This is a genomic window from Salarchaeum sp. III (genome assembly GCF_036418315.1).
Lineage (GTDB): Archaea > Halobacteriota > Halobacteria > Halobacteriales > Halobacteriaceae > Salarchaeum.
This window is the reverse complement of the sequence record NZ_JAZHPG010000027.1, coordinates 110,496-164,265: the sequence shown is the minus strand read 5'-3', so window position 1 is coordinate 164,265 and position 53,770 is coordinate 110,496. Positions and strand designations below refer to the sequence as shown.

Below are 53,770 nucleotides of genomic sequence, written 5' to 3'. Positions count from 1 at the left end.
GCAGAACGCGCACGTCATCGTCACCGAAATCGACCCGCGGCGGGCGCTCGAAGCCCACATGGAGGGCTACGAGGTCACGAGCATGGACGACGCCGCCGAACGCGGCGACGTGTTCGTCACCACCACCGGGAACCGCGATGTCATCACCGCGGACCACTTCGAGGACATGCAGGACGGCGTCGTCCTGGCGAACGCCGGGCACTTCGACGTGGAAATCAACCTCGAAGACCTCCGGAACCTCTCCGTGAACGAGCGCGAAGTCCGCGAGGGCGTGCAGGAGTACGAACTCGCCGACGGCTCACGCGTGAACGTGCTCGCCGAGGGCCGACTCGTGAACCTCGCGAGCCCCGTCAGCCTCGGGCATCCCGTCGAAGTGATGGACCAGTCGTTCGGCGTGCAGGCGGTCTGCGTCCGCGAACTCGCGACGCACGGTGACGGCTACGACGACGGCCTGCACGACGTGCCGGACGCGCTCGACCGCGAAGTCGCCGAACTCAAACTCGACGCCGAGGGCATCGAACTCGACGACCTCACGGACGTCCAGCGTGAGTACATGGACTCCTGGCAGCACGGCACGTAAGCGCCGCTACTCGTCCGACTCCGTTCTTTTGAGCGCGGCGATCGTTCCACCGACGAGCGCCGCGAGTCCCGTCCCGACACCGAACCCGGGCGTACTCCCCGACGTGGAGTCCGGCCCAGTTGTGGGTTCGGTCGCTGAGTCCGTCGTCGTGGCCTGCGTCGTCGGCGTCGCGGTGGTGGTCGAGACATCGAGCGTGTCGCGTGAGACGCCGGGGAGCACGTAGTACTCGGGGTCGGACGGGACGGACGGCAGGCCGTCCGAGTTGACGTATCGGTCGAGCCAGTCGTTCATCGACTCGCCGGCGTAGTGTGCGACCGCGTTCTCGAACCCCTGGTAGGACGCGAGGGGGAACGAGGTGTCAGTGAGCACGTCGATGAGCGCGCGGTTGCCTCCCGATCGTTCCTGAATCTCGGCGTCGAGCGCGGCGAGCACTTGCGAGCCCTTCCGGTAGTGGGCGCTGGTGCCGCTCCACGTGTACGGTTGGGCGAGGACGATGTTAGTGTATCCGGCGTCGTAGTTCTCGTTCGTGCTGTGCCGGGAGTGGAACTCGTTGAACGAGACGATACCGCGGTTGAACACCACGAGGTTACCGTAGTACTCGGCGCTCGCCTCGGTCAGCCACCGCATCCGACCGCCGCCGAACGTTCCGAACATGACGTGCGCGAACTCGTGGGGGAGCACGTCGGTGGGCGTCGTCGTCGGGACGGCCTTGGCCGACACGGCCATCGAAGTTCCGGACGCGAGCCCAGCGTTGGCGAACCGGCTGGACGGCAGGAGGAGCAGCGATGTCTCGCTGTACTGGCGGCGCTGGGAGAGATGCGTCTGTTGGAACGCCAGTTCCTCGAAGAGCACAGCAGGGTCGATGTCCCGGGTGAGCGTTTCGGGGGACACGATGGTCGCCCGTGCGTCACTCACGTACTGGCGGGAGACGGTATGCGGGCCGGCGTACGCGAACGACGGGACGACGATTCCCTCGCCGTCGAACGCGCGAGACCGGGACACGTCGTTCAGGTCACCCTCGACGGAACCGATGTCGAGGGATGGCGTCCACACGCAGGCCGCTCCGCCCCCGATGTATCCCCAGTTCTCCCGGCTGAGTTCGTCGCCGATGGCCGACGAGTCGGCCGAGAGCGAGACAGTCTGGCGCGGGGATTCGGTGCCGTCCCAGACGTACTCGCCGCCGTCAAGCTCGAACCCGTCAGACTCGACCGAGAACCCGGCCGGCATCGTGGAGAGGGAGAACGAGGACACCGAGTCCGGTACGTCGTACTCGAAGTCGAACCGAATTCGGGGGGCGGACCAGTCCGCGGAGACCGTCAGGGATTCGGAGAGCGTGCCCGCGGACTGTGACCCACGGACGGTTCCGACGGGGAGTGCCGTCAGCGCGGTGGCGGCCCCGGCGGACGCGAGAACGTCTCGACGAGTTTTCATACCGGCCCTATCAGATTAGATGATAAAAACTTTCTGCGGTTACTCCTCGCCCCGAACAACGTAGCCGTACTTGAGGAGCGCCACGAACAGCGTCCCACCGACGACGTTCCCGGCTGTCGCGAGCAACAGGAACCCGGCGTACGTGGAGACGCCGAACGCGGGCGACGAGAGGACGGCGGCGAGCACCTCGACGTTCCCCGCGATGGAGTGCGGGAGGTGAGCCAGCCCGATACCCATGGTGACGAGCCAGACGAACGCAATTCGGGAGAGCGTGGAGTCGGCGGCAGTGATGAGCCAGGAGAGTAAGCCCATCAGCCAGCCGGCGAACACGCCGCCCATGAGGAGGACGAGCGGCGGATGGTCGACAATCGGCCGCGCGAGGTGTGCGAACGCCGCGGGGTCGACGACGCCGTACGCGGGCGCGAGCACGACCATCGCCGTCGCGAACACCGCCCCCGCGAGAACGTTTCCGACGTAGACCAATCCCCAGAGACGAGCGAGTTTTCGAGCGGACGCGCGACCGTCGAGGACGGGGAGAACGGCGAGCGTCGTGTGTTCGGTGAACAACTCGGTGCGGCCGAGAATGACGAACACGAACCCGAACGTGTACGCGTTCGCGACGAGGAGCGTCGTCACGGGGTCGGGGAGCGCGCCGCCGACGAGCGTGAGCACGACGGCCATGAAGAACGGACCGAACCCGATGTCGAGGCCCGCGGATATCGCGGACAGGAAGAGCGCGCCTGCGGGACGTTCGAGTTCGTCCAACCCCTCCTCTATCTGCGCGGCGAGGATGTCCGTCTTCGACTTCTTATCGACAGGGGACGCGTCGCTGTCGCTCACTGTCCGCGGGTTCGAGCGGGTATCGCAAAAACCGCGTGGCCGCGGCGACACGTGTCGCTCTTTACGGCGGGCCCCCAACGGAGGGTATGGTCAAGAACCGGAAGGGCGACCGGCGGGAGCGCGAGCTCGTGAACCGCCTCGACGAGGCGGGGTTCGCGGTGATGCGTGCGCCGGCGTCCGGGAGCGCGACCCAGCGCGAACTCCCGGACGTGCTCGCGGGCGACGGCGAGAGTTTCTACGCCGTGGAGGCGAAGTCGTCGTCGGGCGACCCAATCTACCTCACGGGCGAGGAGATCGAGGCGCTCGTCTACTTCTCCCAGAACTTCGGCGCGCGCCCGAAGGTCGGCGCGCGCTTCGACCGCGAGGTGTGGTACTTCTTCCACCCGCACGACCTCCACCGGACGGACGGCGGGAACTACCGCGTGAAGAAGGAAACGGCGCTCGAATCGGGGGAAACCATCGCCGACCTGAAAGCCGCGAGCGACGACGATGGGGGCGCGCAGACCGTACGCGAGGTTCTGAACGCGTTCAAGCAGGGCGCTATCTCTATCGAGGACGCCGTGGAACTACTCGACTAGGGGTTCGAGGCGGCTCCTCGGGAACGCGTACCGCGTGAGGTCGCTCGGCGTGAGGTCGTCGGGCGCGAGGTCGCGACTGAGTGGATAGAGGACTTCGACGACCACGTCCGTCTCCGGGTACGCGCGGTTGGTCGGGTAGTCGGCGACGGTGGTGTCCCAGCCGGGAACCTCGACGGTGTTCGCGCGGTCCCGGGTGGTGCGAGCGACGACGAGGAGGTCACCGCGTTCGCGGTCGCGGACGAACCGGCCGGTAGTGAGCGTGCACGCGTCGCAGTAGACGGGCGTGGGTTCGTCCTCGTCGACGTACACCGGGCGCTCGCAGGCCGTGCAGGCGTCCTCGCGCTGGCCCGGCGCGGGGATGCGCCCGTCGGTCACGTCGATGGCGACCCGTCGGAGGTGCTTGCAGCGCGCTCGGCGGTGCTGGTAGTCCGGACACGTGCAGCGTCCCTCGCGGAGGTCGACGGTGTAGACGGTGTCGTACTCGGTGACGACATCGTAGCACCCGCCGCCGAGCGGGGTGACGGCCATGCGTTCGGTGCGCGCGCGGTCGGCCCGAGTGCTGGTGGGGCCGCCGGGCGAGAGCGCGGTCGGTTCGCTGGTCGTGGTGCTGGTGGGTTTCGATGGCACCATAGAAGAGAGTAGGCGCTCAGCGACCCTAAAGCGCTCAGTTCCGACGGATGTTTATGCGCTCGTTCTGGCGTCTGGGGCGTGCAGGCGGCCGGTATCGGGCGTCGAGCGGTGGCCGCACAACCGCGAGCGCTCGACGGCGAGCGTTACGTCACACCCCACAGATGGCCGCGGCATCCTATTTGAAGATGTGGCGGCCCGACGGAATTCTGAAAAACCGCGTTCGAAGCTCTTTTGATGCGTTCTCGGGAAGCGTTGGGTATGGCATTCGAGCGGGAGAAACTGGTGGAGGCCGGCTGGGCGACGCTCGGCGTGGCCGTGTTCATCGCGGCGCTGGTCGGAACGGCGGCGGTGAACGGGGAGTCGCTGGGCCGAGATGGCGCGCTCGCGACGGTCGGGACGCTCGTTCTCTTCCTCGTGGTAATGGGCGGAATCGGATTCTACCTGTCGACGCGCGACTAGGCGTCCGCGTCCTCGGTCTGTTCGCGCCAGTCGTCGAGTTCGTCCTCGTCGGCGTCGTCGAGTTTCGCCTCATAGTAGGAGAGCGGGTGGCTGATGTGGTCGCAGAGCGCGTCCGGGTTCACGCAGTCGCCGTACGACTTCATGGTGGCGCAGGCGGGCGCGGTGTACTCGGTGGGACTGCTCTCCCCCTGAATGTGGTCTGTCTGGTAGCGCGTCATCTCCTCGCCGAACCCGGGATTCACTTCGTATATCTGGACGATTTCGTCCGTGCTGAGGCCGATGTTCGCGAGGAACGCCGTGATGGCGAACCGGCTGTGGTGGGGGAGGTGGTCGCCGCGCTGCACGCGCTCGAGGAGGTTCGTCATGCACGGCGGGAAGAGTTCGGGGACGACGGTGTCAATATCCCGTGTGAGGTCGAGCTCGGAGAGCACGGTCTTCACCTCGGAGACCTCCGCGCCGAGTTCGCTTCCGATGGCGTCCGGCACCGAGAGCGGGAGGCCGTCCGCGACCCGGTCCTCGACGGCCTGCCGGAGGAGCTCGTCGAGTTCGAGGCCGGTGACGGGAACCAGGCCGTCGTCGAGGCGGCGGTTCACGAGCCGCCAGTCCTCCCCGCGGATGCTGGAGGAGAGCAGGAGGTAGGTGGCGACGCCCACGTCGAACCCGTCCTCGGTCGAGGTGACGTGCTCGCGGAGGTCGAACTCGGCGAGGAGGTCGCGGCGGTCGACGCGTTCGTCGCCGCCGACGCTGGCGAGTTCGTCGTCGCTCGCGAAGTCGTCACGGAAGCGCTCGTACGCGGTGTTCGCCTCGCCCTGCGCGTACCGCCGCACGAGGATGTTCTCGTCCACGAGCGAGACGATGACGCGCGCCACCGGATAGGAGAGGAGTTCGACGCGCGTGCTGTGCGCGGCCTCACCGATCTCGCGGTCGGTAACCGCCGTGGTGACGCGCTCCAGCGCGCGCTCCACGACCGCGTCGTCGTTCTGCACCACGTCCGCGAGGTCCACGCCGGCCTCCTGGACCGCCGTGCGGGCGCTCGCGAGGAACGGGTAGCGGGCGTGGCGCGCGTCCATCTGTTCGCGTTCTCGTGCCGGACCCGAATAAACGCCGCGGATAGGGACCGAACCACCCAAACACCCGGCGCGCGAACGCGGAGTGTGCAATTCGCCCCCGGCGCGCGACGGCTCGCGGCGTACGCGCTCGTCGCCGCACTCCCGTTCGCCTTCGTTCCGTTCGGCCTCGCAGTGGTCGTGCTCGCGCCCGCCGCCGTCCTCTGGTTCCACCGCGACCCCGACCGCGCCACGCCGGACTCGGGCGTCGTCGCGCCCGCCGACGGAACCGTTTCCGTGATTCGGGAGGAGGACGACTGGCTGCGCGTCGGTGTCTACATGAGCGCCGCCGACGTGCACGTCAACCGCGCGCCGAACGGCGGTTTTCTCGAACACGTCACGCACACGCCCGGCGCGCACAAGCCCGCGTTCTCGAAGGACTCCGACAGGAACGAGCGCGTCACCTTCCAGTTCGGCGACCACGAGGTCGTGCTCGTCGCGGGCGCGTTCGCCCGCCGCATCCACCCCCACCTCGAACCCGGACAGGTCGTAGCGCGCGGCGACCGCATCGGCCACATCAGCTTCGGCAGCCGCGCGGACGTGAAACTCCCCCCGACGTACGAGAAAGCGGACGTGCTCGTCTCGGAAGGCGACACCGTCCGCGCGGGCGAGACGGTGATAGTGGAAAAGAGCTAGGAGAGAGCGTTACGAGAGCGTCTGTGTCGCGTGCACCTCGTACGCACGCTTCTTCAACCGCTGATACTCCGCCTTCGAATCTAACTCCCACTTGTACTCGAACCCGGGTGGTGCCTCCCCCATCCACTCGATGAGCAGTTCAGTGTCGTCGCAGGAGAAACGGAGTTCGTGGCGTCTATATTTCGGCGAAATATCGAACGTGTCGAACAAAGATTCGAGAAATTCACCTCGTTCTTTCTCGTTTCGTGCTTTGATTCCGAGTCGTGGACGCCCCCACGATCCGAAGTCGAGATACCCATCACAGAGATACCAGAATTTCGCGACAGTCGGCGTTAATTCCAAACGGCCGGGAAACCGCTTCCCACCGTCCGGATACCACGTCTCACGCATCTCGTCGAAAATGGGATGGGTACGCGACCAAAGGGTGTACATATCGTGATAGTTCTCCTCCCTAGCAGTAGGGCTGAATCCGGTTTGTCGGTTGTTTGACGCGAGTTCGGACGCCGTTTTCTTGAGGGAAACACCCGTGGATAGAATACCTAGTCGGTCGTCCAGCCATTCCAAGAAGGTTCGATTCGTCATAGGCACGTGAATAAGGGAGGTATAACCGCTGCGCCGAACAGGTATTGATCCGTCGCCCATGAGAAGGCCGGTCAGTATTTCCTCGATTTCGGGTTCGATTTCTGGGTATGGACACGTTCCGTGCCACCAATGTAGACCGAGACGGTCGAAGTCTTCCCCGCAGGAGGGACAACGCATCTACGCCACCTCCTGACGGTGGTGGTGCGTAGCCGTGGACGTCTGCAGTCGCTGGACGATACTTGTTTGAGGGCGTGTGTCGTTGTTCGTCATGGGTTTGCTGACTTGCGAACCCAGGTCGCGTGTCACCAGCACGCGGCCGTTCTCGAAACGGCAAATCCTGGCCCGCAATCATTGTGACGCCGGGCCCCACGATAAACATTAGCTCCTAAGGTTTATATCCGATGGGTAAAGGGTGATGAGGTAGGAACTAAGGTCGGCGCGATGGAACACTAGACGATGCTTGATGAGGCCGATCTCGCTCCCGCCGACGAAGCCATTCTCGACCTCCTTCGAGATGGCCGCATCACCGCGCCGTTTGTTGTCGAGGAAACCGGATACAGTCTCCAGTACGTTCGGGAACGCCTGACTAGGCTCGTTGAACACGGGAACGTGGAGAAAGTCCACGAGGGGCTTTACGAACTCGTGGCCGACCCTCGAGAAGAATATAATTGAGTGTTTTTCATCTCGAGGGGTCTAAATCCGACGTCCGGTAAAACCGAAATCCACCCTTACAGACTCTAATCCGACTGAATTCTGGGTGCAAGCATGTAGGTTACGCTACCTTTTCCTTCGGCGAGGTCGAAGTGGAGTTTGACGGGGAATTCCTCGCCGAGTTCGGCCGTGATTTCGGCGTCTTTCGGGATGGCTTTGTTCATGTCCTTGAGGTAGTCGAGGCTGAACAGGCTGTGCGCGGGGCCGACTTCGAGGTCGATGAGTTCGTTCTCGTCGAGTTCGAGGTGGACGTCGTCCGTGTCGCCCTCCGCGTCGACGTAGAACAGTTCGGACGTGTCGTCGACGCCGAGCGCGATGTGGTCGGAGACCATGTCGGCGGCGCGGACGGCGCGGTGGAGGTCCGCGCCCTCGATGACGACGGTGGCGGGGAGGTCGAGGTCGGGGAGGTCGGGTTCCTGCCGGATGCTGTCGGGGTCGATGAGTGCGAGTGTGTATTCGAGGCCTTCGATTTGGATGTGGAGTTTCCGGGTTTCTTCGTCGAGTTCGAGGTGGATGAGCTGGCCGGCGTCCGCCATTCCGGCGATATCTTCGAGTCGGGAGAGGTTGACGCCGATGAGGCCGCCGTCGGCGTCGTATGACTCGAAGGCGTCGCTGGAGAGTTCGAGGTCGACCATGCCGACGTTGGCGGGGTCGACGGCGCGAATCGCGAGTCCGTCCTCGTTGAGGTGGATTTTGCATTCGTCCACCAGCACGCTCACGGCGTCGAGTGTGGTGCGGAGCGTGTCGGCGCTAATAATCGCCTTGAACATCTTGTCCACGGATAGGACGAGGCGGCATAAAAAGGCACACGGTACGCGCGCGTGCGTGAAGCGCGAGGGGGTGGGCGAATCGGCTTTGGGGGTGGCGCGCGAACTGTCGGGCATGGAAACGCGGACGACGCTGAAACTGGTCGGTGGCGCGGTCGGTGCGGCGGCCGGCGCGCTGGGCGCGTGGACGCTCGCGGACGCGCTCTCGACATGGCGCGTCGAGAGCGTCGATTACACGTACGTCGGGGACGTGGACGGCGTGGAGCTCCGCCGGTATCCCGAGCTGGTGTGCGTGGAGACGACCGCGCCGTCGGAGCGCACGGCGTTCCGGCGGCTCTATCGCTACATCGACGGCGCGAACGACGGCGGTGAGTCGGTGGCGATGACTAGGCCCGTCGAGACCGAGGACACGGACGGTGACGTGACGATGGCGTTCTTCCTCCCCGAGTCGTACACGCCGGAGACGGCGCCCGAACCGTCGAACGACGCCGTCTCGCTCGTCGTTGAACCCCCGAAAACGCTCGCCGTGCTGACGTTCTCGTGGTGGACGCCCGCGTTCCGGGTGCGGAGGAAGGAGAGCGACCTGCTGGACGCGCTCGAAGCGACCGACATCGAGACCGTCGGGGAGCCGGCGCTGCGGCGGTACGACGCGCCGTTCACGCCGCCGTTCCGTCGGACGAACGAGGTCGCAGTCGAGGTCGAATCGGGGAGCGTGCGCCGATATCTCGCGGGCGAACGAAGCACGTAACCGCTCGCGGGCTCATTTTCGGGTATGAGCGGGAAGGACGAATACTACAATCGCGCGAAACAACAGGGGTATCGCGCCCGGTCGGCGTACAAGCTCAAGCAACTGGACCGGGAGCTGGAGCTCCTGCCGTACGGCGCGACCGTGGTCGACCTGGGCGCCGCCCCCGGCGGGTGGATGCAGGTCGCCGCGGAGGAAGTCGGGTCCGACGGCCGCGTTATCGGCGTGGACTTCCAGCGGATCGACGACATCGAGGACGTGGCCGCGACCGTGGAGACGGTTCGCGGCGACATGACCGAGGACGACACGAAAGCCGATGTGAGGGAGGTCGCGGGCGGCGACGTGGACGTGGTTGTGTCCGACATGGCGCCGAACATGACCGGCGAGTACAACCTCGACCAGGCGCGCTCCATCTATCTCGCCCAGCAGGCGCTCGAAACGGCGCGCGACCTGCTATCGCCGGGCGGGCACTTCGTGGTGAAGGTGTTCGAGGGCCCGGACTTCGACGCGTTCGTCGACGACGTGGAGGAGTCGTTCAGTTTCGTTCGCGTCACCAGCCCCGACGCGTCCCGGGAGTCCTCCTCGGAACTGTACGTCGTCGGGAAGAATTACGTGAACGCGCCCGTCGCGGCCGGCGACACCCTCACCGTCACCATCGAGGACGAGGGGAGCGAGGGCGACGGCATCGCATACGTCGAGGGGTTCACGGTGTTCGTCTCAGATGCGAGCGAGGGCGACGAGGTCGACGTAGAAATCGAGGACGTGAAGCCGAACTACGCGTTCGCCTCCCCGACTTAGCGCCGGAAGTACGCGACCGTTCCGTAGACGAACGGCGTGTCCGCGAGCGCGATGGCGAGCTTCAGGACGTACTGCCCGACGATGAGCGACGCAACCATGGAGAGTTCGTTCGCCCGCCCGACGCCGAGGTACGTCGGCGCGAGGTAGAACGCGACCGTGACGAAGATGACGGTGTCGATGGCCTGACTCGTCGCCGTTGAGGCGATGTTGCGCAGCCAGAGGTACTTGTTATCTGTTCGGCGGCGGATGGCGTGGAAGACGTAGACGTCCCAGTTCTGGCTCACGATGTACGCGAGCAGGCTGCCGGCGACGATGTTCGCGCTCGACCAGAGCACGCGACTGAACTCCGACTGGCCGACGCCGGAGAAGGGCGCGATGGGGGCTTCGATGGTCGTCCAGACGAGCGCGAGCATCAGCAGCGTCATCCCGAACCCGACGTTCACGAGAGTCTGGGCGGCGTTCCGGCCGTAGAGTTCCGAATAGCAGTCGGAGGCGAAGAACGTGAGCGCGTACGCGAGCGCCGCGCCCGGCATCACGAGCGAACTCCCGGTGACGGGGATGCTGAACGGCAACTGGAACATGAGGAGTTTCGACGCGGTGAGCTGGCTCGTGACGAGCGCGGTCATGAAGACGCCGATGAGGACGACGCGACCGGTCGTGAGCGGGGACTCGGCCCTACTCATCGTCGAGCCTCCCGTGGCGGGCGTCGATTTCGTCGAGCTGGTCGAGCGTCTTCCGAATGCAGGCGCGCAGGGCTTCGCTGCGGTTGACGAACTTCCCGTTCTCGCCGACGTGCGCGTCGAGGTCGGTGAGGAGTTCCTCGGGCACGTCCACGCTTATCTTGGGCATACCCGAGTATTCGCGAGCGAATACTTAGGCGGTGCGTTCCGCCGACGCGCGCCCGCCGCCGCGGCGGCCGCCGAGCGTGACCACCCAGAGCACGCCGAGGCCGACGAAGTAGGCAGTGGAGAGCGGGATACCGACGAGGAGCATCGTGTACACGGTGTCGGGGGTGAGGAGCGCGCCGAGCGCGAAACTCACGAGGACGGCGACCCGCCAGCGCTCCCGCATGGTCCGGTAGGAGACGAGGCCGCCGCCGTAGAACAAGGCCATCGAGATAGGTACGTCCATCAGGAGACCGATTCCGGCGGTGGTGAGGAACACCATCCAGAGGAAGCTGCTGATGCGGTAACTGATGACCATGTCCGCGCGGAGCGCGTCCGCGACGAGGTACGTGATGATGTTCGGCGCGACGAACAGGTACCCGAGGACGCTGCCGACGACGAGGCCACTGAAGACGCCGCCCGCCCAGACGACGATGGTGCGGCGGTTGCCGGTGACGATGCCGCGCTCCGCGAGCACCGGCCACGCGTAGTAGACGACGAGCGGGAGCGTGGCGAGTGCGGCGGCGACCGCGCTCACTTTCGCCTCGAAGACCAGCGCCTCGACCGGGTGGAGGGTGATGGGCCACTGCATCGCTGACGCGGCGGTGCCGGGGTCGGCGGCCGGTCCCGCGCTGGCGTTACTCGCGGTGCGAACGTCCGCGGGCAGGCGGCCGATAAAGTCGTCGCGGAGCGTCGCGAGACCGCCGTAGTAGAGGAAGCCGAACGCCGCGACGAGCACGCTCATGAACACCGCGGCGATGCGGAACGCCCGCCCCCGGAGCGCGCCGAGCACGGCGAGGATGTCCTCGTAGTACCCGCCCACGTCGTCCTCCGTCGTCTCGTCTTCGGTGAACGCGTCCAGCATTCCCGCGGTGCGCTTCGTGATAGTGCCGGCCTCCTCGTCCTCCGCGGCGGCCTCCTCGGCCTGCTCTTCGCGTTCGTCCGCGGCGTCGTCGAACCGGTCGAGGATGGCTTGTGCCTTCTCGTCGTCGCCGTCGTCGATGGCGGTTCGAGCGGCGTCGAGTGCTTCCTCCTCGTCCATCGCGACGAACCGCTCCTCGGGGGCGGCGCGGACGCCCGCGGCGTCGAGCACGTCGAGGTTGAGGTTCTCCGGACTCGGAACCTGCCCGCCGTACACCTCGGCTTCGGCGGACGCGGCGCGTTCGATGGCGACGAACACGACGTACGCGAGCGCGCCGACCAGCGCGACGACGCCGACGGCGACGCCGACGGGAATCGGGTCGTACTGGGGGAGGAGGTAGGCCTGCGGGTAGACAGTGCCGGAGAGCGCGTCGTTCACGCGGGCGACGACGCCGTAGCGGTACGCGCCGTACCCGGCCGCGAACCCGACGACGGCGACCGCGAGCGGGAGGTTCCAGCGCTCGCGGAGCACGCCCGCCACGTCGATGCGTTCGCTCCCGCGCTTCGCGGTGACGACCAACCGCGTGATGTAGAGGCTGACGCCGTACAGGAAGCAGAGCGGGAGCGCCCACAAAATCTGCGTGAAGGGGTCGGGCGGCGAGAACACCGCGCCGAACAGGAAGATGCCGACGATTGCGTACTTCCACTTGTCGCGGAACGTCTCGTACTGGACGACCTCGGCGTACGCGAGCGCGGACATCACGAGCGGAAGCTGGGCCGCGAGGCCGAAGGAAACCGCGAGCATCAGGATGAACTCCGTCCACATCACGATGGAGTACATCGGCGCCAGCCCTGCCTTCACCGCGTAGTCCGCGAGGAAGTAGAAGACGATGGGGAAGAACAGGCCGTAGGCGTACGCCACGCCGAGCGCAAACAGGAGAGCGGCGGCCACGCCGAGCACGGCGAGGTGCCAGAGTTTCACCTGCAAGTCCGGGACGATACCGCGCTCCTTCAGGGGTTCGCGGGCGTGGTAGAGGAGAACGGGAACCGTGGCGAGAACGCCGGTTATCAGCCCGATTTTCACCTGCATCAGGATGACGTCGAACGGCGTCTGCGTGATGATGCGAGCCTCGGTCGCGAGGAGGTCCGCGCGGAGTTCCGGCCAGATGACCCATCGCATCGCGAGCACGCCGCCGAGCAGGCCGACGACGAAGAAGACGAACGCGACCTGGAGTTTCTTCTGGAGGGTGCGGAGCGTGACGCCGATGGTTTCGCGGCCGACGCCGACAGCGCGCGCTGCGTCCTCGCGTACGCCGCCCGAGCTACTCATTCCTTTGCGGGTAGCCGACTCCGAGTTATCAATCTTCTCGTCTGGTCGGCGAAGTAAAAAGCCTATAACGCGGCACGCGCGTATCTCCGCCAACGAATGGGTGACGGCGAGGACGCGAACGTCGGCAACGACGGCGACGAGTGGCCTCCCGGGACGGACGTGCCGGTCGGGGACCACGACGAGCCACGGCAACCGAAACCCGACGACGGGAGCGATGTGTCCGCCGACACCAGCGGGGAGCGCGAGCCAGACAACGACGCGAACGGGGCGTCCGCGGACGACGTGACGCCGGCGGTTCGCCGGGTCGAACCGACGCCCGCGGTCCGCCGAGTCGCGCCGACGCCCGCAGTTAGACGGGTGGGTGGCGAGGAGGACGCGAACGGCGTGGAGCCGACGGTCGCCGAACCCGAGCAGCCGCGCGAAGACGACGTGGAGACCGTAGAGAGCGACGAGGCGTTCCCGGACATGCCCGAGGACGCGATGGGGGGCGCGACGCCAATCGAGCGGAAGGACGAGACGGTCGGCGGCGTGAAGGGACCGGATACTGACGAGGAGTTGCCGCTCGCGGACCACGTCGAGGAGATGATAAAACGCCTCGCCATCGTCGTCGGCGCCGCGGGCCTCGTCAGTATCGCTGTCTGGCCGCTCGGCGAGGAGATAATCACCCACCTCTGGTACGCCGTCATCCCGGCGACGCCGCCCGCGCCCACCGGAACCGCGGGCCGCGGCGCACCCCACCTCTATCAGCCGCTCGAACTCCTCATCACCCAGTTCAAGGTCGCGTCGCTCGCCGGATTAATCGTCGCGCTACCCGTGTTCGTCTACCAGACGTACGCGTTCATGCGCCCCGGCCTCTACCCGAACGAACGCCGGTACTACCTCGCCGCCGTCCCAATGAGCCTCGTGCTCGCCGTGCTCGGCCTCACGTTCGCGTACTTCGTCGTCCTCCCCGCCGTCTTCGGCTACTTCTACAACTACAGCCAGCCCGTCGCCGACATCGCGTTCGCCCTCTCGGACACCTTCAACCTCATCCTCATCCTCATGGGCTACCTCGCCGTCGTCTTCCAGATTCCCCTGTTCATCATGCTCGCCATCATGATGGGAATCACGACCCGTCGCTGGCTCGAAAACCGCCGCCTCCTCTTCTGGGGCGGCTTCCTCGGCATCTCCTTCCTCTTCACGCCCGACCCCACCGGCGTCGCCCCCATCCTCGTCGCCGTCACCATGGTCGTCCTGTTCGAGGGAACGCTCGGCGCGCTCCGCTGGACCGGGAACTAGCGCGAGCGAACGCCGAGCGCGGGGCCGTCCCAGCCCGTGACGACGACCGTGTCGCCGGCGAGCGAGAGCGCGCCGGGCGTCGTCGGAACGTCGACACGCCACCGCTGGCGGCCGGACGCGGCGTCGAGACCGTACACGCGGGACGGCGCGGTGTCGCCCTGCACGCCAACCACGAGCGTCGACCCGGCGAGCACGGGCGGTGTGAGCGTGCCGTACCCGTCGAGCGGCGTCCGCCAGCGTTCCGTGCCGTCACGGGTGACAGAGACTGCGTCGACGCCGGCCGCGTCGAACGTCGCCGCGTAGAGCGCGTCGGCGTCGAGCGCGGGACTCGACACCCAGTCCCGGTATTCGCGTGCCCACAGGCGTTCACCCGTCTCGCGGTCCAGTGCCGATAGCACGCCGGGGGAGTCCTGGACGAGGCGCTGGTCTCCGAGGAAGACGCGGTCGTCGCCGACGACCGGCGGGTCGCGGAGCTGCACGCGAAGCGGTCGTCCATCGGGTCGCGCCGCCGTCCACGCCCGTTCAGGCGGGTCCCCGAGATAGCGACAGAACGCGTCGCAGTTCGGCCCGACGGCTACGAGGTTACCCGACGCGCCCTCGGCGTAGACGGTGCCGTCGGCGACCGCGGGCATCGGCGTGTAGGAGGCGTCGGAGAGGGCGAGCGAGTAGTCGAGCGTGCCGTCGTTCGCGGAGAGCGCGAGCAGTTCGCTCGATGCCGGCGGCGCGGCGCGGGCGCTCCCGGTTCCGACGGCGACGTAGACCGTGTCGTCGGAGACGAGAACGGACCGCGACCGCGGGGTGTCGCGCGAAAACGTCTCCGTCCACTGCACGGAGAGCGTTTCGCGGTCGAGTCGACGCACGGCGAGCGTGCCCGTGTCGGGCGCGCTGGCGACGAAAACGCTGTCGTCGCGGAGCGCCGGGCCGAACACCGCTTCGTCCGCGAAGTGCTGCGAGGCCGCTCCGTCCGCGCTGTCGAGGACGTGCAGGCCCGCGCCGCCGACGTACGCGCGCTCGCCGTCGCTCACCGATTGCGGGAAGTAGGAGAAGTCGTAGACGAACCCGCCGTCGAGAACGTCGCGCCGCCACGCGACTTCGGGGGACGCCCCGAGGTCGGCGGCCGCGGCGGCAGTGCTCGCGGTGTCGTGATAGGGCATTGGCCAGTCCGCAGCCTCGACGAGCGTGTCGCCGGTCGTCACGGTCGTCGAACAGCCCGCGAGCGCCGCCACAGCGGCCGACGCCGTCGCCGCCAACACGCCGCGGCGAGACAAGTTTCCCATATGATAATTTTTCCGTGTGGAGTTATATAATTTTGGCCCGGCTCGACTGCGTTTAGCTCCGAAAAGCGTCGGCATCCGGGGCGTACAGACTATCCATCACCGCCGTACCGGCGGGCAACGAGCCGCGGGAAGCGGGTGACCGAGAACGGGCCGGCGAGTGAGAGGACGGCGGCGACGAGAGCGGTTCCGGCGGTCGAGTCGAACAGGCCGAGCGCGTCGGAAGCAACCGTGGCCGCGGCGAGGAGCGCGACGAGCGCGAGGAACAGGCCGCCGAACCACCCGGCGACGCCGCGTCTTGGCACGGACACGGAGTCGTCGCGGGAGCGGAGGGAGGCGTACGCGGCTGGGAGCGCGGCCGCAGAGAGCACCACGACCGCGGCGAACACGAGAACCGGAAGGTCCGGCGCGCCGCGGGACGTGACGAGCACGGCGAGCGCGACGACGGCGGCGAACGGCAGCCACGCGGTCGCCTGCCGGAGCGCGCGGCGACGCGTCGGCGTCAGCGGGAGCGCCGGGTCGTCGCCGCGCCAGTAGTCATCGTGGAGTGCGAAGAACACGCGGGACGTGACGAGCACGGAAACGCTCCACGCGAACACGTACGCGAGAACGGACGGGAGAGCAGTCGTGCCGAACAGCGTGACGGCCAGCCAGTACAGACCGGCGGCGAGCACGCCCGGAACGGCGAGCAGGCCGCCCAGCGACCCGAGGACGCGGAGCCGGCCGCGCTCCCGGACGAGTTCCCGATACGCGAACGGCGTCGTCGTCCGCACGACGAGCCAGAGACCGGGCGCGACGGTCACCGCGGCCAGAACGCCGACGAACACCGGCGAACCCGGGAACAACGCGAGAACCGCGTACGCGCTCGCCCCGAGACCGGCGAACAGCGCGACGTCCCGAACGGTCGTCTCAGACATTATGTGTCATATTCTGATACTGTCGTTATAACGTTGGTCGGTGGACGAAGCCAGCGATGCGAACGACCGCGGGAGGGACAACGAAGGCGAACATGAGCGGGAGGTAGAGGAGCACATTGAACACCAGCGTACCGGGGTCGGGAACGACGAGGTGTGCGACGTAAAGAAAGACGAAGATAGCACCCATGTGCAGCAGATAGCCGACCCCGAGCCAGGGGAGGACACCGTACGTCGCCCGCTCGCGGAATCGCTCGTACCGCGGCGACTCGTCGTACCGAAGCGTCTCGTACGAGTAGAGAATCGGAACCCCGGGAAACGTGACGAGTATCTCGAATAGAGACAGCGGCCACAGCACGTACACGACCAGGAGAATGAGCGGGATGGGCGACCACTGAACCACGACGCTCGGAAGGCAGCGAGACGACATCAGGGGAGAATGTCGCGACTGTCAGTGTTGTGCCGAGGCGCGGACCGATGCGGAGAGTGCGTTGGCGTGAGTCTATCTGACTCAACACGAAGTAATAGTTCGTACGCCGGTTGGCGCGATTGCGTTGCCATCATGTAGGTGCTGACGAGGATATTCGAGTGACAATCGAGGACGATAGGCGCGCCGAGAGCACGGGGACGCCGACGATACCTATCCAGGCGGCGTAGGTCACGAGCGCGGGTGCGGGCGGTTCGCTGACCGTGAGAAGAATCGTCACACCGAGCGCGGTAAGTGCGGCGTGCACGGCCGCTCCGAGAGCGAGAAACGGCACGGAGGGCTGGGGCGGGCCGCGAGCACGGAAGTACGCGTACGGAAGCGTGCCGACCCAGGCGGCGGCGCTCGCCTCGATTGTCGATGGAACCCCGACAAACACGATAAGTGCCGCGAACACGATAAATAGCCACGCGCCGGTGGCGGACAGAACGCGATCCGTTGACGGAAGCGACAGAGCGTACTTGACAGAGTCGTCCACGAGCGCCGCGAACGCCTTCGGCCCCTCGACGACCCCCAGCCAGCACAGTACAGCGTAGGTCAAGCCGACGGTGAGGAGTCCGGGAGCGAACGCAGTTGCGGCTGCGAGCAAGACGACGCCGAGCGTCGCGTGGACGGCGGCGAATCCCACGAGGGAGACAGCGAAACCTATCCTGCCCGCGTCCGCGACGAACCGCTCGTAGTCGAAGTCGTACGCGAACCGGAGCACGTACCAGACGCCGGGTATCGAGAGGACGGCGGCCATGACGCCGACCGGGAGCGGGCCGGCCGGAACGACGCGAGCGACGAGGAGCGCGCCACCACCGAGTGGCGCGAGAGTGATACAGAGAGTTTTAAGCGCGCGCTGCATCGCTATATTGTGTTCTTCATCTCGAACGACATATTTTCGAGGGGAGACGCGCCGAGTCGTCCCGGAATGTCGCGTTCGATCCATCACTCGTAACATATTGTGTTATATAGCGAGTGTATAAATATTTTCCTTAGATAGAAGTTATGCTGAGAATCGAACGGGTGGTTGCCGAGCGGGCGAGGCGACATCCCGAACGGTCGTCTCAGGCATGTATCAGATACTGACACGTCCGATATTACGTTGATCTATGAACGAAGCCAGCGATGCGAACGACCGCGGGAGGGACGACGAAGGCGAACATGAGGGGGACGTGGAGGAGAACGAGGAAGAGCCAGCCGTCGGGTTCGTTGAGAGCGGCATAGGTGGCGTAGAGGAAGACGAACATAACGAGCACGTGGATGAGGTATCCGACAGCGAGCCAGGGGAGGACGTCGTGCGTCGTGCGCTCCCGGAACCGTTCGTACTGCACTGATTGACCGTATCGAAGCGTCTCGTACGGGTAAAGGAGTGTAACCGCAGGGAAGAAAACGAGTGCCTCCGCAATCGATACTGGATGCAGAACGTACTCTAACGGAACTATCAGGAGCGGCGACCATTGAACCACAACGCTCGGAAGGCGACGAGACGACATCAGGAGGGATTACCAGTGAGAATTTGCGCTGCCATCGCGAAAAAGACAGCTGCGCCGGCACCGGTTGCCAGAGTGGAACCGACATCATCAATGTCAACATCTTCGGCTAGGAACCGGCGAAGGCTATCAAGGGTCTCTGCAGCGGGCATCGGGGTCGCCACTGGGTCGCTCCACCGGTTCTCGAAATCACACTTGAGCTTCTCACAAATACCGGCCTGCTCCTGACCGGCCCACAGACACGACGTTGTGGGGTTGACACCGAACCAGAAGTCAAAACTGGTAGAAAAACTACCATTCCGGTACTCTTCAGCAGTTATGGTGGTTGAGACGAGTTCAGGCGTTGTTTCAGTAATACAGTCGTACGTCTGGAGCTTAAAGTGGTCGAGCGAGCTGGTACAGACCTGAATATCTTCGTACGTCCAGCACACATCGATTGCCATCTCGCCGGGGTTCTTGTAAGTTAGTAGATCATAATTAAGTAAATAATTATAGTTATACGAATTAAATACCGCCTCCCACTCTTCGTCGCTACCGCCACCCGCACCAGGCCCCGGTTCGATAACCGTTTTGTCGGTTCCGACACTCGGGCCATCGGACGTATCGGAGTCGCCAGACGGGCCTGCACTTGCGGTCGTAACTGCGGAAAGAGCGGCGGTACTCACGAGTGCGCCCGCACCAGTCCGCCTGAGGAGGGCACGTCGGGTCGAACTACGCGCACACTCTCTCTCTCTCTCTCTCTGAACAGTCGTCTTCTCGTGGCGTTCGTGCCATACGTTACCTCAAAACAATACATGTATAAATAATTTTTCCAGATAGAAACCCTATATTATGAGTGGGGTGGCGTAACGGGAGATGGCGGGGGAATCGCGAGAAACAGGCTGGGGAGAGACGACGGCGCACTCTGCGGGAGGGAAGGTTTTTCCGGTGGGGCGAGTAGAGAGTTGTCGAATGGAACTGGAGGACGTACCGGGCGTCGGTGCGAAGACGGCGGAGGCGCTCCGCGAGTTGGACGACCCGGAGGGCGCGCTGGAACACGGGGACGTGGCCGCCGTCGCGGGCGCGCCCGGCATCAGTGAGGGGCGGGCGGCGCGCGTCGTCCGGGGGGCGATTCGCGCGCGCCACGACGACCCGGGCGGCTTCCTCGCGACGAACCGCGCCCGCGAACTCTACGAGGACGCACTCGCGTTGCTGACGGAGCGCGCGGTGACGAGCTACGGCGAGAAGCGCCTGCGGACGCTGTACCCCTCGCGGAGTCCCGACCGCATCGCGGAGGTCCGGGAGTTCGTCGACCGGGCGCGTTCGCGGGAGGTCGAAACGGGCGTGCTGGACGCGCTCGCGGGCGTCGAACCGCTCGCGGAGCCGGAGGGCGTGCGGGTGCGCGATAGGTGTCTCGCGACGACGGACGCGGAGACGTACAGCGAGGCGCAGGAACTGATACCGGAGGTGAGCGTGGAAATCGTCGAGGACGCCCGGGGGCTCGCGGAACTCGCGCGCGGCTACTCGACGGTCATCGCGCTGGACGAGGCGTTCGCGGGCGTGGACGTGGAGGGCGACGTGCGCGTCGAACCGGACGCGCTGGAGAACCCGGCGGCGGTCGTGCCGGAGCGCGCGCTCGCGTTCTTCGCCGAAAACCGCGACCGACTGGAAGCCGCCGTCTCGGTGCATCGCCGGAGCAGTCTCAGTCCGCCGCTCGACCTCGACACGCTGGAGGGCGCGCTCTCCCGGCTCGACGCGGACGGGAGCGTCGCGGGCGACGACGAACTCGACCGGCTCACGAACGCCGTGAACGACCTCGATGCGGCCGTCTCCACCGCCGAATCGGTGGCGAACGACCGGCTCCGAGAGGCGATTCAGGAGCGGGACGTGACTATCGAGGGAGCCGATTTGCTGTCGCTCGTGGAGCGCGGCGCGGGCGTGGACTCGCTGCTCTCCCGCGAACTGGCGGACGAGTTCGACGCCGCGGTGGGGGCGGCGCGCGACCACCTCGTGGACGCGCTCGACCTGACGGAGGGCGAGGCGAGCATCGCCCGCCAGGCCTTCGCGGACGACCCGACGTTTCCCGTGGAGCGCGACGAGGACGCCGTCGCGCGGCTTCGAGAGGAACTCGCGGCCGCGCGGGACCGGCGGGCCACGCGGCGCAAGCGCGAACTCGCCGCGGACCTCGCGGACGCCCGCGGGGACGCGACAGCGCTCGTGCGGGCGGCGCTCGAACTCGACGTGGAACTCGCCGTCGCGCGGTTCTGCGACGACTTCGACTGCACGACGCCCGAACGCGCGGGCGACGGCTTCGACATCGAGGGCGGACGCTCACCCCTGCTGGACGTTCCCTTCGACGACGTGGAGCCGGTGGATTACGGCGCGGACGGCGTCGCGCTCCTCTCCGGCGTGAACTCCGGCGGGAAGACGAGCACGCTCGACCTCGTCGCGACGGTTGTCGTGCTCGCGCACATGGGCCTCCCCGTCCCCGCGGAGTCCGCGCGCGTGCCCGAGGTCGAGGAACTGCACTACTACGCGAAGTCCCAGGGGACGCTCGACGCGGGCGCGTTCGAGGCTACACTGCGTGATTTCGGTCGGCTCGCAACGGGCGCGTCCGACGCGACCACGCTGGTGCTGGTGGACGAACTGGAGTCCATCACGGAACCCGGGGCGTCCGCGAAAATCATCGCGGGCATCCTCGAAGCGCTCGACGACGCGGGCGCGAGCGGCGTGTTCGTCAGCCACCTCGCGGGCGAGATACGGGACGCCTGCGGGTTCGACGTGACCGTCGACGGCATTCAGGCCGTGGGACTGGAGGACGGCGAACTCGTCGTGGACCGCTCGCCCGTGAAGGACCACCTCGCGCGCTCGACGCCCGAACTCATCGTGGAGAAGCTCGCGGACGGCGACGACGGAAGCGACCGCGAACGCGCGTTCTACCGGCGCTTACTGGAGAAGTTCTGAACGGCGACGGGGACGCCCGCCTATCGCCGTCGCGCGATGGCGATACCGCCGACGAGCGCGAGGAGTGCGAACAACCCCGTGCAGAACGCCGCCATCCCGCCGTACAGCAAACTGAACGAGTGGCGACTACCCATCATGTGCCATCGAATCCACTGACCGGTCATCGTGAAGGAGACCGCGAACCCGGCAGTCCCGAGGACGACGAACGCCGCAGCCCTGAGTGTGGGTCGGGACGGGAGTGAAGTCATTATTGGGTATCACCGAACCCCTGCCGAATCAAACTTTTCACGACCTGCAGTACTGTTAAGTGGACTGCGGCGAATCTCTCGCGTGATGGCCGAGGACCCCGAGGAGGGGATGCTGTCGTGGGACGAGACGGTGTTCCGCGACGAACACGTCTTCGAGATCGACTACGTCCCGGAGGTGTTCCGGCACCGCGAATCCCAGCTTCAGACCCTCCAGTACGCGCTCCGGCCCGCGGTTCGCGGGAACCGCCCGCTGAACGCGATGGTCAGGGGGCCGCCGGGAACGGGGAAGACGACGGCGGTCCAGAAGCTGTTCGGGGAGCTCGGCGCGCAGACCGGCGTCCGCACGGTGCGCGTGAACTGCCAGCACGACTCGACGCGATACGCCGTATTCAGCCGCATCTTCGAGGCGATTTTCGACTACGAACCGCCCTCCTCCGGCATCTCGTTCAAGAAGCTGTTCAATCAGGTGACGGACAAGCTCGTGGAGCGCGAGGAAGTGCTCGTGGTGGCGCTGGACGACGTGAACTACCTGTTCTACGAGAACGAGGCGTCGGACACGCTCTACTCGCTGCTGCGGGCGCACGAGACGCACGCCGGCGCGAAGGTCGGTGTCATCCTCGTCTCCTCCGACCTCGACCTGAACGTCATCGAGGAACTCGACGGCCGCGTCCAGTCCGTCTTCCGGCCGGAGGAAGCCTACTTCCCCGTCTACGACCGCACCGAAATCGCGAGCATCCTCGGCGACCGCGTGAAAGCCGGGTTCCGGGACGGCGCGGTCTCGACCGAAATCCTCGACAGGGTATCGGAGTTCACCGCGGACGCGGGCGACCTCCGCGTCGGCATCGACCTCCTGCGGCGCGCGGGCCTGCACGCGGAGATGCGCGCGAGCCCCGTCGTCGAGGAGGAGGACGTGGAAGCCGTCTCCGAGGAGGCGAAACACCTCCACCTCGCGCGGCGGCTCGACGGACTCACGGAGAACGAGCGCGCGCTGATGGAGGTTATCGCGGACCACGACGGCGAGCGCGCGGGCGACGTGTACGAGGCGTTCTCCGAGCGCACCGACCTCGGATACACGCGGTACACGGAAATCGTGAACAAGCTCGACCAGCTCGACCTCATCCGCGCGGAGTACAAGAGCCTGGAGGGACGCGGCCGGTCGCGGGTGTTGAGCCTCGAACACGACCCGGGAGCGGTCCGCGAGCGGTTGTAGTGAGTTTTTCCCGGCGGCGTCCGAGCACCCACGTATGAGTGACATCCAGGCGATGAAGCGCCGCGCGGGCGAGTCGGCGGCTGACCTCGTGGAGGACGGAATGGTCGTCGGCCTCGGCACCGGCAGCACGGCCGCGGAAGCCATCCGGGCGCTCGGCGACCGCGTCGATTCCGGCCTCGACATCACCGGCGTCCCGACCTCCTACCAGTCCCGCGAACTCGCGCGCGAGGCGGGCGTCCCCCTCACGACGCTCGCCGACGTGGACACGCTCGACATCGCCATCGACGGCGCGGACCAGATTTCCGGGGCCGACCTCGTGAAGGGCGGGGGCGCGGCGCACGCCCGCGAGAAGTACGTGGACGCCGCCGCCGAGCGCTTCGTCGTCGTCGCAGACCCCTCCAAAACCGTCTCGGTACTCGACCATCCCGTTCCCGTCGAGGTGCTGCCTGACGCGAAACCCGTCGTCGCGGACACCGTCCGGAACCTGGGCGCCGAGCCGAGCCTGCGAGAGGCGGAGCGAAAGGACGGTCCGGTCGTCACCGACAACGGAAACCTCGTGCTGGACTGCGACTTCGGCGAACTCCCGAACCCCGGCGCGACCGCGCTCGACCTCGACGCCGTTCCGGGAATCGTCGAACACGGCGTGTTCCCGTCGATGGCGGACGAAGTGCACCTGGGGACCGACGACGGCGTCACGGTCGAGTACCCGTAGCCGGCGCTACGCGGCGCGAAAAATACGAAAGGAAGGGATCCTGCTTAGAGGTCTCGCGGCTGAACGGTCTTGCGACCGTTCTCCTCGGCGCGGCGCGCCGCGTCGTCGAGAATCTCCTCGACTTCCTCGTCGAGTGCGTCGTAGAAGTCCGAAGCAACGTTCTTGTCGTCGAGCGCTTCCTTCACTGCGGCTTTGACGATGAGGTCTGCCATACACGCCGTTTTTCCCCGCCCCGCTTAATAAGGCTTCCCATAAGGGAACGGCCACACCGGCCTCACTGGGGCGATTTACGCCCGAATTAGTCCCATCCAACCCCACCGAATCACCTCCACCCGACGCGTGCGTGAAACGGAAACCTCCAAACGCGCGGCGCGCGACGAACCGGGCGTGCACTACGTCTACGTGCTCGAATGCGCCGACGGCACGTACTACACGGGCTACACGACCGACGTGGAGCGCCGCGTCGCCGAACACGACGCGGGCGACGGCGCGAAGTACACCCGCGGCCGCACACCCGTCACGCTCCAGCACGTCGAGGAGCACGACACGAAATCCGCCGCGATGAGCCGCGAGCACGAGATTAAACAGCTCTCGCGTCGGCAGAAGGAGCGACTGGTGGAGTGACCGCGGTGGCGCCGGTCGGCGCGTGAAGCGAGTCGTTTTACGGGGGTGGCGGCGACACTCCGGGTATGGACGAAATCGCGTTCGGGACGGACGGCTGGCGGGACACGCTGGACGTGTTCACGGACGACCGGGTGCGGATGGTGGCGCAGGGCGTCGCCACGCACCTCGACGAGGCGGGCCGCGGCGGCGAGACGGTGGCGGTCGGGTACGACGCGCGGGAGACCTCGGAGGGGTTCGCGGACGAGGTGGCGCGAGTGCTCGCGTCGAACGGATTCGACGTGTTGCTGCCGGAGCGGGACTGTCCGACGCCGCTGGTGGCGCACGCGATCGTGGAGCGCGACCTCGCGGGCGCGGTGGTCATCACGGCCTCGCACAATCCGCCCGAGTACAACGGTGTGAAGTTCATTCCGGCGGACGGCGCGCCCGCGCTGCCCGAGGTGACGGAGTCCATCGAGTCCCATCTCGACGAGCCGACGGTGAAGGCCGAGGCTGACTGGGGCGAGGTCGAGGAGGTGGACTTCGTGAGTCCGCACCGCGAGCACGCCCTCGACCTCGTCGATGCCGACCTCTCGGGGCTGACGGTGGTGTACGACGCGATGCACGGGAGCGGGCGCGGCGTCACCGACGAACTGCTGCGCGCCGCGGGTGCGGAAGTGATTTCGCTGCGCGACGACCGCGACCCGGACTTCGGCGGAACGCCGCCCGAACCCGACTACGCGAACCTCGAAGGCCTCGAAATCGCGGTAGACGAGTACGACGCGGACCTCGGCGTCGCGAACGACGGGGACGCCGACCGCGTCGCCGCCGTGGCGCCCGACCGCGGCTACCTTGACGGGAACCAGTTTTTCGCGCTCCTCTACGACTATCTCCTCGAAGCCCAGTCGGGGCCGGCGGTGCGCACGGTGTCCACGACGTTCCTCGTGGACCGCATCGCCGAGGCGCACGGCGAGGAGGTCGTGGAGACGCCGGTCGGGTTCAAGTGGGTCGCCGAGGCGATGGGCGAACACGACGCCCTCGTCGGGGGTGAGGAGTCCGGCGGGTACTCCGTCCGCGGGCACGTCCGCGAGAAGGACGGCGTGCTGATGGCGCTGTACGCGGCCGCGGCCGCCGCGACGGAGGGCGGTATCGAGGCGCGCCTCGACCGCATCAGCGAGGAGTACGGCGACATCCACCAGGAGAAGACGAGCGTCGACTGCCTCGAAGAACGCAAGGAACCGGTGCTCCGGGAACTCGCGGACCGCCTGCCCGAGACCGTGGCGGGCGAGCGCGTGGAGCGCGTGAACGACGCGGACGGCTTCAAAATCCTGCTCGCGGACGGGTCGTGGCTGCTCGTCCGCCCATCTGGCACCGAGCCGAAGATGCGGGTCTACGCCGAAGCCGGGAGTGAGAGACGCGTGAGCGAACTGCTCGACGCGGGCCGCGACCTCGTCGAACCCCTCATCTAGCTACCGAAGCGTTCCCCGGTAGCGGTCTCCTCGGTCCGCGATATCGAACCCGAGCGACGCGTAGAACGGCCGCACGCCGGGACGGAAGTCCGCGGTGAGCGGCTGCCAGCGCTTGGACGCGAACTCGACGAGGTGGGAGCCGATGCCGCTGTCCCGGCGCGCCCGGCGGACCGCGACAGCCTCGATGTGCGCGCCGTCCTCGCGGGGCGTGGTGAGGAGCGCGCCGACGATGCGCCGGTCGTCGTCCGCGACGAGCACGCCGCCCGCCGCGATGCGTCGCTCCACGGTGTCGCTCTCCACGTCGAGCATCGCGCCGTCCAGCACCCGCATCACGCCGAGGTGGTCGCGGGCGGACGCGGGTCTAACGTCTACCGCCACGGATGAGCCGGAGAACTTTCACGTGTTCTGTGTCCACCGGCTGGTCCTCCGGGACGGGCCGGCCGTCCACCATCACCGACACCTCGTGCGGGCTGAGATTCACGCGTTCGAGGAGGTCGGCGTACGTCGCGTCCGAAACGTCGAACTCGTGGGTGGCGTCGCCCACGACCTCGACCGTCACGTGCATACCCGGATTAGGCCGCGGGCCCGTTTGAGGGTGTCGCGTCCGCGTCGCCGTTGCGTCGGTCGCGGCGGTCGCGGTACGCCCCGAGGAGCGCGCGGACGAGCGCGCCGACACCGACGAGGAGGACGGCGAGCTGGACGAGCCCGCCGACGAGCGGCGCGAGGTCGACCGCCGCGACCAGGAGGACGCCGACGAGGAGGGCGAGCCAGCGGTTCTCCATCTCGCGAATCGAGAGCGCGTACCGGCCGATGACGTAGTTCCCGGCGACGTACCCGACAGTGATGAGGACGCCGTACGCGACGAACCCGAGAATCGTGAGGGGGATGCCGATGAGCGTGAACGCGATGAGGATGAGCGTGATGGGGGCGAAGACGAGGAAGCCGACGCCGGAGAGCGCGGAGCGCCCGGGCGCGTCGACGGCTGCGTCCGCGACGCGGTCGGTGAATCCGGGGAGGACCGCGACGAGGAGCGCGCCGACGACGAGCGTGGAGACGATGCCGGAGAGCGCGCCGACCCAGTCAGGAATGGCGGGAATCGGACCGAAGCCGGCGGACCCCTGAACGATACCGCCTTCGACGGTCGCGCCGGGCGCGCTGACGAGTTCGCCGTCGTAGGAGAGCGTTCCGCCGATGACGGCGGTGTTGGTGAGCGTGACGGTGTCCGCGGCGGCGTTCACGTCGCCAGCGACGTTCCCCGCGATTGTGACGGCGCCGCCCGCGGCGGTGAGGCCGCCCTGAACGACACCGCTATCGTCGACTTCGACCGACCCGCCGAGCGCGGTGACATCGCCGGTGACCGTTCCGTAGACGACCACAGTACCGCCGAGCGCGGTCACGTCACCGTCGACGGTACCGTGGACGACGACCGACCCGCCGAACGCGGTGAGGCCGTCCACCGTCTCGTTCTCGCCGACGACGACCGCGTCACCCGCGCGCGTGTCCGCGGCGGCGCTCCCGGGAACGACCGCGAGAGCGAGCGCGACCACCACGAAAAGGGCCAGCAGGCGCTGTGTACGTACCATACGCGGAGAAACGCCTCGCGACGGCATAACGTTTGTTGGCCGAAAGGTTCGCCGTGTGCGAGCACGCGACCCGCGGGGTCTCGCGGAACTTAAGGCGCGCCCGCGCCTCGGTCAAGACATGAGTGAGAGCGCGGGCCGTCAGGAAATCTGGGTCGAGAAGTACCGACCCGAGCGCCTGGACGAGGTCGTCGGCCACGAGAACATCATCTCCCGAATCGAGAGCTACGTCGAACAGAACGACCTCCCGCACCTTCTTTTCGCCGGCCCAGCTGGCGTCGGGAAGTGCCTTACCGGGGAAACCCCGGTCCTCACCGGAGACGGGCTCGAACGCGTCGACGAGGTCGTCGGAGACCCGCGCGGCTTCGGTGATCCGCGGAACGGCCTCGAAATCGCGTCGTTCACCGAGGACGGGTCGTTCGAGTTCGTCGAACCATCGGACGTGTTCAGCCGTGACACGAACGAGACAGTCACCGTCGAGACCCGCGACGGGGGCGAACTCACGGTCACCCCTGAACACCCGGTCCTGACGGTGAGCGAAACGGGGTTGTCGTGGACGGACGCGACCGACCTCTCTGCGGGCGACCGAATCGCGCGACCACTGCACACGCCAACCCGCGACTCGGAGGGCGGAACGAACTGGTTCGAGCAGATGGACGGCGACCGGACGATCGTCCATCTCGCTGAGGGTTTCCCGGGCAGCGAGCGAATTCCCGCCGAGGAAGGAGCGTACGTCGGCCTGAAAAAACAGGTAGCGGCGCGTCTCCGGAGCGGCGAAACCCCCGACGAAATCGCGCGACGCATAGATGCGTCACGAGACACGGTCACGTCGTATGCTCGCGAAATCGAGAACAGCGACGGTTCGGACACAGTGTCGTGCTCGCTCGCGTATCTCAGAGAACACTACGACTACGAGAACGTCCGGGAGTACGTCGACTCGGTTCAGTACGTGAACGCGAACAACGCCCGCTCCCGCCCGATCACACCCCCCGAAACGGTCGACGAGGATCTCGCTCGATTCGTTGGCTTGCTCGTCAGCGAAGCCCGTATCGACAACGGCCGAATCCGGTTCTACAACACCGACGAGGACCTCCTCAGCGCGTTCGAAACGACGCTCCGAGAGCGGTTCGGCCTGTCACCGGAACGCCGGGAGCGAAAGGGTGTGCCGTTCATCCTCGCGCAGACCCAGACGCTCATCCACTACCTGAACGCGTGCTTCGACGCCGTCGGTGACGGCATCGGGTCCGCAATCGTCCACGCTGACGACGGCGCGCGCGCGGCGTTCCTCCGAGCGGTGTTCGACGCGGAGGGACACGTGACGGAGAACCGGGCTATCGAGGTGATACAGAAAGACCCGGACCTGATCACGCTCGTTTCGTACCTGCTCACCGGGTTCGGGATTCCATCGCGGCGGAAGCGAGAGCGGAAAGCCGCAACGAACGGCACGGGAACGAAACGCGAGTACCACACGCTCTACGTCTCGAGTTCGCGCCACGTCCGACAGTTCGAGACGAGCATCGGGTTCTCGCTCGCGGAGAAGCACGAACGACTCGCCGCCGCGACGGCTCGCAAATCGAACCCGAACCACGACACGATTCCCGCGCAGCGGACCGTGGACGTTCTCTGTGAACGGCTCGCCCTGCCGAAACACGAGCTCGTCGGAGAACTCGACAGCGACAACCGCGGTCGAGAAGCGTATCTCACTGCACTCGAGAACGTCGTCGACGCCGCGCACGACCGGCTCGACACGGCACAGGACGCCGCGGAGCGACTGGACGCGCTCAACGACGCGCTCAGGGCCGTGTCGGGAACGCCCGCGACGTGGGTCGGGGCGCGTGCCGCGCTCGAACCGCTCGATACGAGAAAAGGCCTATCAGACACCGTCGGCGTGCGGACGGACCGACTTCTGGAGTACGCGGACGGACGGCGAACGCCGACCAGGAGTCGAACGGGTGCTATCCTCGACGCGCTCGACGCGACTCGCCCAGCGATCGGCGCAGTTCAGCGGGAGCTAGAGGCGATTCGGTCAGACCTCGGCGTGTCGTACGAGCGTCTCGCTGAGGGGACCGCGTATCGAGGCGTGGACGTGAACAATCTACTCACGAACGACGATCACGACCTCGCGTCGCTCTCCCGGTTCGAAGTCGTCGCTGACCAGCTGGAGACGGCCGCGAACGACGTGCTCTCGCTCGACGTGCTCTCACACCTGCGGTCGCTCGAACTCGTCGCGTCCGCGGATCTCTACTACGACGAGGTGCGGGCGGTCACGCACAACACCGAGGAGTGCCGAGTGTACGACCTTACGGTCCCCGAGACGCACAACTTCGTCGCCGGGAACGTCCCGACGGTAATGCATAACACCGCAACAAGTGTCAGCATTGCGAAAGAAGTCTACGGTGAGGACTGGCGGGAGAACTTCCTCGAACTCAACGCATCGGACGAACGCGGCATCGACGTGGTGCGCGACCGCATCAAGAACTTCGCCCGCGCGAGTTTCGGCGGCTACGACTACCGCATCATCTTCCTCGACGAGGCGGACGCGCTGTGTGTTCCACCCGGAACCGAGGTAGTCACCGGGTATCCCTCGTCTCCTGAAGTGAAACCAATCGAGGAAGTGGCAGAGGAAGGCGAGCCGATGCCCTCGGTGGATTTCGAGACGAACGAGATACAGTCCGACAAGGGGCAGCTCGTCGATTCGGGGGTCGCGGACTTCTTCGAGGTGGAACTCGACGACGGGAGGGAGATACTCGCCAGTGCGACGCACCCGTTCTTCGTGGTCGGGGAGGACGACGAACTCATCGAGCGCGAACTCCGCGAATTACAGGCGGGTGACCAGATTGCCGACTTCAGAGACGATATCGGGGTGTCCCGCTGTGAGGTCTGTGACGACTGGACCGCTGGCAGATTCTGCTCCATCGAGTGCAAGAACGAGGGACACAGTCGCGAGATGGAGGGGGACGGGAACCCGATGTACGGGACCGAATGGTCGGAAGAGCGCCGTGAGAAGATAGTTGAGAAGCTCTCCGATGGCCGTTTCGCTGGCGAGAACAACCCGAACTACGGGGGGAAGTTCCACGGCGTCTCTATCTGGAGCATGGACGAGGAGAGCGTACAGGAGTTCGTCGAAGCGATAAGCGAACAGCGCTCGGGAACCTCCTGGGAAGAGTGGGTCGTCGAAGCCGACGCGGAGGCGGTGAAAGAGCAGATAGGGCAGGCTTCGTCCCAGTGGTGGAGCGAACTAGACGAGGAAAAGAGAGCGAAAATTAACGAGAAGCGTGTCGAGAATACCGAGTATCCGGTCTGTGACATCACGGGCGACGACAATCCGATGCGCGACCCGGAGGTCGCCGAGAAAGTCTCCGAATCCCTCATGGGACACGAACCGACGGGGCCGAAAGTCGAGTACGTCGACGAACTCGGCCACTACGTTCGGTCGCAGTGGGAGTACGAGGTCGCAACGGCCCTGGACGATGCTGGCGTCGAGTACGAGTACGAGCCGGCGTTCGAACTCTCTGAGTCCGTGTATTACCCCGACTTCCTCGTCGACGACACCGTCATCGAAGTGAAAGGCGTCGCGGAGCTCTGGGGTCGAGTCGGGAAGGTCGAGGAGTTCATGGAGCGGTACGGTGACGAGTACGAGTTCGTCGTCGTGGGTGACGGCGACCTCCCGAACGACAAACACTTCGAGAGAGACGAGTTCGAGCCACAAGCCGTCTCAGATGGCGGGAGAGCGGCTGTCTCGACTGCTCGGATACGCAGTATCGAGTACAGCCACCGCGGGAAGGCGTACAACATCAGTATGGAGGGGACGCCGAACTTCATGCTCGGGAACGGGGTGTTGACCCACAATACCGACGACGCGCAGTCCGCGCTCCGCCGGACGATGGAGCAGTTCTCGAACAACACTCGCTTCATCCTCTCCTGTAACTACAGTTCGCAGATTATCGACCCGATTCAGTCGCGGTGTGCGGTGTTCCGGTTCAGCCAGCTCAGCGATAGCGCCGTCGCCGCGCAGACGCGGAAGATAGCGGAGAACGAGGGTATCGAGTACACGGAGGACGGCATCGACGCGCTCGTGTACGCCGCGGACGGCGACATGCGCCGCGCCATCAACAGCCTGCAGGCCGCCGCCGCGACTGGCGAGCGCGTCGAGGAGGACGTGGTGTACGGCATCACCGCGACCGCGCGCCCCGAGGAAATCGAGGAGATGGTTACCTCGGCCATCACCGGCGATTTCGTCGCCGCGCGCGGCGTGCTCGACGAGATGCTCACCGAGCGCGGCCTCGCCGGCGGCGATATCATCGACCAGCTCCACCGCTCCGTCTGGGAGTTCGACCTCGAAGAGGAGGCCGCGGTTCGCCTCATGGACCGCGTCGGTGAAGCCGACTACCGCATCGCCGAAGGAGCCAACGAGAAAGTGCAACTCGAAGCCTTGCTGGCGTCCGTCGCACTCGAAAACTAATCCACGCTTTTAGCGGAGGTTTTCCGGCCGAGCGAACGCGAGGCCGGAAAAAGTCCGTGTAGAAAGTCCAGTTAGAGGCGCTGCTGGCGTCTGTCGCGCTCGAAAACTAGGGTTTCGGTTCTCCGTCTGTTCTATTCGACGAGGTCGCTGAGCGGGTCGTCGGGGACGGTGTGGTAGACGTCGCCGTAGAGGACTTCGGAGCATTCGGCGACGAAGCCGATGAGGCGGGAGCCGGTTTCGTAGTCGAAGGTGAACGCGACGCCGCCCTCGGGATTGGTGGGGTCGCGGAGGTTGAGGATGAGGCCGATGTCGAAGAGGTGGAGGGAGGCGGTGAGGGAGGTGAGGTCAACCTCGTCGTCGCCGCGTTCGACGAGTTCGCGGTACTCGTTCTGGTAGAGGTCCACCATGAGTTCGCAGCGTTCCCGGACGAGGTCGCGGGGGAGGTCGTCGCGAACGTAGGAGAACGACACGTCCTCGCCCTGGTAGTCGAAGACGAGTCGGAGGTTCGGGCCGAGGCGCTCCCGGAGGTGCGAGGTGAGCGCGGCGGTGTCACGCGACATACCGGAATGAGGGGCGCGAGACTCAAAACTGTACGGCATGGTTCACGAACGTTCGCGGGCTACTTGAGGGGAGCTGGGAGGCTGCCGGGGAGGTCGTCGCGCGCGTGGGGTGCGAAGAAGTCGGGGTCGGGGCCGAGGGGGACGCGGCGCTTCGGGTTGATGTCGCCGTGACTCCGGTAGTAGTGCTGTTTCACGTGCCACATGTCGCAGGTCGCCTCGACGCCGGGGAGCTGGCAGAGTTCGCGGAGGTAGCCCCAGAGCGCGTCGTAGTCGGTTATCTGACGGTAGTTGCACTTGAAGTGGGTGTGGTAGACCTCGTCGAACCGGTACAGGGTGGTGAACATACACACGTCCGCGAGCGTGAGCGAGTCGCCGACGAGGAAGCGCTGTTCTGCAAGGCGTGCGTCGTACTCCTCCAGAGCGTCGAAGAGGTCGCGGACGGCGTCGTCGTAGGCGTCCTGGGACTCCGCGAATCCGGCGCGATAGACGCCGTTGTTGATGCGGGGGTAGATGTCGTCGATGACCTCGTCGATTTCCGCGCGGTCGCCCTCCGGGTAGAGGTCGACGCCGTTGTTATGCTCCGAGAAGGCGGTGGCGAACATCCGAATTATCTCCTCTGACTCGTTGTTCACGATGGTGTCTTCTTCTGTGTCCCAGAGCACGGGGACGGTGACGCGGCCGGTGTAGTCGGCGTCGGCCTCCCGGTAGACCTCGCGGAGGTAGTCGGAGCCGAACAGGTGGTCCTCGGTGCTTCCGGGTTTCGACGCGTCGAACTCCCAGCCCTGGTCGTACCGGACAGGGTCGACCACGCTCACCGAAATGGCGTCTTCGAGGTCGAGGAGGGCGCGCACGGTGAGCGCGCGGTGCGCCCACGGGCACGCGTAGGAGACGTAGAGGTGGTAACGCCCCGACGCGGGTTCCGGGCCGTCGGTGACGACCTCATTCGGGCTCTTCCGGGTGCCTCGAATCCAGTCCCGGAAGGACGTCTCGGCGCGCTCGAACTCCCCGGACTCGTCGTGGTCTATCATCTCCTCTTCCGTGTGCCACTCGCCGTCGACCATTCGTCCCATGCGCGATACGTGGGGCGGACGCCGCAAAAACCCGCGGGCCACGGCGACCGCTGCGGGTGTCGTGCGGAAGTACAAGGGTTTTACCGGCAGGACGGCCTACCTGTGCGCAATGAGCGACCTCACCGAGGAGTACCGTCTCGAGTACTTCGAAGCGGAGGGCTTCACACGAAAGCAGTGCACGGAGTGTGGAGCGAACTTCTGGACGCGGGACGGCGAGCGGGAGACGTGCGGCGAACCCCCCTGTGAGGACTACGGGTTCATCGACGACCCCGGGTTCGACGACGAGTACACCCTCGAAGAGATGCGGGAGGAGTTCCTCTCCTTCTTCGAGGAGCACGACCACGAACGCATCGACCCGTATCCGGTGGCGGCGAACCGCTGGCGGGACGACGTGCTGTTGACGCAGGCGTCCATCTACGACTTCCAGCCGCACGTCACGAGCGGGCAGTCCCCGCCGCCCGCGAACCCGCTCGCGGTGAGCCAGCCCTGCATCCGAATGCAGGACATCGACAACGTCGGGAAGACCGGACGCCACACGATGGCGTTCGAGATGATGGGCCATCACGCCTTCAACGCCGACGAGGGCACGGACTACGCGTACGAGGGCGAGGTGTACTGGAAGGACCAGTGCGTCGAGTACTGCGAGGAGTTCTTCGCGTCCTTCGGCGTCCCCAGGGAGGACGTGACGTTCATCGAGGACCCCTGGGTGGGCGGCGGGAACGCCGGCCCCGCCTTCGAAGTTATCTACAAGGGGCTCGAACTCGCGACGCTCGTCTTCATGTCGATGGAGCAGGACCCGGACGGCGAGTACGAGATGAAGGACGGGAACACGTACGCGCGGATGGACCGCCGCGTCGTGGACACCGGCTACGGGCTCGAGCGCTGGACGTGGATGAGTCAGGGCACGCCCACGGTGTACGAGGCCATCTATCCCGAGATGATTGCGACATTGAAGGAGAGCGCGGGCATCGAACTCAGCGACGAGGAGGAGGAGCTCGTCCACCGCGCCTCCAAGCTCGCGGGCCACCTCGACATCGACGAGGTGGAGGACATGGACGCCGCTCGCGACAACCTCGCGGACAAGCTCGACGTGTCCACGGAGCGCCTGCACGACCTGATGCGGCCGCTGGAGGACCTCTACGCCATCGCCGACCACTGCCGCACGCTCGCCTATATGTTCGGTGACGGTATCGTGCCGTCGAACGTCGGCACGGGCTACCTCGCGCGGATGGTGCTCCGGCGGACGGTGCGCTTGATGGACACCGTCGGCGTGGAGGACGACCTCGCGGACCTCGTGGACGTGCAGGCCGACCGCCTCGGGTACGAGAACCGCTCGACGGTTCGGGACATCGTCCGGAAGGAGGTCGGGAAGTACGAGGAGACGCTGGAGCGCGGCAGTCGGAAGGTCGAGCAGTTGGCGCGCGACCACGCCGAGCGCGGCGAGCCGATTCCCGCCTCGACGCTCGTCGACCTCTACGACAGCCACGGCCTCCAGCCCGACATGGTCGAGGAAATCGCGGCCGAGGAGGGCGCGGACGTGGACGCGCCGGACGACTTCTACTCGCTCGTCGCGGAGCGCCACGACTCCGCGGAGGCGTTCGAGGAGTCCGAATCCCGCGACGAGCGGCTCGGCGACCTCCCCGAGACGGAGGCACTCTACTACGAGGACCAGGAGCGCACGGAGTTCGAGGCGGTCGTGCTGGACGTGTTCGAGCGCGAGGAGGACGGCGAGACCGCGTACGACGTGGTGCTCGACCAGACGCGGTTCTACCCGGAGGGCGGCGGGCAGCCCGCGGACCGCGGGACGCTCTCGACGGACGACGCGACCATTCAGGTGCGGGACGTGCAGAAGCGCGACGGCGTCGTCCTCCACCGGGCGAACGAGAACCCGGGGAAGGGCGAGTTCGTGCGCGGACAGGTGGACTGGGACCGCCGCGAGCGCCTGATGGCGCACCACACCGCCACCCACATCGTCGTGCACGCGGCTCGCCAGGTGCTGGGCGAGCACGTCCGGCAGGCCGGCGCGCAGAAGGGCGTCGACTCCTCGCGCATCGACATCCGGCACTACGAGCGCCTCGACCGGGAGACAGTGAAGGAAATAGAGCACCGCGCGAACGAGGTCGTGCGGGAGAACACGACCGTCCATCAGGAGTGGCCGGACCGGAACGAGGCGGAGGCCCAGCACGGCTTCGACCTCTACCAGGGCGGCATCCCGGCCGGGGAGAACATCCGACTCATCCACGTCGGTGACGACGTGCAGGCCTGCGGCGGGACGCACGTCTCCCGGACGGGCGACATCGGCACCATCAAAATCCTGAACACGGAGCGCGTGCAGGACGGCGTGGAGCGGTTCACGTTCGCCGCCGGTCGCGCCGCCATCGAGCACGTGCAGGAGGAGGAGGAGTACCTGCTGGACGCCGCGGACACGCTCGACGTGACGCCGGACGAACTCCCCGAGACCGCGGAACGGTTCTTCACGGAGTGGAAGGAGCGCGGGAAGCAGATAGAAGACCTGAAAGAACAGCTCGCGGAGGCTCGCGCCGGCGGCGGTGCGGAAGCCGAAGAGGTCGAAGTCGCGGGCACCACGGCGGTGATTCAGCGCGTGGACGGCGACATGGACGAACTCCGCGCGACCGCGAACGCGCTCGTCGAGGACGGCAACATCGCGGTCGTCGGCTCCGGGGCCGAGGGCGCGCAGTTCGTCGTCGGCGTCCCCGACGGCGTGCCTGTGAACGCCGGCGCGGTCGTCAGCGAACTCGCGAGCATGGTTGGCGGCGGCGGCGGCGGCCCGCCGGACTTCGCGCAGGGCGGCGGCCCGAATAGCGACAAACTGGACGACGCGCTGGAGAGCGCGCCCGAAATCCTCGAATCAGTCTCTCAGTAATCGACGGCGTCCCCGACGCCGGAGAGGCCGAGTTCGCGTTCGGCGGCCGCACCTACGGCCTCCGTGTGTTCTTCGGGTGCATATACTCCAAAACGCCACTGGACGTTCTGGGAGTGCTGCATGCCCTCGACGAGCGGGCTGTGGTCGGCGAGCCGCTTCGTTCCGCCGTTGACGACGACGCGCGCGCTGGATTCGGGCATCGACGGCCGACCGGGAGTGTCCACGACGACGTGTTTCTCCGGGACGCCCGCCGCGTCCGCGATGTCGCGCTCGAACGCCCTGACCTGGTCGTGGCTGGCGACGACTACGTCCTCGGGGACCGCATCGCGCTCGCACCAGGCGGCGCGCTTGTAGAGGTCGCGCCGGCTGAGGCGGCGGACGAACTCCGCGGTCTCGTCGTGGTCGCGGAGGGCGGCGAGGAGTTCGTCGTCGGTCATGCGCGCGAACTCCGAGACGGCGAGACTGCTGGTGTCGAGGAGGCGTTCGCTCGCGCGTTCGAGCATCCCGCCGGCGATGCGGGAGACGTGGTGGCGGTAGACGGTCGCGTTCATCAGCGCGCGGGCGACCAGGAGGGATTCGGCGGTGGCGACGTTCCCCTCCGCGAGCACGAGGTCGCCGTCGCGGAAGGTGAGCGCGCGCACGAGCCGGCCGTGGTCGACGGTGCCGTAGGGGACGCCGGTGTGGTGGGCGTCCCGCACGAGGTAGTCCATCCGGTCCACGTCGAGTTCGCCCGCGACGAGCTGGCCAAGTGTGCCGTCGCCCGCGATGAGGTCGGCGACGCCGCCGGGGTCGAGTCCGTAATCGGCGAGCACGTCGGCGACGGGGCCGTCCGCGAGGAGGTCGCGCACGTCGTCGTGGTGGCGGCCGAGGCGTCGCTCGATGATGCCCTCGGTCTGGTGACCGTAGGGACCGTGACCGACATCGTGGAGGAGGGCGGCGGCGCGGGCCTTGTCCGCGCGCGCGCCGGACACGTCGAGGTGGTCGAGCGCGCGGTCCGCGAGGTGGTACACGCCCAGGCTGTGCTCGAAGCGCGTGTGGTTCGCGGACGGGTAGACGAGGCGGACGGTGGAGAGCTGCTTGATGTGGCGGAGCCGCTGCACCGGCGGCGTGTCGAGGAGGGCGGACGCGACGCCGTCCACCTCGATGTAGTCGTGGACGCTGTCCTTGATGGCGCGCATGGTGCGAAGCGCGGCGGCGAGCCTGTTATCCCTCCCGGTTCAGGTTTTTCCGCGACCGTGTCCGATTTATATTGCCGTGCCTATCGATACCGTGTGGTGTGGCAGTTCACCACAACCACTTCCATCCCCGCTCGGATAGCGTCGAAGCGTGACACTGGCGAAACGCATTTTCACGCGGGAGGAGTACGCGAGGTATGAGCAGCCCCCGCATCGCGTTCGTCAACGCCGCGCACGACGGCGCTGACACGCTGAAGAACTTCCGCCGAGAGCTGGACGCCGACCTGGTGGAGTTCCACGTCACGGAGGGAACGATACCTCAGGACTTCGAGTTCGACGCGGCGGTCGTCTCCGGCAGTCGCGCGTCCGTCTACTGGGACGAGGACTGGATTCAGCCGACCCGCGAGTGGGTCGGAGAGGCCGCGGAGCGGATGCCCGTGCTCGGCGTCTGTTTCGGCCACCAGCTCCTCGCGGACGCCCTCGGCGGCACCGTCGAGGGGATGGACGAGTACGAGATCGGCTACCGAACCGTCTCGAAGACCCGCGACGACCCGCTCCTCGACGGACTGGGCGAGGAGTTCCTCGTGTTCACCACGCACTCCGATGCCGTGACGGAACTCCCGCCGGACGCGGAGCTGCTGGCGGAGAACGACTACGGCATCCACGGGTTCCGGAAGGGCGACGCGGTCGGCGTCCAGTTCCACCCCGAGTACGACATGGGGACGGCCAAGAGCGTCACCCGACGAAAGGACGACCTCCCCGAGGAACGCAAAGAAGCCGTCACCGACGGCATCACGCCCGAGAACTTCGAGCAGGCGTGCGAGGCGAAACGGCTATTCGAGAACTTCACCGAGCACGCGCGGTCGGCGAGCGCGTCCGATTAGTTCTTCGCGGGCGGGTCGCAGCGCGCGATTTTCCCCCACCAGTCCCGGCGGTCGGCGCCCCACCGGTAGAGTTTCTCGCGGAACGACGGATACCCGGGAACCTCGCGCAACACCTGGAAGACGGCGTCGAGAACGGGGTTGATGCGCGCGAGCGCTTGCTCCATCGCCTCGCCGCAGTCGTAGACCGCGTCGTCGGTGAGGAGGTGCGCGCAGGTCTCGTAGTCGTCCGGCAGTCGCGCGCGCTGGTCGGGCGTGAGTTCGTGGAACCCCACGAGTTCGAACTCGCCGAGGTCGTCGGCGACGCGCGCGCACCACGTGCAGAACCCGCACTCGTCGTCGTAGACGAGCCGGGGCGGGTGTTCACTCATCGGTGAATCGCCCCGTCTCGCTCCCGCAGTTCTCGCAGCGCGCGACGATGGAGTCCCGGTCGTCCGCGAGTTCGATGGTCTGCGTCGTCTCGGCCTCGCACTCATCGCAGTACCGCAGAATCGTGGTTTCACCGGCCTCTCGGGGCGCGCCGACGGCGAGCACGATGGCGCGGTCCGCGTGCTCGTTCACCGCGCGCTGGTACTCGCCGGGCGCGAAGCGCACGAGTTCGCCCGACCGCACCGGCACGCTCTCCTCCGCGGTTCGGAACGTGACTGTGCCGGCCTGCACGTAGAACACCTCCTCCTGAGCCTCGTGGGCGTGATAGCCGAAGGACGTGCTGTCGCCCTCGTCCAGTTCGTAGTAGTTCAGGGAGACGTTCGTCGTCCCCAGAGCGTCGGCGAGCGGATAGCTCACGTCCGCCGGACTCATTCGGGAGGAGAACTCGGAGAGTCGAACTTTGCGCATACTCGGTATTGGGGTGCGCGACGTTTCAATGGTGGTGGCCACCACTAAACCAACGGGAGGAGAACGAGAGGAGTGGATAATGTCTCGGAGCGAGAAAGTGTGGGTGATTGCGGCGGCAGTGCTACTCATCGCGACGACCAGTGGGTGTATGGTGAACTCCGGGTCGAACGAGACTATCGCGGTGACGAACGAAATGACAACGGACGCGAACGTGACAGTAAGCGTCGTCAGCGGGAACGAGACCATCCAGACGAAGACGTACACGCTCGAACCCGGAGAAGAACGAGCGTTCACCCCGGAGTACAGTCAGAACCGAACGGTTGTGGTGCGTGTGGGTTCGCGGTCGGACGCCTACGACTGGATGGGAGGACGACTCGACATAACCGTTCAATCGGGCGATATCGAGTTCTTCGCCTCGGCACCATAGCCATCCTGCTGGCATCGCGAGAGAGAACGGCCGCCGAGGCTCGAACGCCTGCAAGCGAGTTAAGTAGTCATAACCCACAGGTCCGGTATGGCTATCGACCCGAGTTTCGACGAGAGCAGGGAGGTCGTGGATTCGCACAACGGCCACGACGTCTGGGGGCCCGTGGACGAACCGGAGACGCTGGGGATTCACGGCACGCACGTCGCGGTGGACTTCGACGTGTGCATCGAGGACGGCGCGTGTGTGGAGGACTGTCCCGTGGACGTGTTCGAGTGGGTGGACACGCCCGGGCATCCGGAGTCCGAGCGGAAGGCGGACCCGGTGAACGAGATTCAGTGCATCGACTGCATGCTCTGCGTCGACGTGTGTCCCGTGGACGCCATCGACGTGGACTCCAGTCGCTAGGCGCGGTCGATGTCGAGCTGCTCCCGGAGGTCGTGGAGGGCGTCCGAGTCCGCGAGTTCCTCCAGGCGGTCCTGGAAGTGGTCCTCACAGAGTCCGACCTGGAGGCCGTCCTTCTCGACGGACACGTCGGCGCTCCGGTCGCAGTAGTGACAACGCATACCCGAGACTCGGGCCCGCAGCTACCTTAACTTGGCGCCCCCGGCGTTATAGACGGTCTCGGAGCCGGTCGTACTCGGCCTCGTCGACGCCGTCTTTCGCGAGCTCCGTATCGTGTGCGTCACTCCCGCCGGTGGCGAGCAGGTCGTGTTTCTCGATGGTTTCGCGCACGCGCTCGACGCCTGCGTTCATCGGGTCCTTGCCGACGGGGCGGTCGTAGGGGTAGTGGAGTTCGACGGCGTCGAGGTCGCTCGCGCGGGCGAGCGCGGCGTCGGGGTCGTCGTACCGGAGCGGGTGGGCGAGGCCGACGACGCCGCAGGACTCGCGGAGGAGGCGGACGCCCTCCTCGTAGCCGGTCACGTCGCGTGCGACGTAGCAGGGGCCGTCGTCCCCGATGAGGTCGTCGAACACGCCCGAAACGGCGTCGTAGTCGGTCTCGGGGTGGTCGACGACGGCGCGCGCGACGTGGGGGCGGCCGATTCCTTCCCGAGAGTCGATTCCGAGCGCGACGCCGAGGTGTTCCTCGACGTTCTCGATGATGCGGCGGCCGCGGGTTTCGCGGTCGCGCTGGAGGCGGTCGAGTTCGTCCCGGAGGTCGTCGGTGGGGTCGACGCCGTACCCGAGGAGGTCGATCTGTTCCGCGGGGGTTTCGACGCGGAGTTCGATGCCGTGGACGAGTTCGACGCCCGCGCGGGTGATAACGGGCGGGAGGTCGGGCTGGACGCGGTCGTGGTCGGTGATAGCGACCGCTTCGAGGCCGGCGTCTGCGGCGGCGGGCGCGACCTCGGACGGGTCGAACGTGCCGTCGGAGCGGGTCGTGTGGACGTGGAGGTCCGCGTACACCATGCGGTGTCTAGGGCGGCCAGGGGCTTGTGTTTAAGGAAACTATTATTCTACACCATCGTTCATGGAGAACGTTCTTAATGGTCTATCATCCAGAAGCGTGTATGACGCTCAAGGACGCCGCGGAACTGCTCGAAACCCAGGAGTACCCGGCCACAGCCGACGACATCAAGACCACTCACGGCGACTTCGAACTCGACCTCCCCAACGGCACCGAAACCCTCGGAGACATCATCGACCGTGCCGGCGACGACACCTTCGACGACGCCACCGCCGCCCAGCACGCCCTCATGGGCGCCGTCGGCGGCGAAGCCATCGGCCGCCGGAACTACTCCGACCGCGACCCCACCCCCATGGGCGTCGACGGCCCCACCCAGGTTTCGTTTTAATCCCCCGACCCCATAGGTTCACGGCCGCGGCCACGACCCCGGCCGCACTCCACTGACGATTCTTCCACGAGCGTCGCGTTCAGCGTTCGAACCCACACCGATTCGATTCTGTGGTGTTCGAACGGTCGGTTCGAGAGAGCTATCGTGTCATCCGTAGTGCTATTCGGCGATACATTGATATGGCAAAGCCGCTAACCTTGGTTTGTCTTACCATGTCAATCGGATCTTACGACGAAGCCGAACACGAGCGCCGCGAACGCAAGAACTCGTCCGTCGACACGACGAACGACGACACCCGCACGCAGTACAAGGGGACCGTGGAGTACGACTCGGGCGAGTCCGCGGACGACCTGCTCGAAACCTTCGAGCGCATCAAGAAGAACTGAGTCGAGCGACCGCCACCACGCTTCCTACCGCGAGCACGTGACCGACGACCGCGAGCGCCAGCAGCGGCTGGTCGCCGAGCAGGGGGACGAGGACGAGTTGGAGGAGCGCGAACCCGACGTTCCGGGAGTCGAGCGCGCGCAGTTCCGCGGCCGTCTCGCCGTCGAACGCGTACCGGAGTTCGCGGTAGGCGGCGAGAACGGCGGCCCACCAGCCGGTGCCGATGCGATAGCAGACGTCCCAAAGCACAAGCAGGGCGAGGGCGACGGCGGGCGCGGCCGGGGTCGGACCGAACAATCGTTCGAGAAGGGTCGCGCCGTCCCGGGGGTCGACGACGAACAGGTAGGTGACGAGCGCGACGTACGCGAGCACGCCGAGCACGACTTCGACGCTCGACCCGAACAGGAGGCGCGTGTAGGCGTCCGGGAGCGAGAGCGTGCGGACGCGCCGCCCCATGTCGAGCATGAACGCGCTCCCGGCGGCCGCGACGGCGACGGCGACCGTGCCGGGGAGGACGGCGTTCCAGTAGCCGTACACCGCAGCGACAGCGAGCACGAGCGCCTCGAACAGGACGAACTGGACGGCGACCGCGATTCGGTCCGGGAGCGAGAGCCCGGGAATCGCGCCGACGATGCTCTCGTACACCCACGTCCGGCCGTACCGGTCGCTCACGCGTCCTCCGCGAGCGCGGCTCGCACGGCGTCCTCGAACGCGGTCGGCGTCACGTCACACAGGTCGCGGAGGCGGTCGTCCTCGCAGACGACGGGGTTCTTCAGGCCCTCGACGAGCGGACGCGCGACCGAGGTCGGGACGTCCGTGACGAGCGCGAGCCAGTACGACGACAGCCGCGGTGAGAGCACGGGCACGGGGAGCAAGTGGAGCGTGGTGCCGGTGACGCGCGCGGTCGTGCGCAGCATCTCCTCGTACGTGAGCACGTCCGGCCCCCCGATTTCGTACGTCTCGCCCGCGGTCTCCGGGTGGGCGAGGACGCACGTGAGGTACGCGACCACGTCCGAGATGGCGATCGGCTGGCAGGGCGTGCGCACCCAGCGCGGCGTCACCATCACGGGGAGGTGCTCGACGAGCTGGCGCACCACCGAGAAACTCGCGCTCCCCGCGCCGACGATGACGGCGGCGCGGAGGACAGTGAGGTCGTAGTCGCCGTCCGCGAGCAGGTGTTCGACCTCGCGCCGGGAGCGGAGGTGGTCGGAAAGCTCGTCCCGGTCGCCGCCGAGGCCGCCGAGGTAGACGACGCGCTCGACGCCCGCGTCGCTCGCGGCGGCCGCGAAGTTCCGGGCGCACCGGCGGTCGCGCTCCTCGAAATTTCCTCCCGACCCCATCGAGTGCACGAGGTAGTAGGCGGCGTCCGCGCTCGGGAGCGAGAGGTCGTCGTCGAGCAGGTCGCCCGCGACCACCTCGACGCCGTTGGACGGGTCGTATCGGTCGGGGTCGCGAACCACCGCGACCACGTCGTGGCCGGCGTCCGCGAGCGCGGGAACGAGGCGGCCGCCGACGAAGCCGGTCGCGCCGGTGACGAGCACGCGCATACCCGGAGATGGACGGGAGACGCCATAGGTGTGGGGGCGCGCGGCGACACGGGGTCGAGGGAGCGGGAGGCCTATACGGTGCTCGCCCCTCCACCGGGTATGGCGAAATCGACGTGTGACTGCTGCGGGGACCGCGTAGCCATCTCCGGGGGCGCGGGCGACTTCTGGGACTTCGGCGACCTGGAGAAGGCGTCGTCGGGCGGCCTGACGCTCGAACTCCGCGACGACACCGAGTTCTTCCTGTGTTTTGACTGCATCGAGGCGCTCCCCGAGAACCCCACGAGCGAGGACGTGGCCGAAGTCCGGGAGAGTCGGACGACCTAAGGCGCTCCCCGCGCTCCACACCTGACGTGAACCCCGCGCGCATCCACGAGGAGTTCCCCGCCCCGAGCTATCGGGGCGCGCAGGAGCAAGCGCTCTCCGACGTGCGAGAGGCGTTCGCGGACGGGAACGACGTGGTGCTGGTGCGCGCGCCCACCGGGAGCGGCAAGAGCCTGCTCGCCCGCGCCATCATGGGCTGTGCGCGGCAGACGGGCGACGCCGGTCCCGCGGACCCCGTGGGCGCGTACTACACGACGCCGCAGGTCAGCCAGTTGGACGACGTGGCCTCCGACGACCTGCTCTCCGACTTCAAACTCATCCGCGGGAAGTCGAACTACACGTGCATCCTCCCCGACGAGCAGGACACGCCGGTGGACCGCGCGCCCTGCGCCCGCGAACGCGGCTACGACTGCGCCGTCAAGCACCGCTGTCCGTACTTCTCCGACCGCGCCATCGCGTCCTCCCGCGAGTTCGCGGCGATGACGCTCGCGTACTTCATGCGCACCGCCGGCAGCGAGGTGTTCCGAACCCGGGACGTCTGCGTCATCGACGAGGCGCACGGCCTCGCGGAGTGGGCGGAGATGTACGCGACAATCGACCTCTCGCCCGCGAGCGTCCCCGTCTGGAGCGACGTGAACGTCCCCGACGTGGACGGCGACGTGGAGGCGGCGGCGCGGTTCGCGGACTCCCTCGTGCGCGTCTGCGAGTCCCGGAAGGACGAGCTCGTCGGCGTGGACGAACTCACCGCCGAGGAAGCCAGAGAGCGCGACCGACTCCAGGAACTCATCGGGGAACTGGAGTGGTTCGCGGAGGACTCCCGCGACCACGAGTCCGCGACGACGTGGGTGGTCGACCAGTCCGAGCGCGGCATCACCATCAAGCCGATGAACCCCGAGCGGTACCTCCAGCACACCGTCTGGGACCGCGCGGAACGGTTCGCGTTGCTCTCCGCGACCATCCTGAACAAAGAGGCGTTCTGTCGCGGGGTCGGTCTCGACCCGGAGAACGTCGCGCTGGTGGACGTACCGCACACGTTTCCGGTGGAGAACCGGCCGCTGTACGACGTGACGCGCGGAAAGATGACGTACGATGAGCGCGACGAGACCCTCCCCGAGGTCGCGCGAGTGGTGGCGCGCGTGATGCAGAAACACGACGACGAGACGGGTATCGTCCACTGCCACTCCTATGGCATTCAGGAGCGACTCCACGACCACCTCCAGGAGCTAGGCGTGGCGGGCCGGGTGCGGACGCACACCTCCGAGAACCGGGACAACGAACTGGACGCGTGGAAGGCGAGCGAGAAACCCGAAGTGTTCCTCTCCGTGAAGATGGAGGAAGCCCTGAACCTGGAGGGCGACCTCGCGCGCTGGCAAGTAGTGTGTAAAGCGCCGTTCCTGAACACGGGCGACTCCCGGGTCGCGCGGCGGCTGGAGGACGGCCAGTGGGCGTGGTACTACCGGAGCGCCCTGCGCACCATCATTCAGGCCGCGGGCCGCGTCGTCAGAGCGCCGGACGACTACGGCGCGACGTACATCGCGGACGACTCCGTGCTCGACGTGTTCGAGCGCGCCCGCACTGATATGCCCGAGTGGTTCGCGGCGCAGGTCGACGAGATGACGACGCCGGACCTCCCCGAACTGGACGCGGCGGCCGCGCGCGCCGGCGTGAACGACATCGAGCACGCGACCCAGACGACCCAGCAGACCGACCGCGGGCGCGCCGGGCGCGACGACGCGGGCGACGAGTCGGGGGGCGGGCGGGAGCGCCGGAGCCCGATGGCGGACGTGTGGGACGTGGACTAGACGGAGGAAATGACGTAGAACACCGCCGACGTGAGCATGACGACGGCGAAGAATATCGCGATGAGTTGCTGACGGGTCATACTGGCTGTATCGGACGCTGAAACTTCTGTGTTCCCCCTACGCGAGGCGAGCGTCAGCGACGACGTGCCAGACGCCCTCCGCGTGGGACTTCACGCGCCGAACCTCGACAGATTCGACGGTTCTGTCGGCATCCCGTGCGGCCGCCTCGACGCGCTCGCGGGGCGTTTCGGGGAGGTCGTTCTCGTGGACGGTGGCGTGCGCGTGGAGGGTTCCACCGGAAACGAGGGCGTCGATTGCGGCGGCGAGGTAGTCGGCGTCGAGCGCGTCGTAGTACCCCAGCACGACGCGGTCGGCGGTCGTCTCGACGTCCCGGCAGTCCCCGAGCACGAGGTTCATCGAATCCGATACCTCGTTGAGTTGGGCGTTCTCCGCGAGGTAGCGGAAGGCGTTGGGGTTCTTCTCAACGGCGGTCACGTCGGCGCCGGCGCGCGCCATCGGGAGCGCGAAGTAGCCGATGCCGGCGAACATGTCGAGCACGCGCTCGCCCTCCGTGACGAGGTCGCCCATGCGGGCGCGCTCGTGCTGGTTTCCCGGCGAGAACATCACGCGCGAGAGGTCGAGCGCGTACTTCGTGCCGTGCTCGGTGTGGACGGTTTCGGTGTCGCCGCTACCCGCCAGAACGGTCACGTTGGGCGTCCGGAACTCGCCATCGATGGGGCCGCGGTCGAGGACGGTATCGGCCTCCCGGTGGAGCGTCAGGAGGGCGTCCGCGACCCCGCCCGGCCGCGGGCAGTCGGTGAAGTCCGCGAGCAACACGTCGCCGACGACCGCCCACGAGGACGGCGCGCGCTCGCGGTCGTCCTCGCTCCAGCCGCGCTCGCGGAGCACGTCATCGAGGCCGCGGGAGCGGTAGTCCGGGTCGGACTGCTCGACGGTCGCGAGCACGTCCGTCTCGGCGGGCGCGGCGAGCACGGGGAGTTCGACCCGCTCGTCGTCGCGCTCGCGGACGCGTCGGTCGTCGTCGTAGACGCCTTCGGCGCGCAGGCGCTCGATGCTGGCCTCCGCGTCGGGTTTCGCGACGAGGACGGCGAGGTCAGGCATCGGGGAGGACGTGGATGCCTTCGCGGCTCCGGAGGACGGGGACGGTGTCGGTCGACTCGTCCATGTAGTCCGGGCGCGCGACGGTCTTCGCCTCGTACGTCTCCGGGTCGAGCAGTTGCACCGAGTTCTCGTCCTCCACGGTGACGACGGTGGTGTCCACGGCGTCCCCGGTGGTGCCGAGTTTTCGGGCGTCGGGGGCGTCCCCGACCTCGTAGCTCGCCTCGTACGGTTCGCCCGTCGTCACGCGCACGCCCTTGAGGTTCCCGCGGACGGAGCGCACCAGCACGGGCCCCTGCTCGTCGTCTTCGAGGTCGATGACGTCGCCCGAGACGAACTCGGGGAGGCGGACCGCGAACGTCACCCGGTACACCTCGTTGCCGTCCTCGTCCTCGGTGACGAGCGTCTCGGAGTCGGAGAACGACCCGCCGAACTCCTCGGTGAGTTTGCGGCTGACCTTCTTCCCGATTTTCGTCGTGGAGAGCTTCATGTCGAGGCCCTCCGGTTTCTCCGTGAGTTCGGTGACGAACGCGTTCCGGTCGCCCGTCGCCTCCATTTCGGCGACGATGTCGTTCGCGATCTCCTTCGCGCGCTCCGTCTCCTCGGTGGTGGGCGTGCGGTCGCCGACGGCGCGGACCTGAACGACGCTCGCGTAGTAGTCGCCGGCGATGCGGCCACAGCGCAGGCAGGTCTCCTTGGAGATGCGGACGGGAACCATCACCTCCTCGGTCATCGGTTCGCCGCGGACGACGCCGGAAAAGCGGCAGTGCATCCGGATGGTGGTCGCGTCCACCTGCTCCGGGCGGACCTGCCAGTCGAACTCGCTCGCGCCGACGTGCACGCCGAGCGCCTCCGTCGTCTCCTCGATGGCGATGTCGGTGTAGTCCTGCGCGCCCACGTCCACCCAGCGGTTCCCGCGGTGGACCGCGCCGCAGCGCGCGCAGACACGGACCTCGATAGTGTCGGGCACGTCGACGAGGTCGAAGTCGTCGAAGTAGCAGTCGTTGCAGAGCGCCCGCTCGCGTCGCGTCGCCCCCGTCTCCGCTTCGGTCGTGGGGTCGCCACAGCGCGGGCAGAACGTGGCGGACTCGGTACTCATGGCTCGAAGAAAGCGGTTGAGGCGGTTAAGTCCCGCGCACCCGGTTTCAACCTTCGCCCGTGGACGAGCGCGACCCCCGCCACGCCCGCCAGTTTCACTTTCACCCTGGTGTTTACGAGGGTTTAAGGTCGTATGGGCGAAAGAAAGGGATACATGCCAGCAGACGCAGACCTCGAAACTCTCTCCGGCGTCGGCCCCGCGACCGCGGAAAAACTCCGCGACGCGGGCTACGAATCGTTCCAGAGCATCGCCGTCGCCAGCCCCGGCGAACTCTCGAACACCGCGGACGTCGGCGACTCCACCGCCGCCGACATCATTCAGAGCGCGCGCGAGGAAGCCGACGTGGGCGGGTTCGAGACCGGGAGCGCAATCCTCGAACAGCGCCAGCGCATCGGGAAGCTCACGTGGAACGTCCCCGACGTCGACGAACTCCTCGGCGGCGGCGTCGAAACCCAGTCCATCACCGAAGTGTACGGCGAGTTCGGTGCCGGGAAGTCCCAGGTGACCCACGAGCTCGCGGTCACCGCACAGCTCCCGAAGGACCAGGGCGGCCTGCACGGTCGCGTCATCTTCCTCGACAGCGAGGACACGTTCCGCCCCGAGCGCATCGACGACATGGTGCGCGGGCTCTCCGACGAACAACTCGAAGCGACGATGGAGGACCGCGGAATCGAGGGCGAACCCGGCGATGAGGACGCGATGGACGCCCTCATGGAGGACATCCTCGACAAGATTCACGTCGCGAAGGCGTTCAACTCCAACCACCAGATGCTCCTCGCCGAGAAGGCGAAGGAGATCGGGAGCGAGTACGAGGACGACGACTACCCCGTTCGACTGCTCTGCGTGGACTCCCTCACCGCGCACTTCCGCGCGGAGTACGTCGGCCGCGGCGAACTCGCGAACCGACAGCAGAAACTCAACAAGCACCTCCACGACCTCGAGAAGGTCGGGAACCTCTACAACAGCGCCGTCGTCGTCACGAACCAGGTGCAGTCCAACCCGGACGCGTTCTTCGGCGACCCCACCAAACCAGTCGGTGGGAACATCCTCGGCCACAAGTCCACGTTCCGCATCTACCTCCGGAAGTCCAAGAACGACAAGCGCATCGTCCGCCTCGTCGACGCGCCCAACCTCGCGGACGGCGAAGCCGTCATGCGCGTCCAGGACGGCGGCCTGAAACCCGAATAACTACTCGTCTTCTTCCGTACTCGTCGCGGCTTTTTCGAGGTCGCCCTCGTAGACGCGCGCGCCGTCCTGCACGACCTTCTCCGCAAGTACCGCGCACTTGATGCGCATCGGCGTCACCTCGACGCCGAGCATATCGAGGACATCGTCGCGGTCGAGGTCGTCGACCTCGTCGAGCGTCATCCCGGGCAGCTCTCCCGAGAGCATGCTCGCTGACGCCTGACTGATGGCGCAACCGTCGCCGTCCCACGCGACACGTTCGATGGTTTCGCCGTCCTCGGCGAGTTCGACATCGAACTCGATTTCGTCCCCACAGGAGGGGTTGTAGCCCTCGTGGGTGAACGTCGGGTCCGGCAGCTCCCCGTAGTTCCGGGGGTTCTTGTAGTGGTCGAGAATCTGCTGCCGGTACATGTCCGAACCCATGCTCATACGGAATACGTGGGTCGTGCGGCGTAAAAGCCTACCGTGCGGCCGTGCGGTTTAGCAGGCGCGAGGGTGACGTTCCGGTATGTCGTTTCGGGCACGGCTCGCGCAGACGCTCGTGGACGAGTCCCGGGCGTACGGCTACACGCTCGTCATCTGGGGCGCCGGCGCGATGCTTATCGCCGAGTACGGCGTTCCGAGTTCGCTCGAAGTGCTCGCGTACATCGCGGGGTCGTTATTCGAGTTCGCGGCGGTGACGTACTACGCGTTCGGCGGCGTGCTCACGGCCGCGGACGAGGGCGCGCGGGACGTGAAGACCGCCGCGGAGATGGTGCATCTCGCCGCGACGTTCTGCAACCTCGTCGTCGCCATCGCGCTCGTCACCGTGCTCGCGAACACGCCAACGCCCGTGCTCGCGTCGTTCGGCGTCGTCGGCGTTCAGGCGACCGTCGGCTACAGCGTCCTGCTCGTCGCCGAAGAAGTGCTCGGGGAACGCCTGCAGTAGTCAGGCGAAGATGTCTTTCGCCGCGCGGATGCCGTCGACGAGGGCGTCGAGTTCGTCGACGGTGTTGTAGAGGTAGAAGGAGGCGCGAACGGACGCGGCGATGTCCATCTTCTGGTGGAGGGGCTGCGTGCAGTGGTCGCCGGCGCGGATGGCGACGCCGTGGTCGTTGAGGATGCTGGAGAGGTCGTGGGCGTGCACGCCGTCGAGGTTGAAGGAGACGAGTCCGGCGCGCTCCTCGTCCTCGCGGGGGCCGTAGATTTCGAGGCCGTCGATTCGTCTGAGTCGGTCGTAGGCCTCGGCGGTGACGCGTTCTTCGTGCGCGCGGATGTTCTCCATCTCGAGGTCGTCGAGGTAGTCCGCGGCGACGGCGAACGCGATACCCTCGGCGATGAGGGGCGTGCCGGCCTCGTACTTCCACGGGAGGTCCGCCCACGAGGAGTCCTCGTAGGTGACGCGGCGAATCATCTCGCCGCCGTACATGAACGGCTCCATCTCCTCCAGAATCGCCTTCTTCCCGTAGAGACCGCCGACGCCGGTGGGACCGGCCATCTTGTGCGCGCTGAACGCGTAGAAGTCCACGCCGAGGTCCTCCACGTCAACGGGCCGGTTCGGAACAGCCTGCGCGCCGTCCCCGAAGATGAGCGCGTCGTGTTCGTGCGCCATGTCCGCGAGTTCGGCGAGGGGGTTCACGGTGCCGAGGACGTTCGAAACGTGCACGACGGACACCATCGCGGTGTCGGGGCCGATGAGTTCCTTCGCGTGCTCCATGTCGAGGCTGCCGTCCTCGGGGTCGACGCGGATGTACTTCACCTCGGCCCCGGTGCGTTTGGCCATCTGCTGCCAGGTCACGAGGCTGGAGTGGTGTTCCATCTCCGTGAGGACGATTTCGTCGCCCTCCTCGAGCTCGTTCAACCCCCACGCGTACGCGACGAGGTTCGCGGCCTCCGTCGTGTTCTTCGTGAAAATCATCTCCTCGCGCTCGCCGCTCGCGCCGACGAACTCCGCGAGCCGGTCGTGCGCCTCCTCGTACGCGATAGAGGCCTCCTGACTGAGCTGGTGGATGCCGCGGTGGACGTTCGCGTTGTACCCGCGGTAGTAGTCGCCGAACGTGTCGATGACCTCGTTCGGCGTCTGCGTGGTCGCCGCGTTGTCGAAGTAGACGAGGGGAACCCCGTCCCCGACCTCCCGGTCGAGAATGGGGAAGTCCTCGCGAACCCGCTCGACGTCGAGCGGGCTCTGTTCACCCGTAGCCATGTACGAAAGGAGGGTTCGGAGGCGTTTGGTTCCTTCGATGGGAGCGACCCATATCGGGACGGTTAGCGATAGAAACGGGCAGTAGGCCGGATATTTCCCACCGCCACGCCGGTAGAAGGCGTCATTCCGGTGAAAATGCAGACCACACCTAATTCAAAATTCTTGCATTTCCATCATCATCGCCGATATGAATGGTCCCCCCATACACGGACGGAGGGCCAGCCGGCGGTGCACCCAAGTCAATCTCGGAAACAACCTCTTGGAGTTCAGTTTTGATGACGGTAAGGGTTCCAGAAGCCGTTCCCGCATAAACGAGGGTCTGTCGTTCCGTCTCGGACTCCGCGTCCGGATTTGGCCCAGCAGCGACCGCGAGACCACGGTGAACGGACGCACCGACGGAAACCCGGTATTCGATGGTGCCGGAATCCGCATCAAGCACGTACACGTGGCCATCCGTGCTTCCAACGTACACACGGCCATCGACGACGGTTGGCGCACTAAACGACGTGAGCGGAACAGAAGTCCGCCACTCACGCTCACCGGTTTCGGTGTCAAGCGCGTACACGTAATCATCGGAACAAGAAAGGTAAACACGTCTCTCCGTAACTGCCGGAACACTCACGCGTCCGCTAACACCGCGGAACACCCACTTCTCGGAGCCGTCACTCGCTGAGACCGCGAATACAGCCTGAACGTGTGGCGCATCGGGAGGTTCGTTCGAGGAGACGCGCTGCCCCTTCGTTCCGACGTACGCGACACCATCGACGACAGTGACACCGGAGAGGATACCGGCTTCCGTCTCGTACTGCCACGCCTCACTCCCCCCATTCAGACCGAGAATCTCCCCAGTACCACGTTCGCCGTTTTTATTTGCGACGACTGTCCCCTCGTGATACCCGAGAGGGCCGTACGAGGGGGCGCCATCGTACGTCCATGATATCGTTCCACTTGTCGCGTCAATGGCACGAACTCCTCCACTCCAGCCGACATAGAGCACATCATCAACGAGAATTGGCGGTTCACCTCCCCAGGTTCCGATGGTTGTTTTCCATCGAACCGTCCCGTCGTGGCGATCCAACGCATACAGCCGTGGTCCAATCGTGTGGAAAACGACGCTATCAGTTACCGCCGCCGGACCTGCCCGAGTAAACGTCGTTTTAAACGAAAGTGCGCGTTCAACCGACGAAAGCGGTGTATGACTGTCGCGCACGTACCCAGTGTTCCGAGCGTCGTACCCGAACGACGGCCACGCTGAAAAGACGGCAGAGTTACTGGAGCAGCCAGCGAGCCCTGTGCCGACAGCGGCAGCACCGAGTGCGAGGTATCGACGGCGAGAGAGTGGAGGAGTTATGAATACACTAATAATAGTATTTAATAAATATTTTCTGGATGGATGTAACCGTTGGAAGAGGATGGATACCAACTCGACACGCGCCACAAGAAGGAAACGTGACTACAGCCGCAGGACTTGCGCGTGCCGGGTGTCCGCGATGTCGAGGACGACTGTCTCGTCCACGAAGCCCTCGTCGATGGCGAACTCGACCGTGCGCGTGCCGACGAGGTTCGCGACGCTCGCGCGCCCGAGGCTGTCGCGCACGTCGGCCTCGTCGACCTCGTCGCCGCCGTAGAACTCCTCGGTGACGGTGAGCGACACGTCGCCGTCCTCGAACGTCTCCCCGATGAGGCCGGTGTCGCAGACGGTGACGAGGAGGCCCTGGTCCGTCTGTCGCTCGCTGACTATCATCACTCGCGGTCGACCAGCTGCTGCTCCTGGTTCTTCCGAATGCGGTCGGCCTGCGCCTCGACCTCGCCGGCCTCCTCCTCGCGGCCGAGTTCGTCGAGCGCCCGGGACTTCTCCTGGTAGACGTCCGCCTGCTTGAACCCGAGGCGGATGGCGTTATCGAGACACTCCAGGGCTTCCTCGTGGCGGCCGCGCTCGTTCTCCATGAACCCGAGATTGTACCAGGCCTGCGGGAGGCGGTCGTCCTTCCGAACCGCGCGCTCCGCGTGGTAGATGGCTTCCTCGTCGTCCCCGAACTCCCAGAGCGCGTACGCGAGGTTCGTCTCCGCCTCCGCGGCGAACGGGCCGTCCTCGTCCACGAACACGGCTTCGCGGTGCGCGCCCGCGGCGTCGTCCCACTCCTCCATCTCGGCGTGCGCGACGCCCTTGTTCACCCACGCCTCCTGCGCGGTGTCGTCGTCGTCCGCGTACCGAGCGGCGCGCTCGAACGCGTCCGCGGCCTGCTCGTGGCGCTTAATTCCCATGTAGTTCAAGCCGACATCGATGAGTTCGTCCGCGTCGGCGTCCGTGGCGGTGATGTTCCGCTCGTCGAGGCTCTCCGTCACAACTCGGGAGTCGACGGGGTCGACCTCGTTCAGGTCGGGTTCGAGTTCCGGCGGGTCGAGGTCGAACCCCTCGTAGGGGTCGTCGAAGCCCTGGCCCTCGGAGAAGTAGTGGCGGTCGTCCTCTCGGTCAGTCATACCTGTAAGAATGGGAGGGACGGGGTTAAGGGCTACGCAGACCGACTCCCTGATATGCGGCTGTTCGTTTCCGTCGACCTCCCCGACGCCCTGCACGACGATGTGGCGGACGTGCAGTCCGAGTTCGCGGACGCCGACGGCCTCTCCTTTATCGACCCGGCGCAGAGCCACGTGACGATGAAGTTCCTCGGGGACGTGCCCGAGTCCGAGGTCGACGCGGTCGCGGACGCGCTGGAGACCGGAGTCACGGACATCGGCATCGAGCCGTTCGAGGCGACGTACGGCGGGCTCGGCGTGTTCCCGAACCTCGACTACATCAGCGTGCTCTGGCTCGGCGTCGAATCCGGAACCGAAGCGTTCGTCCGACTGCACGAGGCCATAGAGCAGGAGCTCGTCGAATTCGGGTTCGACCCGGAGGACCACGAGTTCACGCCGC

The 53,770-nt window shown here is 66.5% G+C and carries 61 protein-coding genes (2 of these 61 only partly in view); 25 read left to right on the top strand and 36 right to left on the bottom strand.

All coding sequences use genetic code 11. The features are described from left to right. Window positions 1-580, top strand: partial view of an adenosylhomocysteinase gene (locus U3A55_RS11520; protein ID WP_330991649.1) — the 3' end only. It extends 704 nt beyond the left edge of the window; only the last 580 of its 1,284 coding nucleotides appear in the window; its start codon lies beyond the left edge, outside the window; it ends in the stop codon at window positions 578-580. Between the two features lie 6 nt (window positions 581-586). Here the strand turns inward: U3A55_RS11520 and U3A55_RS11515 are convergent, their stop codons facing one another. Next, the gene (locus tag U3A55_RS11515) at window positions 587-2,011 is read right to left on the bottom strand and encodes a hypothetical protein (RefSeq protein WP_330991648.1); all 1,425 of its coding nucleotides are present in this window, start codon (window positions 2,009-2,011) and stop codon (window positions 587-589) included. A gap of 39 nt (window positions 2,012-2,050) precedes the next feature. Next, entirely contained in the window at window positions 2,051-2,851 is an 801-nt protein-coding gene (locus U3A55_RS11510; RefSeq protein ID WP_330991647.1) for a formate/nitrite transporter family protein, read from the bottom strand. An 86-nt stretch (window positions 2,852-2,937) separates the two neighbouring features. Here U3A55_RS11510 and hjc point away from each other — a divergent pair, with 86 nt between their 5' ends. Next, window positions 2,938-3,429, top strand: a complete 492-nt coding sequence (hjc, locus tag U3A55_RS11505) for a Holliday junction resolvase Hjc (protein WP_330991646.1) — start codon at window positions 2,938-2,940, stop codon at window positions 3,427-3,429. On the opposite strand, the gene U3A55_RS11500 is transcribed toward hjc, so the two are convergent. After that, on the bottom strand, window positions 3,418-4,059 hold the full coding sequence (locus tag U3A55_RS11500; protein ID WP_330991645.1) for an SWIM zinc finger family protein: 642 nt from the start codon (window positions 4,057-4,059) through the stop codon (window positions 3,418-3,420). The genes hjc and U3A55_RS11500 overlap by 12 nt on opposite strands. A gap of 258 nt (window positions 4,060-4,317) precedes the next feature. Here U3A55_RS11500 and U3A55_RS11495 point away from each other — a divergent pair, with 258 nt between their 5' ends. Then, entirely contained in the window at window positions 4,318-4,518 is a 201-nt protein-coding gene (locus U3A55_RS11495; RefSeq protein ID WP_330991644.1) for a DUF7472 family protein, read from the top strand. Here the strand turns inward: U3A55_RS11495 and priL are convergent. Beyond that, on the bottom strand, window positions 4,515-5,588 hold the full coding sequence (gene priL, locus U3A55_RS11490) for a DNA primase regulatory subunit PriL (RefSeq protein WP_330991643.1): 1,074 nt from the start codon (window positions 5,586-5,588) through the stop codon (window positions 4,515-4,517). The genes U3A55_RS11495 and priL overlap by 4 nt on opposite strands. A gap of 84 nt (window positions 5,589-5,672) precedes the next feature. On the opposite strand from priL, the gene U3A55_RS11485 reads away from it, so the two are divergent. Next, entirely contained in the window at window positions 5,673-6,260 is a 588-nt protein-coding gene (locus U3A55_RS11485; RefSeq protein WP_330991642.1) for a protein sorting system archaetidylserine decarboxylase, read from the top strand. 9 nt (window positions 6,261-6,269) lie between these two features. Here the strand turns inward: U3A55_RS11485 and U3A55_RS11480 are convergent, their stop codons facing one another. Next, a complete protein-coding gene (locus tag U3A55_RS11480; RefSeq protein WP_330991641.1) occupies window positions 6,270-7,019 on the bottom strand; it encodes a hypothetical protein in 750 nt (249 codons plus the stop codon). Between the two features lie 279 nt (window positions 7,020-7,298). Between U3A55_RS11480 and U3A55_RS11475 the strand changes: the two genes are divergently transcribed. Further along, window positions 7,299-7,514, top strand: coding sequence for a hypothetical protein (locus U3A55_RS11475; protein WP_330991640.1), 216 nt, complete (start codon window positions 7,299-7,301; stop codon window positions 7,512-7,514). Window positions 7,515-7,579: 65 nt separating this feature from the next. Here the strand turns inward: U3A55_RS11475 and U3A55_RS11470 are convergent, their stop codons facing one another. Next, window positions 7,580-8,323 carry a DNA polymerase sliding clamp gene (locus tag U3A55_RS11470; RefSeq protein ID WP_330991639.1) on the bottom strand — a complete coding sequence of 248 codons (744 nt, stop codon included), beginning with the start codon at window positions 8,321-8,323 and terminating at the stop codon, window positions 7,580-7,582. A gap of 112 nt (window positions 8,324-8,435) precedes the next feature. Between U3A55_RS11470 and U3A55_RS11465 the strand changes: the two genes are divergently transcribed. Both U3A55_RS11465 and U3A55_RS11460 read left to right on the top strand, forming a co-directional pair. After that, window positions 8,436-9,068 carry an SOUL family heme-binding protein gene (locus tag U3A55_RS11465; protein ID WP_330991638.1) on the top strand — a complete coding sequence of 211 codons (633 nt, stop codon included), beginning with the start codon at window positions 8,436-8,438 and terminating at the stop codon, window positions 9,066-9,068. A gap of 24 nt (window positions 9,069-9,092) precedes the next feature. Continuing rightward, window positions 9,093-9,863: a 23S rRNA (uridine(2552)-2'-O)-methyltransferase gene (locus U3A55_RS11460; RefSeq protein WP_330991637.1), complete on the top strand. Its 771-nt coding sequence runs from the start codon at window positions 9,093-9,095 to the stop codon at window positions 9,861-9,863. Here the strand turns inward: U3A55_RS11460 and U3A55_RS11455 are convergent. From U3A55_RS11455 to tatC (U3A55_RS11445), 3 genes are read right to left on the bottom strand one after another with little or no spacing between them, the layout of a single operon-like run. Next, on the bottom strand, window positions 9,860-10,546 hold the full coding sequence (locus U3A55_RS11455; RefSeq protein ID WP_330991636.1) for a queuosine precursor transporter: 687 nt from the start codon (window positions 10,544-10,546) through the stop codon (window positions 9,860-9,862). The two genes, U3A55_RS11460 and U3A55_RS11455, sit on opposite strands and share 4 nt — an antisense overlap. Continuing rightward, window positions 10,539-10,712, bottom strand: coding sequence for a ribbon-helix-helix domain-containing protein (locus tag U3A55_RS11450; RefSeq protein ID WP_330991635.1), 174 nt, complete (start codon window positions 10,710-10,712; stop codon window positions 10,539-10,541). Before U3A55_RS11450 ends, U3A55_RS11455 begins: the two co-directional genes overlap by 8 nt. Before the next feature lie 24 nt (window positions 10,713-10,736). Next, window positions 10,737-12,938 (bottom strand): Sec-independent protein translocase TatC, encoded by a 2,202-nt coding sequence (gene tatC / locus U3A55_RS11445; RefSeq protein WP_330991634.1) that lies wholly within the window; start codon window positions 12,936-12,938, stop codon window positions 10,737-10,739. Window positions 12,939-13,034: 96 nt separating this feature from the next. Here tatC (U3A55_RS11445) and tatC (U3A55_RS11440) point away from each other — a divergent pair, with 96 nt between their 5' ends. Next, the gene (tatC, locus tag U3A55_RS11440) at window positions 13,035-14,216 is read left to right on the top strand and encodes a twin-arginine translocase subunit TatC (protein ID WP_330991633.1); all 1,182 of its coding nucleotides are present in this window, start codon (window positions 13,035-13,037) and stop codon (window positions 14,214-14,216) included. Here tatC (U3A55_RS11440) and U3A55_RS11435 read toward each other — a convergent pair. The 6 genes from U3A55_RS11435 to U3A55_RS11410 form a co-directional block, all read right to left on the bottom strand. After that, window positions 14,213-15,493: an outer membrane protein assembly factor BamB family protein gene (locus U3A55_RS11435; protein ID WP_330991632.1), complete on the bottom strand. Its 1,281-nt coding sequence runs from the start codon at window positions 15,491-15,493 to the stop codon at window positions 14,213-14,215. The two genes, tatC (U3A55_RS11440) and U3A55_RS11435, sit on opposite strands and share 4 nt — an antisense overlap. 89 nt (window positions 15,494-15,582) lie before the next feature. Continuing rightward, window positions 15,583-16,407 carry a hypothetical protein gene (locus U3A55_RS11430; protein ID WP_330991631.1) on the bottom strand — a complete coding sequence of 275 codons (825 nt, stop codon included), beginning with the start codon at window positions 16,405-16,407 and terminating at the stop codon, window positions 15,583-15,585. Between the two features lie 25 nt (window positions 16,408-16,432). Further along, complete coding sequence (locus tag U3A55_RS11425; RefSeq protein WP_330991630.1) at window positions 16,433-16,834, bottom strand: hypothetical protein; 402 nt, start codon at window positions 16,832-16,834, stop codon at window positions 16,433-16,435. Between the two features lie 130 nt (window positions 16,835-16,964). After that, on the bottom strand, window positions 16,965-17,735 hold the full coding sequence (locus U3A55_RS11420) for a hypothetical protein (RefSeq protein WP_330991629.1): 771 nt from the start codon (window positions 17,733-17,735) through the stop codon (window positions 16,965-16,967). A gap of 235 nt (window positions 17,736-17,970) precedes the next feature. Beyond that, entirely contained in the window at window positions 17,971-18,204 is a 234-nt protein-coding gene (locus U3A55_RS11415; RefSeq protein ID WP_330991628.1) for a hypothetical protein, read from the bottom strand. A gap of 161 nt (window positions 18,205-18,365) precedes the next feature. Next, window positions 18,366-18,806, bottom strand: coding sequence for a hypothetical protein (locus U3A55_RS11410; RefSeq protein ID WP_330991627.1), 441 nt, complete (start codon window positions 18,804-18,806; stop codon window positions 18,366-18,368). 508 nt (window positions 18,807-19,314) lie between these two features. Here U3A55_RS11410 and U3A55_RS11405 point away from each other — a divergent pair. Next, window positions 19,315-21,306 carry a MutS-related protein gene (locus tag U3A55_RS11405; protein ID WP_330991626.1) on the top strand — a complete coding sequence of 664 codons (1,992 nt, stop codon included), beginning with the start codon at window positions 19,315-19,317 and terminating at the stop codon, window positions 21,304-21,306. A 20-nt stretch (window positions 21,307-21,326) separates the two neighbouring features. Here the strand turns inward: U3A55_RS11405 and U3A55_RS11400 are convergent, their stop codons facing one another. Then, window positions 21,327-21,554 carry a hypothetical protein gene (locus tag U3A55_RS11400; RefSeq protein WP_330991625.1) on the bottom strand — a complete coding sequence of 76 codons (228 nt, stop codon included), beginning with the start codon at window positions 21,552-21,554 and terminating at the stop codon, window positions 21,327-21,329. An 85-nt stretch (window positions 21,555-21,639) separates the two neighbouring features. On the opposite strand from U3A55_RS11400, the gene U3A55_RS11395 reads away from it, so the two are divergent. Together U3A55_RS11395 and rpiA are read left to right on the top strand one after the other, a co-directional pair. Beyond that, window positions 21,640-22,764 carry an ORC1-type DNA replication protein gene (locus tag U3A55_RS11395; RefSeq protein ID WP_330991624.1) on the top strand — a complete coding sequence of 375 codons (1,125 nt, stop codon included), beginning with the start codon at window positions 21,640-21,642 and terminating at the stop codon, window positions 22,762-22,764. 34 nt (window positions 22,765-22,798) lie between these two features. Further along, window positions 22,799-23,476, top strand: coding sequence for a ribose-5-phosphate isomerase RpiA (rpiA, locus tag U3A55_RS11390; protein ID WP_330991623.1), 678 nt, complete (start codon window positions 22,799-22,801; stop codon window positions 23,474-23,476). 44 nt (window positions 23,477-23,520) lie between these two features. Here rpiA and U3A55_RS11385 read toward each other — a convergent pair whose 3' ends face one another. Continuing rightward, complete coding sequence (locus U3A55_RS11385) at window positions 23,521-23,688, bottom strand: DUF1931 family protein (RefSeq protein WP_330991622.1); 168 nt, start codon at window positions 23,686-23,688, stop codon at window positions 23,521-23,523. A 175-nt stretch (window positions 23,689-23,863) separates the two neighbouring features. Between U3A55_RS11385 and U3A55_RS11380 the strand changes: the two genes are divergently transcribed. Beyond that, entirely contained in the window at window positions 23,864-24,100 is a 237-nt protein-coding gene (locus U3A55_RS11380) for a GIY-YIG nuclease family protein (protein ID WP_330992339.1), read from the top strand. A 65-nt stretch (window positions 24,101-24,165) separates the two neighbouring features. Then, window positions 24,166-25,545, top strand: a complete 1,380-nt coding sequence (locus U3A55_RS11375; protein WP_330991621.1) for a phosphoglucomutase/phosphomannomutase family protein — start codon at window positions 24,166-24,168, stop codon at window positions 25,543-25,545. Here the strand turns inward: U3A55_RS11375 and U3A55_RS11370 are convergent, their stop codons facing one another. The 3 genes from U3A55_RS11370 to U3A55_RS11360 are packed head-to-tail and all read right to left on the bottom strand — an operon-like array spanning window position 25,546 to window position 27,128. Next, window positions 25,546-25,923, bottom strand: a complete 378-nt coding sequence (locus tag U3A55_RS11370; RefSeq protein ID WP_330991620.1) for a GNAT family N-acetyltransferase — start codon at window positions 25,921-25,923, stop codon at window positions 25,546-25,548. It abuts the gene before it with no gap. Further along, window positions 25,907-26,110 carry a ubiquitin-like small modifier protein SAMP2 gene (gene samp2 / locus U3A55_RS11365; RefSeq protein WP_330991619.1) on the bottom strand — a complete coding sequence of 68 codons (204 nt, stop codon included), beginning with the start codon at window positions 26,108-26,110 and terminating at the stop codon, window positions 25,907-25,909. The genes U3A55_RS11370 and samp2 overlap by 17 nt, the downstream gene beginning before the upstream one ends. Window positions 26,111-26,117: 7 nt before the next feature. After that, complete coding sequence (locus U3A55_RS11360) at window positions 26,118-27,128, bottom strand: bactofilin family protein (RefSeq protein WP_330991618.1); 1,011 nt, start codon at window positions 27,126-27,128, stop codon at window positions 26,118-26,120. A 118-nt stretch (window positions 27,129-27,246) separates the two neighbouring features. Here U3A55_RS11360 and U3A55_RS15285 point away from each other — a divergent pair, with 118 nt between their 5' ends. Next, the gene (locus U3A55_RS15285) at window positions 27,247-31,587 is read left to right on the top strand and encodes an LAGLIDADG family homing endonuclease (protein WP_442978304.1); all 4,341 of its coding nucleotides are present in this window, start codon (window positions 27,247-27,249) and stop codon (window positions 31,585-31,587) included. Window positions 31,588-31,718: 131 nt separating this feature from the next. Here U3A55_RS15285 and U3A55_RS11330 read toward each other — a convergent pair whose 3' ends face one another. Together U3A55_RS11330 and U3A55_RS11325 are read right to left on the bottom strand one after the other, a co-directional pair. Beyond that, on the bottom strand, window positions 31,719-32,147 hold the full coding sequence (locus U3A55_RS11330; RefSeq protein ID WP_330991617.1) for a hypothetical protein: 429 nt from the start codon (window positions 32,145-32,147) through the stop codon (window positions 31,719-31,721). A gap of 59 nt (window positions 32,148-32,206) precedes the next feature. Further along, window positions 32,207-33,217, bottom strand: coding sequence for a glutathione S-transferase family protein (locus tag U3A55_RS11325; RefSeq protein ID WP_330991616.1), 1,011 nt, complete (start codon window positions 33,215-33,217; stop codon window positions 32,207-32,209). A 109-nt stretch (window positions 33,218-33,326) separates the two neighbouring features. Between U3A55_RS11325 and alaS the strand changes: the two genes are divergently transcribed. Next, window positions 33,327-36,101 carry an alanine--tRNA ligase gene (alaS, locus tag U3A55_RS11320; protein ID WP_330991615.1) on the top strand — a complete coding sequence of 925 codons (2,775 nt, stop codon included), beginning with the start codon at window positions 33,327-33,329 and terminating at the stop codon, window positions 36,099-36,101. On the opposite strand, the gene U3A55_RS11315 is transcribed toward alaS, so the two are convergent. Then, the gene (locus U3A55_RS11315; protein ID WP_330991614.1) at window positions 36,095-37,279 is read right to left on the bottom strand and encodes an HD domain-containing protein; all 1,185 of its coding nucleotides are present in this window, start codon (window positions 37,277-37,279) and stop codon (window positions 36,095-36,097) included. The two genes, alaS and U3A55_RS11315, sit on opposite strands and share 7 nt — an antisense overlap. Before the next feature lie 194 nt (window positions 37,280-37,473). On the opposite strand from U3A55_RS11315, the gene U3A55_RS11310 reads away from it, so the two are divergent. Beyond that, entirely contained in the window at window positions 37,474-38,160 is a 687-nt protein-coding gene (locus tag U3A55_RS11310; protein ID WP_330991613.1) for a type 1 glutamine amidotransferase, read from the top strand. Here the strand turns inward: U3A55_RS11310 and U3A55_RS11305 are convergent. Together U3A55_RS11305 and U3A55_RS11300 are read right to left on the bottom strand one after the other, a co-directional pair. Beyond that, on the bottom strand, window positions 38,157-38,528 hold the full coding sequence (locus U3A55_RS11305) for a DCC1-like thiol-disulfide oxidoreductase family protein (protein ID WP_330991612.1): 372 nt from the start codon (window positions 38,526-38,528) through the stop codon (window positions 38,157-38,159). The genes U3A55_RS11310 and U3A55_RS11305 overlap by 4 nt on opposite strands. Then, complete coding sequence (locus U3A55_RS11300) at window positions 38,521-38,994, bottom strand: cupin domain-containing protein (protein ID WP_330991611.1); 474 nt, start codon at window positions 38,992-38,994, stop codon at window positions 38,521-38,523. Before U3A55_RS11300 ends, U3A55_RS11305 begins: the two co-directional genes overlap by 8 nt. Window positions 38,995-39,073: 79 nt before the next feature. On the opposite strand from U3A55_RS11300, the gene U3A55_RS11295 reads away from it, so the two are divergent. Beyond that, window positions 39,074-39,421, top strand: coding sequence for a hypothetical protein (locus tag U3A55_RS11295; protein ID WP_330991610.1), 348 nt, complete (start codon window positions 39,074-39,076; stop codon window positions 39,419-39,421). Window positions 39,422-39,508: 87 nt separating this feature from the next. After that, complete coding sequence (locus U3A55_RS11290) at window positions 39,509-39,826, top strand: 4Fe-4S dicluster domain-containing protein (RefSeq protein WP_330991609.1); 318 nt, start codon at window positions 39,509-39,511, stop codon at window positions 39,824-39,826. Here U3A55_RS11290 and U3A55_RS11285 read toward each other — a convergent pair. After that, the gene (locus tag U3A55_RS11285) at window positions 39,823-39,984 is read right to left on the bottom strand and encodes a DUF6757 family protein (RefSeq protein WP_168219932.1); all 162 of its coding nucleotides are present in this window, start codon (window positions 39,982-39,984) and stop codon (window positions 39,823-39,825) included. The two genes, U3A55_RS11290 and U3A55_RS11285, sit on opposite strands and share 4 nt — an antisense overlap. Before the next feature lie 46 nt (window positions 39,985-40,030). Next, window positions 40,031-40,828 carry a PHP domain-containing protein gene (locus tag U3A55_RS11280; protein ID WP_330991608.1) on the bottom strand — a complete coding sequence of 266 codons (798 nt, stop codon included), beginning with the start codon at window positions 40,826-40,828 and terminating at the stop codon, window positions 40,031-40,033. A 101-nt stretch (window positions 40,829-40,929) separates the two neighbouring features. Here U3A55_RS11280 and U3A55_RS11275 point away from each other — a divergent pair, with 101 nt between their 5' ends. Beyond that, a complete protein-coding gene (locus U3A55_RS11275; protein ID WP_330991607.1) occupies window positions 40,930-41,214 on the top strand; it encodes a DUF5789 family protein in 285 nt (94 codons plus the stop codon). A 212-nt stretch (window positions 41,215-41,426) separates the two neighbouring features. Continuing rightward, a complete protein-coding gene (locus U3A55_RS11270; RefSeq protein ID WP_330991606.1) occupies window positions 41,427-41,600 on the top strand; it encodes a DUF5786 family protein in 174 nt (57 codons plus the stop codon). On the opposite strand, the gene U3A55_RS11265 is transcribed toward U3A55_RS11270, so the two are convergent. Continuing rightward, the gene (locus U3A55_RS11265) at window positions 41,587-42,270 is read right to left on the bottom strand and encodes a DUF7530 family protein (protein ID WP_330991605.1); all 684 of its coding nucleotides are present in this window, start codon (window positions 42,268-42,270) and stop codon (window positions 41,587-41,589) included. The genes U3A55_RS11270 and U3A55_RS11265 overlap by 14 nt on opposite strands. Continuing rightward, window positions 42,267-43,145 carry an NAD(P)H-binding protein gene (locus tag U3A55_RS11260; RefSeq protein ID WP_330991604.1) on the bottom strand — a complete coding sequence of 293 codons (879 nt, stop codon included), beginning with the start codon at window positions 43,143-43,145 and terminating at the stop codon, window positions 42,267-42,269. The genes U3A55_RS11265 and U3A55_RS11260 overlap by 4 nt, the downstream gene beginning before the upstream one ends. A 99-nt stretch (window positions 43,146-43,244) precedes the next feature. On the opposite strand from U3A55_RS11260, the gene U3A55_RS11255 reads away from it, so the two are divergent. Both U3A55_RS11255 and U3A55_RS11250 read left to right on the top strand, forming a co-directional pair. Next, window positions 43,245-43,469, top strand: a complete 225-nt coding sequence (locus U3A55_RS11255) for a DUF7561 family protein (RefSeq protein ID WP_330991603.1) — start codon at window positions 43,245-43,247, stop codon at window positions 43,467-43,469. Window positions 43,470-43,495: 26 nt separating this feature from the next. Further along, a complete protein-coding gene (locus U3A55_RS11250; protein WP_330991602.1) occupies window positions 43,496-45,268 on the top strand; it encodes an ATP-dependent DNA helicase in 1,773 nt (590 codons plus the stop codon). 117 nt (window positions 45,269-45,385) lie between these two features. Here U3A55_RS11250 and U3A55_RS11245 read toward each other — a convergent pair whose 3' ends face one another. After that, on the bottom strand, window positions 45,386-46,390 hold the full coding sequence (locus tag U3A55_RS11245; RefSeq protein WP_330991601.1) for a class I SAM-dependent methyltransferase: 1,005 nt from the start codon (window positions 46,388-46,390) through the stop codon (window positions 45,386-45,388). Further along, window positions 46,383-47,486, bottom strand: a complete 1,104-nt coding sequence (locus U3A55_RS11240; protein ID WP_330991600.1) for a 60S ribosomal export protein NMD3 — start codon at window positions 47,484-47,486, stop codon at window positions 46,383-46,385. Before U3A55_RS11240 ends, U3A55_RS11245 begins: the two co-directional genes overlap by 8 nt. A gap of 153 nt (window positions 47,487-47,639) precedes the next feature. Here U3A55_RS11240 and radA point away from each other — a divergent pair, with 153 nt between their 5' ends. Next, window positions 47,640-48,674 carry a DNA repair and recombination protein RadA gene (gene radA, locus U3A55_RS11235; RefSeq protein WP_330991599.1) on the top strand — a complete coding sequence of 345 codons (1,035 nt, stop codon included), beginning with the start codon at window positions 47,640-47,642 and terminating at the stop codon, window positions 48,672-48,674. Here radA and U3A55_RS11230 read toward each other — a convergent pair whose 3' ends face one another. Further along, window positions 48,675-49,100, bottom strand: a complete 426-nt coding sequence (locus U3A55_RS11230; RefSeq protein WP_330991598.1) for an iron-sulfur cluster assembly scaffold protein — start codon at window positions 49,098-49,100, stop codon at window positions 48,675-48,677. Window positions 49,101-49,179: 79 nt separating this feature from the next. Between U3A55_RS11230 and U3A55_RS11225 the strand changes: the two genes are divergently transcribed. Further along, window positions 49,180-49,599: a hypothetical protein gene (locus U3A55_RS11225; protein ID WP_330991597.1), complete on the top strand. Its 420-nt coding sequence runs from the start codon at window positions 49,180-49,182 to the stop codon at window positions 49,597-49,599. Here U3A55_RS11225 and U3A55_RS11220 read toward each other — a convergent pair whose 3' ends face one another. The 4 genes from U3A55_RS11220 to U3A55_RS11205 all read right to left on the bottom strand — a co-directional run bounded on the left by U3A55_RS11220 (window position 49,600) and on the right by U3A55_RS11205 (window position 53,334). Beyond that, complete coding sequence (locus tag U3A55_RS11220) at window positions 49,600-50,853, bottom strand: aminotransferase class V-fold PLP-dependent enzyme (RefSeq protein WP_330991596.1); 1,254 nt, start codon at window positions 50,851-50,853, stop codon at window positions 49,600-49,602. A 148-nt stretch (window positions 50,854-51,001) separates the two neighbouring features. Next, window positions 51,002-52,063, bottom strand: a complete 1,062-nt coding sequence (locus tag U3A55_RS11215) for an outer membrane protein assembly factor BamB family protein (protein ID WP_330991595.1) — start codon at window positions 52,061-52,063, stop codon at window positions 51,002-51,004. A gap of 243 nt (window positions 52,064-52,306) precedes the next feature. Continuing rightward, on the bottom strand, window positions 52,307-52,597 hold the full coding sequence (locus tag U3A55_RS11210) for a DUF424 domain-containing protein (protein ID WP_330991594.1): 291 nt from the start codon (window positions 52,595-52,597) through the stop codon (window positions 52,307-52,309). Continuing rightward, window positions 52,597-53,334: a tetratricopeptide repeat protein gene (locus U3A55_RS11205; protein WP_330991593.1), complete on the bottom strand. Its 738-nt coding sequence runs from the start codon at window positions 53,332-53,334 to the stop codon at window positions 52,597-52,599. The genes U3A55_RS11210 and U3A55_RS11205 overlap by 1 nt, the downstream gene beginning before the upstream one ends. A gap of 54 nt (window positions 53,335-53,388) precedes the next feature. Between U3A55_RS11205 and thpR the strand changes: the two genes are divergently transcribed. Further along, window positions 53,389-53,770, top strand: the 5' portion of a protein-coding gene (thpR, locus tag U3A55_RS11200) for an RNA 2',3'-cyclic phosphodiesterase (protein WP_330991592.1). 173 nt of this gene lie beyond the right edge of the window; 382 of the gene's 555 nt are visible here — the first part of the coding sequence; the start codon lies at window positions 53,389-53,391; its stop codon lies beyond the right edge, outside the window.

Excerpts from the sequence above, each read along its gene's own strand:
- U3A55_RS11450 (WP_330991635.1), bottom strand. The coding sequence starts at position 10,712 with ATGCCCAAGATAAGCGTGGACGTGCCCGAGGAACTCCTCACCGACCTC.
- U3A55_RS11240 (WP_330991600.1), bottom strand. The coding sequence starts at position 47,486 with ATGAGTACCGAGTCCGCCACGTTCTGCCCGCGCTGTGGCGACCCCACG.
- U3A55_RS11210 (WP_330991594.1), bottom strand. The coding sequence starts at position 52,597 with ATGATAGTCAGCGAGCGACAGACGGACCAGGGCCTCCTCGTCACCGTC.
- U3A55_RS11405 (WP_330991626.1), top strand. The coding sequence starts at position 19,315 with ATGGAACTGGAGGACGTACCGGGCGTCGGTGCGAAGACGGCGGAGGCG.
- U3A55_RS11430 (WP_330991631.1), bottom strand. The coding sequence starts at position 16,407 with ATGTCTGAGACGACCGTTCGGGACGTCGCGCTGTTCGCCGGTCTCGGG.
- U3A55_RS11295 (WP_330991610.1), top strand. The coding sequence starts at position 39,074 with ATGTCTCGGAGCGAGAAAGTGTGGGTGATTGCGGCGGCAGTGCTACTC.
- U3A55_RS11425 (WP_330991630.1), bottom strand. The coding sequence starts at position 16,834 with ATGTCGTCTCGCTGCCTTCCGAGCGTCGTGGTTCAGTGGTCGCCCATC.
- U3A55_RS11325 (WP_330991616.1), bottom strand. The coding sequence starts at position 33,217 with ATGGGACGAATGGTCGACGGCGAGTGGCACACGGAAGAGGAGATGATA.
- U3A55_RS11275 (WP_330991607.1), top strand. The coding sequence starts at position 40,930 with ATGACGCTCAAGGACGCCGCGGAACTGCTCGAAACCCAGGAGTACCCG.
- samp2 (WP_330991619.1), bottom strand. The coding sequence starts at position 26,110 with ATGCACGTGACGGTCGAGGTCGTGGGCGACGCCACCCACGAGTTCGAC.
- U3A55_RS11375 (WP_330991621.1), top strand. The coding sequence starts at position 24,166 with ATGGACGAAATCGCGTTCGGGACGGACGGCTGGCGGGACACGCTGGAC.
- U3A55_RS11255 (WP_330991603.1), top strand. The coding sequence starts at position 43,245 with ATGGCGAAATCGACGTGTGACTGCTGCGGGGACCGCGTAGCCATCTCC.
- U3A55_RS11495 (WP_330991644.1), top strand. The coding sequence starts at position 4,318 with ATGGCATTCGAGCGGGAGAAACTGGTGGAGGCCGGCTGGGCGACGCTC.
- U3A55_RS11300 (WP_330991611.1), bottom strand. The coding sequence starts at position 38,994 with ATGCGCAAAGTTCGACTCTCCGAGTTCTCCTCCCGAATGAGTCCGGCG.
- U3A55_RS11220 (WP_330991596.1), bottom strand. The coding sequence starts at position 50,853 with ATGGCTACGGGTGAACAGAGCCCGCTCGACGTCGAGCGGGTTCGCGAG.
- U3A55_RS11500 (WP_330991645.1), bottom strand. The coding sequence starts at position 4,059 with ATGGTGCCATCGAAACCCACCAGCACCACGACCAGCGAACCGACCGCG.
- U3A55_RS11410 (WP_330991627.1), bottom strand. The coding sequence starts at position 18,806 with ATGGCAATCGATGTGTGCTGGACGTACGAAGATATTCAGGTCTGTACC.
- U3A55_RS11270 (WP_330991606.1), top strand. The coding sequence starts at position 41,427 with ATGTCAATCGGATCTTACGACGAAGCCGAACACGAGCGCCGCGAACGC.
- U3A55_RS11395 (WP_330991624.1), top strand. The coding sequence starts at position 21,640 with ATGGCCGAGGACCCCGAGGAGGGGATGCTGTCGTGGGACGAGACGGTG.
- tatC (WP_330991633.1), top strand. The coding sequence starts at position 13,035 with ATGGGTGACGGCGAGGACGCGAACGTCGGCAACGACGGCGACGAGTGG.
- rpiA (WP_330991623.1), top strand. The coding sequence starts at position 22,799 with ATGAGTGACATCCAGGCGATGAAGCGCCGCGCGGGCGAGTCGGCGGCT.
- priL (WP_330991643.1), bottom strand. The coding sequence starts at position 5,588 with ATGGACGCGCGCCACGCCCGCTACCCGTTCCTCGCGAGCGCCCGCACG.
- U3A55_RS11360 (WP_330991618.1), bottom strand. The coding sequence starts at position 27,128 with ATGGTACGTACACAGCGCCTGCTGGCCCTTTTCGTGGTGGTCGCGCTC.
- U3A55_RS11310 (WP_330991613.1), top strand. The coding sequence starts at position 37,474 with ATGAGCAGCCCCCGCATCGCGTTCGTCAACGCCGCGCACGACGGCGCT.
- U3A55_RS11260 (WP_330991604.1), bottom strand. The coding sequence starts at position 43,145 with ATGCGCGTGCTCGTCACCGGCGCGACCGGCTTCGTCGGCGGCCGCCTC.
- U3A55_RS11470 (WP_330991639.1), bottom strand. The coding sequence starts at position 8,323 with ATGTTCAAGGCGATTATTAGCGCCGACACGCTCCGCACCACACTCGAC.
- hjc (WP_330991646.1), top strand. The coding sequence starts at position 2,938 with ATGGTCAAGAACCGGAAGGGCGACCGGCGGGAGCGCGAGCTCGTGAAC.
- U3A55_RS11420 (WP_330991629.1), bottom strand. The coding sequence starts at position 17,735 with ATGCAGCGCGCGCTTAAAACTCTCTGTATCACTCTCGCGCCACTCGGT.
- U3A55_RS11205 (WP_330991593.1), bottom strand. The coding sequence starts at position 53,334 with ATGACTGACCGAGAGGACGACCGCCACTACTTCTCCGAGGGCCAGGGC.
- U3A55_RS11315 (WP_330991614.1), bottom strand. The coding sequence starts at position 37,279 with ATGCGCGCCATCAAGGACAGCGTCCACGACTACATCGAGGTGGACGGC.
- U3A55_RS11225 (WP_330991597.1), top strand. The coding sequence starts at position 49,180 with ATGTCGTTTCGGGCACGGCTCGCGCAGACGCTCGTGGACGAGTCCCGG.
- U3A55_RS11385 (WP_330991622.1), bottom strand. The coding sequence starts at position 23,688 with ATGGCAGACCTCATCGTCAAAGCCGCAGTGAAGGAAGCGCTCGACGAC.
- U3A55_RS11290 (WP_330991609.1), top strand. The coding sequence starts at position 39,509 with ATGGCTATCGACCCGAGTTTCGACGAGAGCAGGGAGGTCGTGGATTCG.
- U3A55_RS11515 (WP_330991648.1), bottom strand. The coding sequence starts at position 2,011 with ATGAAAACTCGTCGAGACGTTCTCGCGTCCGCCGGGGCCGCCACCGCG.
- U3A55_RS11230 (WP_330991598.1), bottom strand. The coding sequence starts at position 49,100 with ATGAGCATGGGTTCGGACATGTACCGGCAGCAGATTCTCGACCACTAC.
- U3A55_RS11305 (WP_330991612.1), bottom strand. The coding sequence starts at position 38,528 with ATGAGTGAACACCCGCCCCGGCTCGTCTACGACGACGAGTGCGGGTTC.
- radA (WP_330991599.1), top strand. The coding sequence starts at position 47,640 with ATGCCAGCAGACGCAGACCTCGAAACTCTCTCCGGCGTCGGCCCCGCG.
- U3A55_RS11435 (WP_330991632.1), bottom strand. The coding sequence starts at position 15,493 with ATGGGAAACTTGTCTCGCCGCGGCGTGTTGGCGGCGACGGCGTCGGCC.
- U3A55_RS11285 (WP_168219932.1), bottom strand. The coding sequence starts at position 39,984 with ATGCGTTGTCACTACTGCGACCGGAGCGCCGACGTGTCCGTCGAGAAG.
- U3A55_RS15285 (WP_442978304.1), top strand. The coding sequence starts at position 27,247 with ATGAGTGAGAGCGCGGGCCGTCAGGAAATCTGGGTCGAGAAGTACCGA.
- U3A55_RS11245 (WP_330991601.1), bottom strand. The coding sequence starts at position 46,390 with ATGCCTGACCTCGCCGTCCTCGTCGCGAAACCCGACGCGGAGGCCAGC.
- tatC (WP_330991634.1), bottom strand. The coding sequence starts at position 12,938 with ATGAGTAGCTCGGGCGGCGTACGCGAGGACGCAGCGCGCGCTGTCGGC.
- U3A55_RS11330 (WP_330991617.1), bottom strand. The coding sequence starts at position 32,147 with ATGTCGCGTGACACCGCCGCGCTCACCTCGCACCTCCGGGAGCGCCTC.
- U3A55_RS11400 (WP_330991625.1), bottom strand. The coding sequence starts at position 21,554 with ATGACTTCACTCCCGTCCCGACCCACACTCAGGGCTGCGGCGTTCGTC.
- U3A55_RS11280 (WP_330991608.1), bottom strand. The coding sequence starts at position 40,828 with ATGGTGTACGCGGACCTCCACGTCCACACGACCCGCTCCGACGGCACG.
- U3A55_RS11475 (WP_330991640.1), top strand. The coding sequence starts at position 7,299 with ATGCTTGATGAGGCCGATCTCGCTCCCGCCGACGAAGCCATTCTCGAC.
- U3A55_RS11455 (WP_330991636.1), bottom strand. The coding sequence starts at position 10,546 with ATGAGTAGGGCCGAGTCCCCGCTCACGACCGGTCGCGTCGTCCTCATC.
- alaS (WP_330991615.1), top strand. The coding sequence starts at position 33,327 with ATGAGCGACCTCACCGAGGAGTACCGTCTCGAGTACTTCGAAGCGGAG.
- U3A55_RS11460 (WP_330991637.1), top strand. The coding sequence starts at position 9,093 with ATGAGCGGGAAGGACGAATACTACAATCGCGCGAAACAACAGGGGTAT.
- U3A55_RS11480 (WP_330991641.1), bottom strand. The coding sequence starts at position 7,019 with ATGCGTTGTCCCTCCTGCGGGGAAGACTTCGACCGTCTCGGTCTACAT.
- U3A55_RS11465 (WP_330991638.1), top strand. The coding sequence starts at position 8,436 with ATGGAAACGCGGACGACGCTGAAACTGGTCGGTGGCGCGGTCGGTGCG.